Origin of the sequence: Pseudomonas sp. MWU349, from assembly GCF_017947325.1 — a bacterium.
GTDB classification, from domain to species: Bacteria; Pseudomonadota; Gammaproteobacteria; order Pseudomonadales; family Pseudomonadaceae; genus Aquipseudomonas; species Aquipseudomonas protegens.
In genome coordinates, this window is record NZ_JAFEVP010000003.1 from 456079 (window position 1) to 512655 (window position 56577).

The following is a 56577-nucleotide window of genomic DNA, read 5'->3' on the forward strand; positions in this document are numbered from 1 at the left end:
CGTGAAATCGCCAACGCCTACTCCGAGTTGAACGACGCGGAAGACCAGGCCGAGCGCTTCATGGCCCAGGTGGCGGACAAGGACGCCGGTGATGACGAAGCCATGCACTACGACGCCGACTTCGTCCGTGCCCTGGAATACGGCATGCCGCCCACCGCCGGCGAGGGCATCGGTATCGACCGCCTGGTGATGTTGCTGACCAACTCGCCGTCGATTCGCGACGTGATCCTGTTCCCGCACATGCGGCCGCAAGCTTAAGTGCTCTGAATAATCAGCCGCCTTAATCAGGCGGCTTTTTATTGTCTGGTTGGAACTGACGTACCGCTTCTAATTCTGTGTGATTTTTAAGAGGGAATACCTGTCGTGAACCGCGCAATTGCTCAAGAAGGTGCAGCTGGCATCGCCACTGCGGTGGCTGAAAGTGTTCAGTACCAGGGCCGCAAGGCCAGCCGCCAAGGCAGTGAGCAGCGTAGACAGGACATTCTCGATGCCGCCATGCGCATTGTCGTGCGTGACGGAGTGCGGGCCGTGCGCCATCGCGCGGTGGCCGCCGAAGCCGGTGTGCCCTTGTCGGCCACCACCTATTACTTCAAGGATATCGATGACCTGCTCACCGATACCTTCGCCCAGTACGTGGAGCGCAGCGCGGCGTTCATGGCCAAGCTGTGGGCCAGCAACGAGGGGCTGCTGCGGGAAATGGTCGCCTATGGCGACGGCAGCGCCGCCTCGCGCTCGCAACTGGCCGACGATATCGCGCGTATGACCGCCGATTACGTACGGCGCCAGTTGGACACCCGTCGTGAACACCTGATGGCCGAACAGGCCTTCCGCCAGGAAGCCTTGCTCAACCCGCGCCTGGCGCAGCTGGTGCGCTCGCACCAGCAGATCCTGCTGCACGGCACTTGCCAGTTTTTCCAGGTCCTGGGCTCGCGGGAGCCGCAGCAGGATGCCAAGGTATTGACGTCGATAATCGGCCGGATGGAATATCAGGGCCTGCTCAACGGCGCCGAGCCGCTGGTGGAAGAAGAGATGCTCGGCATCCTTACGCGCTACATGCATCTGGTTCTGGCTTCGGTCTGAGCCGCCCGGCCTGGCTTGTCGGCTGCGGCCTGTCGGTCGTGGCCCGCGCCAGCGGCTACAGTGATTCTGGTGTTCATGGGAGAGTTGCATGCAAGCCTGGCGCGTCCTGATTGCCCTGTCGTTCCTGCTGCTCAGCGGTTGCCTGGTGGCCTTCAAGGAGCCGCTGCCGGCTGCGCAAGCGGCGCCTGCCCAATTGCTGGGCAAGTGGGCCAGCAAGAATGCCTGGGGCGAGCCGCTGAACATCCAGCTCAGCCAGATCGGCGCCAACCGCTACCGCGCGTCGAGTTACCCAGGCGGCACGGCGCGCCCGCGGGACACCTATGATTTCACCGTTTCCCGGCATGGCAACCGCTGGTACCTGTCGGCGGCGGTGCCCCAGGCGTTTGGCGGGCACTACAGCCTTGCCGGCTTCGAGTTGACGGCAAGGCACGAACTGGTGCTTTACACCCTGGACCTGGAACAGATTCGCCAGGCCCTGGGTCAAAAGGCCTTGAGCGGTGAGCCCATGGCCACGGCCGAAGGCGATGGCGTGCTGATCAGCAGCCCCTTGCCCGAGGTCTTCGCCTACCTTGATGACCCCGCCAATTCCGACTTGTTCGTCGAGGCGGCGCGCTTCAAGCGCGTGGGCAAGTGACCCCGCGCTACAGACCCATTCAATAGGAGCTTTTGGTGGACGATTACCAGCAGACGATACGCACCCTGTCCGATCGCATAGTGCTGGCCCAGACACCGATCCGCGTGCTGGATGCGGTGAAGTGGGACGAGAACGTCCGCAAAGGCTTTCTCAAGGCCAAGGGCAAGGAAATGCCGGCGGTGGATCGCGCCTATTACGAGGGGCGGCCACTGTCTTTCGATTCTGGCGCGGTGAAGCTGGAATTCCAGAACATCGAGCGTGACATCACCCGCCAACTGGGCCAGTTCAACCCGGTGGGGCAGATCATGCGCCGCATGTGCAAGGAATACCGCATGGTGGTGCGCATGCTCGAAGCACGGGGCACCGGCGACTTCGGCCTGATCTCGCAGGAGCTGTACGGCGCAGCATCCGATGCCTTCCACGCCGGCGACCCGACCCTGGCGGACCTGGGGCTGATGATGTCCGACTACCTGAACAACATCGACGGTCGGGGCGATCTCAAGGACGAACCCAAGACCCTGAGTGCCAAGGATGCCGTGAGCCTGCTGCAAAGCCGCCTGAACAAGGTGTTTGGCGAGGCCGAGGAAACCATCCGGGTGTTCGAGTCCGACGGGATCGTCGCCGACGCCGCGGCGGGGGCCGACTACATCAAGATCCGCAGCGATGCGATGTTCAACAACCGTGACGTGCGGGCCCTGGAAGTCCATGAGGGGCTGGTGCACGTGGGCACCACCCTGAACGGCCTCAACCAGCCGATCTGCACCTTCCTGGCCAAGGGCCCGCCCTCGTCCACGGTGACCCAGGAGGGGCTGGCGATCCTGATGGAGATCATCACCTTTGCCTCTTACCCCAGCCGCTTGCGCAAGCTGACCAACCGCACCCGGGCCATCCATATGGTGGAGGAGGGCGCGGACTTCCTGCAGGTGTTCGAGTTCTTTCGCGAGCAGGGCTTCGAGATGGCCGAAAGCTACGGCAATGCCAGCCGGGTGTTCCGCGGGTCGGTGCCCACGGGGCTGCCGTTTACCAAAGACTTGTCCTACCTCAAGGGCTTCATCATGGTTTACAACTACATTCAGCTGGCTGTGCGCAAGGGCAAGCTGGAGCAGGTGCCGCTGCTGTTCTGCGGCAAGACCACCCTTGAGGACATGCGCACCCTGCGCCAGCTGGTGGACGAAGGGCTGGTGGTGGCGCCCAAGTACCTGCCCGAACAGTTTCGCGACATGAACGCGCTGTCGGCCTGGATGTGTTTCTCCAACTTCCTCAACCATCTGAGCCTGGACCGGATCGAGGCGGACTACTCCAACATTCTTTGACTTCTGCCGGGGGGCGCACATGGACGTATCCACAGACAGCTGCAGCCGCTGGTACAGGCTGCGACAAGGCCTGCAGGGCCTTGAGCGCCCATCCGGGTACAGGCCAGGGGGCTGCGGATGAGCCGGCTTCTGAAGTGTTGCGCGGTGTTTGCCCTGCTGCTGGGCCTGCACGGCTGCAGTTCGTTGCTGTTCTATCCCGAGCCCGGGCTGCCTTTCACCCCTGAGCGGGCCAGGCTCCAATATCGTGACGTGACCCTGACTACCGCCGACGGCCTCAAGCTGCACGGCTGGTGGCTGCCGGCCAAACCCGGAGTGGCGGTCAAGGGCACGGTGCTGCACCTGCATGGCAACGGCGGCAATCTGGCCTGGCACCTGGGGGGCAGTTGGTGGCTGCCGGAGCAGGGCTATCAGGTGCTGTTGGTGGACTATCGCGGTTATGGCCTGTCCGAAGGTGCACCGAGCCTGCCGGCGATCTATCAGGACCTGGATGCCGCGTTCAAGTGGCTGGACCAGGCCCCCGAAGTGCAGGGCAAGCCATTGATCGTGCTGGGGCAAAGCCTGGGCGGCGCCCTGGCCATCCACTACCTGGTACAGCACCCCGAACGTCAGGCCCAGCTCAAGGCAATGGTCCTGGATGGGGTACCGGCCAGTTATCGCGACGTCGGGCGCTATGCCTTGAGTACTTCCTGGCTGACCTGGCCGTTGCAGGTGCCGTTGTCGTGGCTGGTGCCCGACACCGACAGCGCGATTCACTCGATGCCGCGCCTGACCGGGGTACCGAAACTGATCTACCACAGCATCGACGATCCCATCGTGCCCCTTTCCAATGGCATCCGTGTGTATCAAGCTGCGCCCCCGCCCAGGGTCCTGCAGCTGACCCGCGGCGGCCATGTGCAAACCTTTGCCGATCCGACCTGGCGCCGCGTGATGCTGCGCTACCTCGATGATCCGCAGCATTTCGACGGGTTGCGCCGCCTGGGGGAGATCCCCAATTACCCGACGCCCCCGAATTCAGCAGTTGAACCTCCAGAGAGTCCGCAATGAGTGAAGAACGCAACGCCATTCCCATGATCATCACTGGTATCTGCAGCATCATCGTTACCGTGGGCAGCCTGTGGTACTACGGCTACCTGCACTTCGCCAAACCGGAGGATGCATTGCTGCTCAGCGACTTCACCATGCTCAAGACCGTGCCCGGGGAGGACTACAAGATCTCCCTGCAACCGGCCGATGAAGTGGCCCAGTGCATCGACGGTGTCCTGGTGCTGTTCGACACTCAGCAGAAAGGCCTGACCGGGGTGCTGGTGAACAAGAAGAAGCAGGCCGTGCGCTGCATGGGGCAGGAAACTCCGCAACTGGAGCAGTGATCTGTTCGCCGGCAAGCCGGCTGCTACATGGATAAGGGCATAAAAAAACGCCGCCGACCTGAAGAGGTCGGCGGCGTTTTGTCTTACCTGCCTATATAGGCAGGGCGTCCGATCAGTTGCGGCTGACCGACGAACGTGGTGCTACCGGCTGGTTGTCGTTGGAGATGGTGACTTCCACACGACGGTTCATGGCGCGGCCGGAAACACTGCCGTTATCGGCCACCGGATATTCCTTGCCATAACCCTGGCTGACGATGCGCGCCGGGTCGATACCCATGCGGATCAGAGCCATCTGCACCGAGCCGGCACGGCGCTCGGACAGCGACTGGTTGTAGGAATCGCTGCCGGTGCTGTCGGTGTAGCCTTCGACGATCACCTTGCGATCGGGGTTCTGCTGGAGGAATTGCGCCAGCTTGTTGATGTTCGCCAGGCCGCTGGATTTCAGGTCGGACTTGTTGGTGGCGAACAGCACGTCACCGAAGGTCACCAGGGTGCCGCGGTCGGTCTGCTTGGCGTTGAGGCTGTCCTGCAGCTGCTTGATCTGCGCGTTGCGAGCATCGAGGATGGCGCGAGCGCGCTGGTCGCCGGCGTCCTTGAGCTTGGCTTCGGCGGTGCGCAGGGCGATGGTTTCCTTGGCCACTTCAACCCGCTGGTTGGTCAGGTAGGCCAGTTGGTCGACCTTCTTCTCGTCTTCCTTGTTCAGGTAGGCCTTGTCGGCCTTGTCCATCCAGTCGGCGGCGTCCTTGGTTTCCAGGGCGGCGACCTTGCTGGCCTGCGGGTTGGCCTGCAGGGCGGAGAAGTTGGTGCGGGCGTTTTCCAGGTTGGCGTTAGGCGGGGTGGAGCAGGCCGCCAGGGCTACGCTCATGGCCAACAGGGCTGGGATCATCAATTGTTTGCGCATAATGGTTCGTCCTTTCAATCAAATACGAGTACGTGGGAATCGGCGGCGGCTTCTTATTGCACGCTGCGCATACCTTCCTGACGCAGTTCCTGAACGCCTTTCTGCGAGTCTTTGAGCGCCTGCTCGGCCTTGGCGGCCTGGGCCTTGCGCTCTGCTACGCGGGCGTCCCACTCGGCTTGTTCAGCCAGGCGGCGGGCTTCGTCGTACTTCTTGTCGTGCATGGCAATCTCGGCTTGCTTGAGCTTGTCCTGCGCCGACTTCATTTCCACGGCAGCAAATTCGGTACCGCCTGCGCTCACTGCGCTATTGACCGCAGATTGCGTGACCGCGTACTGCTCGGTGGGCGGGTTCCCGGCACAACCGGCCAGAACCATGCTGCTACCGAGGGCCAGCGCGGCCAGCTTCAGCCCGCGCAGAGAGGTGAACGAGGATTTGGCAGTGCTGATCTTCATGGTCTTCAACTCCATTGGGTAACTCCTGGAAAACATCAAAATCCATCCTGGTTCTGGCGCCGTGACGCTTCAGTGACGACGAGCGCTGATGGCAAAATTTGAAACGGCCGTTCCAGTGATGGCTAATGGGTGTGACCCGAGGCTTTTTTGAATAGTTCAGAGAAAGATGGCGATTGGCCGGAAAAAAATCTGACGCATCGGACAAGGCTCTAGACCGGGAACTTTTGCCGCGCGCAGGGGTATCCCCGACCCTTTGCAGGGCCGGGAAGGATGATTGTCAGGTGTGCGCGGGAGTGTGGAAGTTCAGTGCTTGGGCTTGTCGGACTGGCTCGCCAGCAGGTGCAGATGCTGGCGCGACAATGCCAGGAAGCGAGGGGTGGGACCCACATCCTCGGATATAGGTTATACAAAGGAAAATTTCGTGGCCGAGGTTGTCCCTCACAATCCAGCTCAGTCCAAATCGGTCGAGGGTAGTGGTCGTATCCGGGCGGCAATCCCAGCACCATTACTTGGTGTGCTTGAGCGTTCGATGTTAAAACGCCTGTACAGGATTCCGCTCATACGATAGCGAGTTATGAACGATGGCACCACGGAAGAACAGAGCACCAAAGGTTGTTGAAGAAGGAATCAGCGTAAGCACCCGCGACGACTTTTCTGATGTGACTAAGATTGAGCTGCTTGTGAGAGCGGCGAACCTCTGTTCGCGTTGCCATGTCTTCACGATTGGCTCCACAGATGCTGGCGACAGGAAAAATAGCATTGGTGTCGCTGCACACATTTGTGCGGCTGCGAGTGGGCCGGGTGCCAAGCGGTTTGACGCGAGCCAAACGAAAGCCCAGAGAAGACATTTCGATAACGGTATCTGGCTTTGCTATTCGTGCTCCAAGCTGATCGACAACGAAGAGACATTTCACACAGTAGCTCATTTAAAAGAAATGAAGGCTCGCCATCAAGTCTATGTGTCTGGATGGGTCGGTGTAGTGCCAATGGCACCATTCGAAGCCAAATCTGAAATTCGTGCGGGGATTCTTGAAGCAACCATCTTCTTGATTACAAAGGCAGGCAGTCCGGCAAATTTCGATGTCTCTGCAGTCGTAGAAGGCTATGAACAAACAATAAACAATATCGATCCAAATTTTAAGGTTGTCGTTACCGCCACGAGCGATTCTGTTGTGCATGAATTGGTCCCAGTCACCAGCCCTGCACCGCCAATTCAGATGGTTTTTAATGATGATGATGCTAACATTTCTGCTGATCTCGCTTGGCAGAAAATGATTGAGGTAGGGGAGAGTATCCACATCCCTACAAATGATTTCAAATTCGTAGGTTCAAAACTATTCGAACATCTTAATGATGTCATCGTAGGTGGAACTCTTACGCTCACTCCCAGTAAACGACGACTAGAAACGTGCATCTATTTTGTCAGTGATGATGCGGAATTCGAGCTTGCTGCTACTGAATCATTTATGGGGAAGGGGTCAAAACAATTTGACATTGAAGGATCTGCGTTAGATGGATTTTTTACTTATCGCTATTTTATTCATGACCGCTACAAGGTGGACGCAACGTATACGTTCGACGTTGCTGGATGGCTCGGGCAGTCGATCAATAATCTGAGACATTATCATCGGATTAAAAGAGCATATGACTTCGTTGTGAAATATCCGAAGTCTAAAGTCTCTATTGAAATTGTGCTGAATGGGCATCCCATGCGTCTTTGGGATGGAACGCATTCGGATTTTACCGAACTGTTCAACCGCTTGAAAAGAATAGTGGAAATAGCTGAGTGGTCTAGAATCATCGCCGCAAAAATTTCTAAGTCGTTAAAATTGAAAACTCTTGATTTGACAGTGAAAGATGAACGCTATATAGAGTTGTATGCTCAACTATTGAAAGGTGATGTAATTCGTAAACTTGATTATGGCGAATATATTTTTTCCGCTCGTATTGACGAAGCGGAAAGCAAGGCCATAAATGTTTTCTGCTCGGAAGAACACACAGAGGTTACGATTACAAATTCACCTAAAATTGATTTTTTTGGTAATACTATCCGACTGCCCAAATTGACGAAGAAGGTTTCTTCTTACGATATCGTTTTCTATTCAAGTATACGAGAATCTGACTTCAAGTCTTTGTGGTGCCTAGGTAGGACGAATAACTCTAGCGAATCAGTGATTTCAATTGAGGATGAAAGTTCACCTGTCCTGATCGAAAATTAAATTCATTCAGGTTTTCTTTGAAGTGTGTAAGTTTTTAAAGGAGCATTATTCTGGTGTCAATCATTCAGGTAGAAAAAGCACTTCATGATTTTTCAGTCAAGAAAATGGGTTCTGCAATTGTTCTGAAAGGAGAGTGGGGCACGGGTAAAACCTTTCTCTGGAATTCGGTAATTGAAAAGTATAGAGCTGATTTTGCTCACGCTAATTATTCCTATGTTTCACTGTTTGGAATTAACTCATTAGCGGACTTAAAACGTTCAATTTTTGAGAATACAGTTCCCAGCAAAAAGGCTGGTGATGTTACCAGTAAAGATTCTGTTGTAGAGAATTTGAAGAAGCTTGATTTCAGCGATGGGGTTGGATGGCTGAGAAGAAATTTCGGCCATGGCAGAGAAGCTAAAATTCCATTTGTTGGAAGTTTTGGTGGGGTTATTGATTCAATTCAATATTCACTGGTGACAGAAACAATTGTATGTATTGATGATTTCGAGCGTCGTGGTAACTCCCTAGCCGCTCGGGATGTTTTGGGGTTGGTTTCAAATTTGATTGAAAAAAAGAATTGCTCTGTAATTCTTATTCTCAATGAAGGTTCTTTGAAGCCTGATGATGAATTTTTTACCTATAGTGAAAAGGTTTTCGATTACGAAGTTGTTTTCAGTCCGTCAGTGCAAGAATCTGTTTCTTTGGTTTTTAATCCGTCGGATGAAACACGCAAGATCGTTTCCGGTAATGTTGCTAAGCTGAAAATAAATAATGTGCGATTGTTGAAGAAGGTTGATTACTTTGCGGGGCTTCTTCATGATCGGCTTAATGGCTGTCAGGAACAAATAAAACAGCAGGCTTATAAGATATTGCCCCTCGCTATACTCTCAATATATGGTGGGAAATCAGCAGTCGTAGATATTGATTTCGTATTGAATTATGAGGGCAATATGTCAGGCTATCGTTTGCCCGGTGATGAACCGACACCAGAAGAGTTAGCGGCACAAGCAGTGATAGATTCAAAGATAGAATATCTTGAATCATACGGTTTTGGAGCCTGTGATGAGTTTGATGTTGCAATCATAGATTTGGTTAAAAAAGGTTATGCTGATGATGAGTCATTGCAGAATCTAGTCCAGACCTTGGAGTCTAAGATAAAGCATGAAGAAGATATTGCTCTGTTGCAAAAGGCATGGAATGTTTTTCATGCTTCTTTTTTGAATAATGATGATGAGGTTTTTGCAGCTTTCGATTTGGCTATGGATGTCGCTCTTGTAAAGTTTACAATAAATGATTTGGATTCAATCGCTTCTATTTACTATGATGTGGGGAAAATAGTAAAAATTAATGAAGCTATTGACGTGTATTTTTCTGAAGTGATCATTCCTAGCGACATACGTGAAAAAAGTGATATTTTTCGCTGGCCTTCAAATGTGTATATTCAGCAGAAGCTTGAAGAGTATTTTGATAGTTTGGTGATAGAGAAAAGTTTATCTGAACTAATGGATTACGCTTACAACGTTTCTGGATTTGATAGTGCTGACGTAAGGAATAGCGTCGCAAAAAAAACCGAAGCCGAGTATTTAGAATATTTCTCTAACCTCAATGATTATAATTTTACAAATTATGTGAGAATGTGTTTGAAGTGTGGTCAGGTTAGTTCTCCTGATAAAGATATTCAGGACGGCTATCAGAATGTTTTTGTAAAAACCTACCACTGCCTAATGAAAATGTCGGAAGGTTCTTTGCTCAATAAGGCCAGAATGAGCAAATTTCAAGGTTACGAAACGCTTTATGCTCAGGCAGTTCAGAAACTGGCTAGTCAACAAGGTCAACCTGAATAGCCTCTTGCGAGGCTCGATTCAGGATTTCAGACCCTATCCCCGTAGGGTCTTTGAAATTGCTTGTTCAGCTTCGACGTAGGCGGGTGTCTTACCAGCGTCGGCAAAAATCTCTTCACCTTCCTCCACTCGGATCACCTCAGACCCTTTGACGTAGGGCATGGCTGTTTCCGCTTCTTTTATAGCAGTGTGAATTAGCCCCTCAGTGATGACGCTTTCATCCAGTTCGTAGGCTTCCGCAAAGGCTTTGATTTTCACTAGGTCTTGTTTGCGGATGGTCAGGGTGATTTCAGCAAGCTCCGAGGCTTCGTGAGCCTTGTTTTCCCAGTTGCTGAGCATGGTCTTGAAGGTGTCCATGGGGTATCTCCGGCTTGGCTACATATGTTCGTAAATCTGTGACTGTCTTTACCGCTCATGGTTCGCTGAAATGATCGCAAACCCATGTTCTACGCGGCCTTCAAGAGACCTTGAGTTTTTCCTATTGCGTGCTCGCTTTCTTCGTACAGTGGATCGCCCTCTTCATCGGTGGCCACGACGTGCTGGCCCTGAATGTAGGGGAAGCTCGCCTCCAGCTCTTCCAGGGCGGCGCCGATCAGTTCGCCGAGCAGTTCTTCGGTCTGGCGTTTGGGGTACATCTCGGAAAGGGCGGCCAGGCGTGCGGCGGCTTCCACATCCAGGTGAATCCGGTAGCCGGTCCGGGTCAGGCGACCTTTGGCGTTTTCTTCCCAGTGTTGCGCAAGTTCACGGATTTTCATGATGACCTCAATGAACACCTGCTCGTGGCAGGCTGGGTTGAGTGGACCGGCCTGGGCCGGTGGACGGCCCTCGTGCGGCCTATGCTTGAGACTAGCTGCATCGGCGAAGGTTTGGTGCGCTTTGCCCCACGCTTGCTAAGCGAGGTGTGCAGGCGGCACTCTTGAGCCTTCCGTGCCGCCTTGAGTCCGCTGGAGAACACCTCGATGACCGATATTGATGCGCGCTTGCGCGAAGACGTTCACCTCTTGGGGGAACTGCTGGGCAATACCATCCGCGACCAGTACGGGGAGGCTTTCCTCGACAAGATCGAGCAGATTCGCAAAGGCGCCAAGGCCGATCGCCGGGGTTCGCCGGGGGCCGAACTGAGCGCCAGCCTCGACCAGTTGAGCGAGGACGAACTGCTGCCGGTGGCCAGGGCCTTCAACCAGTTCCTCAACCTGGCGAACATTGCCGAGCAGTATCAGTTGATCCACCGCCGCGACGAGTCGCAGCCGGCCCCCTTCGAGGCTCGGGTGCTGCCGGAACTGCTGGCTCGCCTGCGGGCCGAAGGGCACAGCGCCGATGCTCTGGCCCGGCAACTGGGGCGCCTGGAAATCGAGCTGGTGCTGACCGCTCACCCCACCGAAGTGGCGCGCCGCACCCTGATCCAGAAATACGATGCGATTGCCGGGCAACTGGCGGCCCAGGACCACCGTGACCTCACCAGCGCCGAGCGCGGGCAGATCCAGGAGCGCCTGCAACGCTTGATCGCCGAGGCCTGGCACACCGAGGAAATCCGCCGGACCCGACCCACCCCGGTGGATGAAGCCAAGTGGGGTTTTGCGGTGATCGAGCATTCGCTGTGGCAGGCCATCCCCAATTACCTGCGCAAGGCCGACAAGGCCTTGTTCGAGGCCACCGGGCTGCACCTGCCGCTGGAGTCGGCGCCGATCCGCTTCGCGTCGTGGATGGGCGGCGACCGTGATGGCAACCCCAATGTCACCGCTGCGGTCACCCGCGAAGTACTGCTGCTGGCGCGCTGGATGGCCGCCGACCTGTACCTGCGGGACATCGACCACCTGGCGGCCGAGCTGTCCATGCAGCAGGCCAGCCCGGCGCTCCTGGCCAGGGCCGGGGATAGCGCCGAGCCTTATCGGGCGCTGCTCAAGCAATTGCGCGAACGCCTGCGGGCCACCCGCAACTGGGCCCACGCGGCGCTCAGCGCGGCGGTGCCGGCGGGCGCCGAGGTGCTGCACAACAACCGTGACCTGCTGGAGCCGCTGCAGCTGTGCTACCAGTCGTTGCACGAGTGCGGCATGGGAGTGATTGCCGACGGGCCGCTGCTCGACTGTCTGCGCCGGGCGGTGACCTTCGGTCTGTTCCTGGTGCGCCTGGATGTACGCCAGGATTCCAGCCGGCATACCTCGGCCATGACCGAAATCACCGATTACCTGGGCCTGGGGCGCTACGAGGACTGGAGCGAGGAGGATCGCATCACCTTCCTGATGCGCGAACTGAGCAGCCGTCGGCCGTTGTTGCCAGGCTATTTCAAGCCCTCGGCGGACACCGCCGAAGTGCTCGCCACCTGCCGTGAAATCGCTGGTGCGCCAGCGGCGTCCCTGGGGTCCTATGTGATTTCCATGGCCGGCGCGGCCTCCGATGTGCTGGCGGTGCAGTTGCTGCTCAAGGAATCCGGTGTGCTGCGGCCGATGCGCGTGGTGCCTCTGTTCGAGACCCTGGCGGACCTGGACAACGCCGGCCCGGTGATGGAAAAACTGCTGCACATGCCGGGCTATCGTTCGCGCCTGCAAGGGCCGCAGGAAGTGATGATCGGCTACTCCGACTCGGCCAAGGATGCCGGCACCACGGCTGCGGCCTGGGCCCAGTACCGGGCCCAGGAGCGGCTGGTGGACATCTGCCGCGAGCAACAGGTGGAACTGCTGCTGTTCCACGGCCGCGGTGGCACCGTGGGGCGCGGCGGCGGCCCGGCCCACGCGGCCATTTTGTCGCAGCCGCCGGGTTCGGTGGCGGGGCGTTTCCGCACCACCGAGCAAGGGGAAATGATCCGCTTCAAATTCGGCCTGCCGGACATCGCCGAGCAGAACCTCAACCTCTATCTGGCCGCGGTACTGGAGGCGACCCTGTTGCCACCGCCGCCACCGCAGCCAGCCTGGCGTCACCTGATGGACGAGCTGGCCAGCGATGGCGTCCGGGCCTACCGCGAGGTGGTGCGGGACAATCCGCAGTTCGTCGAGTACTTCCGCCAGTCCACTCCGGAACAGGAGCTGGGCCGCCTGCCGCTGGGCAGCCGCCCGGCCAAGCGCCGTGCCGGGGGCATCGAGAGCCTGCGGGCGATCCCCTGGATCTTCGGCTGGACCCAGACCCGCCTGATGTTGCCCGCCTGGCTCGGCTGGGAAGCGGCCTTGAGCAAGGCCCTGGCCCGTGGCGAGGGCGACCTGCTGGGGCAGATGCGTGAGCAATGGCCGTTCTTCCGCACCCGCATCGACATGCTGGAGATGGTGCTGGCCAAGGCCGATGCGGACATTGCCCGCTCCTATGACGAGCGCCTGGTGGAGGCCGAACTGTTGCCATTGGGCGAGCATTTACGCGACCTATTGTCGCAGGCTTGCGCGGTGGTCCTGGGCCTGACCGGGCAGTCGCAACTGCTGGCGCACAGCCCCGATACCCTGGAGTTCATCCGCCTGCGCAACACCTACCTCGACCCGCTGCATCTGTTGCAGGCCGAGCTGCTGGCGCGCTCGCGCAAGCAGCAGGCGCCGCAAGGAAGCCCCGTGGAGCAGGCGTTGCTGGTCTCCGTGGCCGGTATCGCCGCTGGCTTGCGCAATACCGGCTGAGGTGCGAGAGGGCTGCCGGCCAGCTGCGCGGCAGCCCCGATCAAGGCAATTGCGAGGTGTCGTTCTGGTTCATCTGGCGACACTTTGTTGTCGGGTTGCGACTTGTTCTACCCGGCCAATGGGGCACAAAAGGGCCGGGTTCCTCCGACTTTCGACTGCTTGTGTGCGCTGTGTCGGCTGTGTATCTTGATCAGCCTTTGGCCGTTTGGGCGGCCACACCCCCATTTTTGAGATTGGCCCCACGAGGCGAATCCGAGCGTTTCTAAATAAAAAATTGAGGAGCACATCGATGCGCGTAATTCTGCTGGGAGCTCCCGGGGCCGGTAAAGGTACTCAGGCAAAGTTCATCACCGAAAAGTTCGGTATTCCACAGATCTCCACCGGTGACATGCTGCGTGCTGCGGTCAAGGCCGGCACCGAGCTGGGCCTGAAGGCCAAGAGCGTGATGGACAGCGGTGGCCTGGTGTCCGATGACCTGATCATCAACCTGGTCAAGGAACGCATCAGCCAGGCCGACTGCGCCAATGGCTTCCTGTTCGACGGCTTCCCGCGCACCATTCCCCAGGCCGAAGCGCTGGTGAAGGCCGGTGTCGAGCTGGACAACGTGGTGGAAATCGCCGTCGACGATGAAGAGATCGTCCAGCGCATCGCCGGTCGCCGTGTGCACGAGGCTTCGGGCCGGGTCTACCACACCGTCTACAACCCGCCGAAGATCGCCGGCAAGGATGACATCACCGGTGAAGACCTGGTGCAGCGCAAGGACGACACCGAGGAAACCGTGCGTCATCGCCTGTCGGTCTACCACTCGCAGACCAAGCCGCTGGTGGAGTTCTACCAGCAACTGGCTGCCACCCAGGGCAAGCCGAAGTACAGCCATATCCCTGGCGTCGGTTCGGTGGAAGTGATCACCGGCAAGGTACTCGAAGCCTTGAGCTGAGTTGCCTGAGCGTTTGATCGTTGAACGGCCCGCTTGCGGGCCGTTGCTGTTTATAATGCGTCACTTTTTTCAATGCCTATGGAACCCCGAATGAGCACCTTGCTGGCCCTGGACACCGCGACTGAAGCTTGCTCCGTTGCTTTGCTGCATGACGGCAAGGTCACGAGCCATTACGAGGTGATCCCGCGCCTGCATGCGCAGAAGCTGTTGCCGATGATCCAGGAGCTGCTGGCCAATGCCGGGGTGACCTTGCAACAGATCGAAGCCATTGCCTTTGGCCGTGGCCCGGGCGCCTTCACCGGGGTGCGCATCGCCATCGGCGTGGTGCAGGGCCTGGCCTTTGCCCTGGAGCGCCCGGTGCTGCCGGTATCCAACCTGGCGGTGCTGGCCCAGCGGGCTCTGCGCGAGCATGGCGCGACCCAGGTGGCTTCGGCCATCGATGCGCGCATGGATGAAGTCTATTGGGGCTGTTACCAGGAGGTGGCCGGCGAGATGCGCCTGGTGGGCGCGGAAGCGGTATTGCCGCCGGAAGTCGCGGCCCTGCCCGAAGGTTCCAGCGGCGACTGGTTCGGCGCGGGCACCGGTTGGGGGTATGGCGAGCGCATTGCCGTCGAACTCAGCGGCCAGGACGCCGGCATGCTGCCCCATGCGGTCGACCTGCTGACCCTGGCGCAATTTGCCTGGGAGCGCGGCGAGGCGATCGTTGCCGACCAGGCTCAACCCGTCTATCTGCGGGACAAGGTCGCTACTCCCAAGGCCCGTTGAACCTAGAGAAAATGGGCGCGGTCATGCTGATAATTCTCGCATACGCCCGCCAATCATCCGTTTTTTCAGCCTGAACCTGCCCGGTTTTAAACCTTTTGGCTTTTCTGTGTTCTAGTTATCACTTGGGCATTTGCTAAGTCGAAGCGGTGCCGCTAAATTGCCATCATCGACCCCGGGCTTTTCTGTATGCGTATAGACGGCTTCTCCTCTCAGTCCTACCCCATCAAGCGCAAGCCTCGCAAAGGCCGTGCGCTGGTAGACGAGTCCCTGGACGATGCCGACGCCATTGAAGTGCAGCCCGAGCCTTCGACCCAGAGCCGTTCCCAGGCTTCTTCCCCACGTACCGGCAATCTTCCCGCCCGCCCCCAGGACATGATCTTCCAGCGGGCGATGAAAAAGAGCGTGGCCAACGCCTTGGCCAGCTACTTGACCACCGCTGGCTTTGTCGATTGGGATATGGAAGTGGTGGGTCTCGACCTGCATATCTGATGCTGCCTTATTTCCTCGGTTGTCCTTCCTGGAGCGAAAACGCCTGGCGTGAGTACCTGTACCCGGAAGATGCCCGGCCCAACGATTTCCTCGGCCTGTATTGCCAGGTCTTCAACGCCGTCGAAGGCAATACCACCTTCTATGCACGGCCGGCGCCCGGAACCGTGCAGCGCTGGGCCGAGATCATGCCCGAGCACTTTCGCTTTACCGCCAAGTTCCCCGGTGACATCAGTCACGGCGGCGACCTGCGCGAGCAGTTGAGCGCCGCTGAGTCCTTTATCCAGTTGCTCAGCCCCCTGGGTGAGCGGGTGTCGCCGCTGTGGCTGCAGTTGCCGGCCAGCTTTGCGCCACAGCGCCTGGCGGAACTGGCCGGGTTCATCGATGGCCTGGAGCGGCCGCTGGCGGTGGAAGTGCGACACCCGGAGTTCTTCACCAAGGGCGATGCCGAACGCATGCTCAACCGGCTGCTGCGCGAGCGTGGCGTGGAACGCATCTGCCTCGACCCGCGGGCCCTGTTCAGCTGCACGTCGACCGCTCCTGCGGTGCTGCATGCGCAGTCGAAAAAGCCCAAGGTGCCACCGCGCCCCGCAGCCTTCACCCAGTTTCCCCAGGTGCGCTTCATCGGTCATCCGGAGCTTGAGGCCAACGATCCTTTCCTCGAGCCCTGGATCGATAAGGTCGCCGGATGGATCGAAGAGGGGCGTACGCCCTACGTGTTCCTGCACACCTCGGACAACCGTCTGGCGGCCGAACTGGCGCGGCGTTTTCACGCCCGGCTGATGCAACGTTTGCCTGGCTTGCCCGCATTGCCTGAGTTATACAGAGAGCCCGCTGCGGAGCAACTCGGCTTGCTCTGAAGCGCCTTCAAGGCCTTCTTCAGGAGCGAGCCAATGGACGCGCAAACCCTTCGAGCCACTACCTTCAGGGCCCTGCATGAACGTGCCGGAGCCTTCGTCATTCCCAACCCCTGGGATGCCGGCTCGGCGAAGATGCTCGCCAGCCTCGGCTTCGAGGCCCTGGCCACCACCAGCGCCGGCTATGCCTTTTCCCTGGGGCGCCCGGATGCCGAAGGTGCACTCAGCCTGGAGAACACGCTGGACAACGTGCGCAGCATCGTCGGCGCCAGCAGCCTGCCGGTGGCGGCGGACCTGGAAAACGGGTTTTCCGACAGCCCCGAAGGCTGTGCCCAGGCGTTGCTTCTTGCGGCGGCCAGCGGTGTGGTCGGTGCTTCGATCGAGGACGCCACGGGCCATGCCGAGCAGCCGATCTACGATTTCCAGTTGGCGGTGGAACGCATCGAGGCCTGCGTGGCGGCCGTTCGCAGTCTGCCCTTTCCCTTTACCCTGACCGCCCGGGCGGAAAACCTGCTGCACGGGCGTGATGATCTGGCAGACACCATTCGCCGCTTGCAGGCCTTTGCCGAGGCCGGTGCCGATGTGCTCTATGCCCCGGCCCTGGGCAGTGCCGAGGATATCCAGCAGGTGGTGCGGGCGGTGGCGCCCAAGCCGGTGAACGTGCTGATGTCGGGAGGCCTCAACCTCAGCGTGGCGCAACTGGCGGAGCTGGGCGTCAAGCGCATCAGTGTCGGTTCGGCCCTGGCGCGGGCCGCCTACGGAGCCTTCTACCGGGCTGCGCAAGATATCCATAGCCACGGGCGTTTCGATTTTGCCGACCGGGCGATGCCGTTCGGGCAGATCAATCAAATGTTCAAGCAGCCGTGAAACGGGAGTGTCTGTGCGGGTAGTGAAAGTCCTGGGCGCCTTGTTGTTGCTGGGTGCCCTGTTGTTGATCGGTGTCCGCCTGGGCTGGCTGCCCGTCGCGGACAGTTGCAATCCCTGGGCGCCGCTGGACGTGCGGGCCAAGCCCAACCTGTTGACCCGTTTCAAGCTGGCGCGGCTGCGGGATGACCCGCAACTGTGCGACCAGGTGCTAGCAGGTTCGGGTTTGCGTACCAGCCGCCAGCCCGACAGCCGCACCGACGTTGCTTGCCCATTGAGCAATACCCTGCGTGTACAGGGTGGCGACGTGGCCCTGAGCAGCAGCTTTCTTGCCAGTTGCCCGCTGGCGGTGGCCTTTGCCCTGTATGAGCGCCATGGCCTGCAGTCGGCTGCGCAGGCGGTGTACGGCCAGCGGGTGGCGCGAGTCGATCACCTGGGCAGTTTCGCCTGCCGCAACATGTACAGCCGCCAGAGCGGTGCCCGCAGCCAGCATGCCAGTGCCAATGCCCTGGACATCGCCGGCTTTCGCCTGGTGGATGGGCGCAGCATCAGCGTGCTCCGGGATTGGCCCAAGGACAGCAATGAAGGCCGGTTTCTGCGCCTGGCCCGGGATGGCGCCTGTGACGCGTTCAACGTGGTGCTGGGGCCGGACTACAACAATGCCCATCGCAACCACTTTCATCTGGATGTAGGGCCTTGGTGGGTGTGTCGCTGAGGCTGGGCTCAGGCGGCGATGCGCAGGTTCTGCAGGATCAGTGGGCGGGCCCAGCCGATATCGAAGTCCATCGCCCGCTGTTGCTCGATGAGTTCCTGAGGCGGGAACGGCTCGGCGGGTTTGTCCAGCAGGTCCAGTTCGAATTCGGCGATCGGCAGGTGCAGTGGGCGGGGCTCCGGCGCAGGGCCTGGAGCAGGAATCGGCTGGCCGGCGTTGAGCACGATTGGGCGTACCCAGCCACTTTCGAAATCCTGCTGGCGCTGCTGGGCCACGATCTCTTCTGGCGGGAAGGGCGGGGCGGGTTTATCCAGCAGGTCCATTTCAAACTCGGCGATAGGCAGGAACAGCGGCTCCGGCGGGCGGACCTCGGTGTCTTGCACGTCGCAATGACGCTGGTTGACGATCTGCGCCAGCACATCGCTGCCGCCAGCCGGTTCAACCGGGCCATCGATGGCCACCGCCGGTACCGATTCAACGCTCGCACCTTCACCCCGTTGCTCGGCCAGGGCCTGGGCAAAGAAGTCCTGCCACAGATGGCTGACGCCGCTCAGTGCCTGGGAGTTGCGCAGGCCATAGTCGCCGTGGGGCGAGATATAACCTATCGATGTGCGTTGAATGTCTGACATTGCTCTCGGTCGACGCTTGAGCTCTGGCAAAATGGCCGATAGTCCTGTTATCGGCAGTTTTTGCCGATCATTAATTTTTTGAGTGTGTTTTCAGATGAATGAGCAACCCGCAGCCTGCCGCATCAAAGTCGAGGCCCTGGGCGCCGGATTCGCCCCGGCGGCCGAGCAATGGGCCGAGCGCCTGGGGCTGGCGCTGCAGGTCGATGAGGCCGAGTTCGCCTTGCAAGTGGGCGAGCAGGGCCTGCAGTTGCAGCAATTGGGGCCGGACGCGCCCGGGCCGGTACGGGTGGATTTCGTCGAGGGCGGTGCGGCCCATAGGCGGCTGTACGGCGGCGGCAGCGGGCAGATGATCGCCAAGGCGGTGGGGGTGGCCCAGGGCGTGCGGCCACGGGTGCTGGATGCCACGGCCGGTCTGGGCAAGGACGGCTTCGTGCTGGCGACCCTGGGTTGCGAGATGAGCCTGATCGAGCGCCAGCCATTGATTGGTGCGCTATTGGAAGACGGCCTGGCCCGCGCTGCGCTGGACGCCGAGGTAGGGCCTATCGTGGCCCGCATGCATTTGCTCAAGGGCAATTCCATCGAGCTGATGCGCAACTGGCAGGGTGAACCGCCCCAGGTGATCTACCTCGACCCGATGTTTCCCCACCGGGAGAAAAGTGCCCTGGTGAAGAAGGAAATGCGCTTGTTCCGGCCACTGGTGGGCGATGACAACGACGCCCCGGCCCTGCTTGCCGCGGCCCTGGCCCTGGCCAGCCACCGGGTGGTGGTCAAGCGCCCGCGCAAGGCGCCGTGCATCGAAGGGCCCAAGCCCAGCCATGGGCTGGAGGGCAAATCCAGCCGCTACGACATCTACCCGAAGAAGGCCCTCAAGGCCTGAGCCCCCTGTAGCCGCCAGCTTGCCGGCGAAAGCGGTTTTCAGTCCGCTTCGCTGGCAAGCCCGCTCCTACATCAGCCAGCGCTGCACCTGCCGGTTTCTACGGCCGGTAGGCGCGGATGAACAGCGCCACCACTTCCTGCACATGCTCCTCTGCGGCGGCGCCCCTCAAGGGTTCGCCGCAGCCGTAGAGCAGGCGGAAATTCGCCCCGCCCTTGAGCAGGCAGAAGAAGTGCTCGGCGGCGTTGCGCGGCTTGTCGATGCGCAGGGTGCCCAGCTGATCGATCTTTGCCAGCAGCCGCTCCATCCCCAGCAGTACCCGTTCGGGACCGGCCTCGATGAAGATCTGCGAGAGCTTGGGGTCCTGGCTGCCCAGCGTCATGATCAGGCGGTGCAGGTTCACCGACTCGTCGCTGTTGATCAGATGGTGAAAGCCCCTGGCGATATTCAGCAGAACATTGTCCACCGGCGTGTCGGGGGTCAGTTCGTAGATCAGCGTGGGCAGCTGTTCTTCGCATTTGGCCACCACGGCGGCGGTGAACAAGGTCTCCTTGTCGTTGAAATGGCTGTAGACCGTGAGCTTTGAAACCCCGGCCTCAGCGGCGACCGCATCCATGCTGGTACTGGCGTAGCCATTGCTCAAAAACAGGACTTTGGCTGCTTCGAGAATGGCCTGGCGCTTGGCCAGATCCTTGGGCCTGCCTGGCCCAACGTTTGCGGAAATATTGTCGGACATTTTTTCGCTGTTAATACTGGACTGGTGAGTTTGCTATTAATAACATACCGGCCAGTATAAATATTCCAAGCACCATTAGCGAAAGGTCGCCGCCATGTTCCGCTATGCCTTGCCAGTCAGCCTGGCTTTTTTTCTGTCTGCTTGTGGGCACGAAGAGCCCGTTCAAATTGGCATCCGGCCGGCCATGGTGGTCCAGCCAGAGCCTTCGGCACGGGCTTCTGACAGTTACCCGGGCGAGGTGCGAGCCCGCTACGAGCCGGACCTTGCATTCCGTATCGGCGGCAAGGTCAGCCGACGGCTGGTGGAGGAGGGCGAGCGGGTCAAGGCCAACCAGCCTCTGGCGGAGCTCGACCCGCAGGACGTGCGCCTGCAACTTGAAGCCACCCGGGCCCAGGTCACCGCGGCCAGCGCCAACCTCAACCTGGTGCGCGCCGAGCGTGATCGCTACAAGACCCTGCTGGAGCGGCAGATGGTCAGCCATTCCCAATATGACAACGCCGAGAACCTCTACCGTTCCGGCGAAGCCCGCCTGAAGCAGATCAAGGCCGAGTTCGATGTGGCCAACAACCAGGCCGGCTACGCGGTGCTGCGCGCGCCACAGGACGGTGTAGTGGCCAAGCGTGCGGTGGAGGTGGGGCAGGTGGTGGCGGCCGGGCAGACGGTCTTCACCCTGGCCACCGATGGCGAGCGTGAGGTGCTGATCAGCTTCCCCGAGCAGAACTACGGCCGTTTCAAGGTCGGCCAGCCGGTCTCGGTGGAACTCTGGACCCAGCCGGGCCAGCGCTTCGACGGGCGCATCCGCGAGCTGTCGCCCGCTGCCGATCCCAAGTCCCGGACCTTCGCCGCGCGCATTGCCTTCACTGCCGGCAAGGTGCCCGCCGAGCTGGGCCAGAGCGCCCGGGTGTTCATCCAGAGCGGTGATGCGGTGCCGCTGTCGGTGCCGCTGTCGGCGTTGTCCGCGGAAGGCGGGGCGACTTATGTCTGGCGGGTCGATGCCAACAATACCCTGCACAAGACCCCGGTGCGGGTCGGCGCCTTCGGCGAGAAGAGCGTGCCGGTGCTCGAAGGGCTGAGCGCCAGCGATTGGGTGGTGGCCGCGGGGGTGCATGTGCTCCATGAGGGCTTGCAGGTGCGCCCGGTGGATCGCTCCAACCGCGTGGTCAATCTGGCGGCCAAGGAGTAATACCCGATGGGTTTCAACCTTTCCGCCTGGGCGTTGCGCAATCGCCAGATCGTTCTGTTCCTGATGCTGCTGCTGGCCATTGTCGGTGCGCTGTCCTACACCAAGCTGGGGCAGAGCGAGGATCCGCCTTTCACCTTCAAGGCCATGGTCATCCGCACCAACTGGCCCGGGGCCACGGCCCAGGAAGTGTCGCGCCAGGTTACCGAGCGCATTGAAAAGAAACTCATGGAGACCGGCGAGTACGACCGCATTGTGTCTTTTTCCCGCCCCGGGGAATCCCAGGTGACGTTCATCGCCCGGGACTCGATGCACTCCAGCGAGATTCCCGAGCTGTGGTACCAGGTCCGCAAGAAGATCAGCGATATCCGCCAGACCCTGCCGCCCGGTATCCAGGGGCCGTTCTTCAACGATGAGTTCGGCACCACGTTCGGCAATATCTATGCGTTGACCGGGCAGGGCTTCGACTACGCGGTGCTCAAGGACTACGCCGACCGCATCCAGATCCAGCTGCAACGGGTCAAGGACGTGGGCAAGGTCGACCTGCTGGGCCTGCAGGACGAGAAAATCTGGATCGAGCTGTCCAACGTCAAGCTGGCGACCCTGGGCCTGCCCCTGGCGGCGGTGCAACAGGCCCTGGAAGAACAGAACGCTGTCTCCACCGCCGGGTTCTTCGAGACCCCGAGCGAGCGGGTGCAACTGCGGGTGTCGGGCAATTTCCAGACCGTGGAGCAGATCCGCGATTTCCCGATCCGCGTCTCCGGTCGTACCTTCCGCATCGGTGATGTGGCAGAGGTGCGTCGGGGCTTCAACGATCCGCCCGCGCCGCGCATGCGTTTCATGGGTGAAGACGCCATCGGCCTGGCGGTGGCGATGAAGGAAGGCGGCGACATCCTGGTGCTGGGCAAGGCCCTGGAAGGCGAGTTTTCGCGCCTGCAGAAAAGCCTGCCGGCGGGGATGGAACTGCGCAAGGTGTCCGACCAGCCGGCGGCGGTGAAGACCGGGGTCGGCGAGTTCGTCCGGGTGCTGGCCGAGGCCCTGATCATCGTGCTGCTGGTGAGTTTCTTCTCCCTGGGAGTGCGGACCGGGATGGTGGTGGCCCTGGCGATTCCCCTGGTGCTGGCGATGACTTTCGCCACCATGTACTACCTGGGGATCGGCCTGCACAAGATTTCCCTGGGGGCGCTGGTGCTGGCCCTGGGCTTGCTGGTGGACGACGCGATCATTGCGGTGGAGATGATGGCGATCAAGATGGAGCAGGGCTTCGATCGGATCAAGGCCGCCAGCTTCGCCTGGACCAGTACCGCCTTTCCCATGCTCACCGGCACCCTGATCACCGCGGCGGGCTTCCTGCCGATCGCCACGGCCCAGTCCGGTACCGGCGAATACACCCGTTCGATCTTCCAGGTGGTGACCATTGCCCTGGTGGCCTCGTGGATTGCAGCCGTGGTGTTCGTGCCGTACCTGGGGGAAAAACTGCTGCCGGACCTGGCGAAGATCCACGCGGCCAAGCATGGCGCCGAATCCAATCCCCACGGCACACCCTTCTACCAGCGGGTACGGCGGGTAGTGGGCTGGTGCGTGGAGCGGCGCAAGACCGTGATCGTCCTGACCATCCTGCTGTTCGTCGGCTCGGTGATGCTGTTTCGTTTCGTTCCCCAGCAGTTCTTCCCGGCCTCGGGCCGCCTGGAGCTGATGGTCGACCTGAAGCTGGCCGAAGGCGCGTCCCTGAGCAATACCGCCGATGAGGTCAAGCGCCTGGAAGCCCTGCTCAAGGAGCGTGCGGGCATCGACAACTACGTGGCCTACGTGGGCACCGGTTCGCCGCGGTTCTACCTGCCGCTGGACCAGCAACTGCCGGCCACCAGCTTTGCCCAGTTCGTGGTGCTGGCCAAGAGCATCGAGGAGCGTGAAGAGCTGCGCGGCTGGTTGATCGAAACCCTCAATGAGCAGTTCCCGGCGCTGCGCTCGCGGGTCACGCGCCTGGAGAACGGGCCGCCCGTGGGCTACCCGGTGCAGTTCCGGGTCACCGGCGAGCACATCGAGGAAGTCCGCGCCCTGGCGCGCAAGGTAGCGGCCAAGGTGCGAGAGAACCCCCATGTGGTCAACGTGCACCTGGATTGGGAAGAGCCCAGCAAGGTGGTCTACCTGAACATCGACCAGGACCGGGCCCGGGCCTTGGGAGTGAGCACCGCCAACCTGTCGAAATTCCTCCAGAGCTCGCTGATCGGTTCCACCGTCAGCCAGTACCGGGAAGACAACGAGCTGATCGAGATCCTGCTGCGGGGCACCCGCGAGGAACGCACCGAGCTGTCGTTGTTGCCGAGCCTGGCGGTGCCTACCGAGAATGGCCAGAGCGTGTCCCTGTCCCAGGTGGCGACCCTGGAGTACGGCTTCGAGGAAGGGGTGATCTGGCACCGCAACCGCCTGCCCAACGTCACCGTGCGCGCCGACATCTACGGCAAGGAGCAGCCGGCGACCCTGGTGCAGCAGATCCTGCCGACCCTGGAGCCGGTTCGCGCCGAGCTACCCGATGGTTACCTGCTGGAAGTGGGTGGCACGGTCGAGGATTCGACCCGGGGCCAGAACTCGGTGAAGGCCGGCGTGCCGCTGTTCATCGTGGTGGTGCTGACCTTGCTGATGATCCAGCTGCGCAGTTTCTCGCGCACGGCCATGGTGTTCCTCACCGCGCCCCTGGGACTGATCGGGGTCACCTTGTTCCTGCTGGTGTTCCGCCAGCCCTTCGGCTTCGTGGCCATGCTCGGGACCATTGCCCTGTCGGGGATGATCATGCGCAACTCGGTGATCCTGGTGGACCAGATCGAGCAGGACATCAAGGCAGGGCAGAAGCCCTGGGACGCGATCATCGAAGCCACGGTGCGGCGTTTCCGGCCCATCGTGCTGACCGCCCTGGCGGCGGTGCTGGCGATGATCCCGCTGTCGCGCAGTGTGTTCTTCGGGCCGATGGCAGTGGCCATCATGGGGGGGCTGATCGTGGCGACGGCGCTGACGCTGTTGTTCCTGCCGGCGCTGTATGCGGCCTGGTTCAGGGTCAAGAAAACCTAGGAACCGGTATGCGGGAATACATCCTGTAGGAGCCGGCTTGCCGGCGAAGAGGCCCTTGGGGCAGGTGCTTGTCCTGGCGAGGTCTTCGCCAGCAAGCTGGCTCCTACAGGTGGTGGGAAGGCTTACAGGGTGCCGAAGACTTTCTTGGCCAGGCTGGTGGCGGCTGCCGCCGGGTTCTGGCGAATGGTTTCTTCCTGCTTGCCGATCATTTCGAACAGGCCATTGAGGGCTTGTTCGGTCACGTAACTCTCGATGTTGGCGCTCTTGGCATCCAGCACGCCGAGCGTCGCAGCCTGGCCGGCGAAGGAGTTGTACTGCTTGGCCAGGCCGACCTGGTCAGTGGCCTGCTTGACGATCGGCAGGAACTTGGCGCGGATCTGCTCGCGGCTGCTCTTGTCCAGGTACTGGGTGGCGGAGTCCTTGCCGCCGGCAAGAATGCCCTTGGCGTCAGCCACGGTCATCTTCTTCACGGCATCCACCAACAGGGCCTGGGCTTGCGGGACAGCGGCCTCGGCAGCCTTGTTCATGCTGGTTTCCAGCTGATCGACCTGGTCGCCCATGCCGAACTGTTTCATTTTTTTCGCGACCTTGCCCAGGTTGCCCGGCAGCTCGATGCGCACCTCGGGGTTGTTGCTGAAACCACCTGGGGTGCCCAGCTGTTTGACGGCGATCTGCGCACCCTGGGTCAGGGCATCTTTCAGGCCACCGCTGGCATCACCCTGGGACAGGTCGTTCAGGGACAGGGCCAGGGCGCTGGCAGAGATCAACAGGCCAGCGCACAGGCTGGTGAAACGAAGCGAAGTACGGAGCATGGCGGCTTCCTTGTGCAATAAGCATTAACGAACAGCGTCGACCCGCAGCTTCAAGGGCTGCGGGTCGCTGCCGTCGAGTTTAACGGCGTTGTTTTCGGTGGTGATGAAGACCAGCTGGCCAGCCACTTCAATCCGCGCGCTGACCGAATAGCGGTGGCCGGGCTTGACCTGGGCCGGGTCGTAGCTGAGATGAAAGGGCAGCGGCACCTGGCCCTTGACCGGGCCGTTCTGCTCGGCCAGGACCACGGCAGGGGCGTCGGCCAGGGACACGTCCTGCAGGCTCACGCTCAGGGTGGCCGCCGGTGGCAGGGCAATGCGCTGCAAGTAGAAGACTTCGCCGTCGAGGCTGGCCTTGGCAGCGGGATTCATGGACTGGCAAGCGCCGAGCAGCGCGGTGGCGGCCAGCAGGCTGAGCTTTTTCATCGCGGATCTCCGTATCGAGGGCGCCGCAGTTGCTCCGGCGCCCGTAAGAATCTAGTCGTTTTGCGCAGGTGCCGCGAGCTGGTCGGCGGCGTCTTCGCTGCGGTGCAGGGCGACCTGGCGGATCGACAGGCGAATGTCTGCCGGCAGCACGCGCTTGGCGGCACCTTCGGCCAGCTCCCCTAGCGCTTCGTGGTAGCTCAGCTTGCCGGCTTCGTCGCGGCGCAGCACACCCTGGTCCAGCAAGGTCTGGATAAAGTGGCGGAACAGGCTCTTGTCGAAGAACTCCGGGGCATTGAGGCCATGCAGGATCGACAGGCGCTGGGCCATGACCGTGCACAGGTCTTCCAGCTCCTCGGCGCTGATGCTGTTCTGGCCGCTGTTGAGCAACAGGGAAATGGCCATGTAGAAGCGTTGCAGGGTCTGGGCAATGCTCTTGGACAGCAGGGTCAGCAGGACGAAATGCCGCGAGCTCGGGGCCGGACGCTGGTACAGGTCCTTCTCGAAGCGCAGCAGGCCCTGTTCGACAAAGGCCTCCAGCCACTGGTCCACCACCGCGTCCAGTTCCTCCAGCGGCCAGCGGATGAACAGCTCCGATTGCAGGTAGGGATAGAGCGCGCGGGTGTAGCGCAGGATCTGATCGCGGCTCATGCGCGACGAGCTCTGGAAGAAGCTCGCCAGCAACGCCGGCAGGGCGAAGATGTGCAGCACGTTGTTGCGGTAGTAGGTCATCAGGACGGCGTTCTGCTCGTCCAGGTAGAGGATCTTGCCCAGGGCGTCGCTCTGTTCGGCCAGTAGGTCCATGTCCTTGACGTGCTGGATCAGAGCCCGGCCGTCGCCTTCGGGCAAGGTGGTGTGGGGCGAGTAGGGCACGCGACGCAGCAGTGCCAGGTACAGGTCCAGGACCCGCGCCATGGCGCGGTCGTCCAGGGCCAGGCGGGTGGTGGAGAGCAGGGCCAGGGCCACCAGGTTCACCGGGTTGATCGCCGCGGCTTCGTTGAGGTGCTGGGCCACCCGCTCGCCGAGACGGTTGGTGGTTTCATTGAGCCAGGCCGGGCGGTACTGCGGGCCCAGCTCCTGGGTCCGCCAGTCCGGCTGTTCCTGGTCGAGGAATTCCGCCAGCTTGATCGGTTCGCCGAAGTTCACTGCCACCTGGCCGAAGCGCTGCTTGAGGGCGCCGATGACCTTGAAGATGTCGAAGATCGACTCTTTCTTCTTGCTCGCGCCGCGCAGCTCGCCCAGGTAGGTCCGCCCTTCCAGCACTCTTTCATAGCCGATGTACACCGGCACGAAGACGATGGGCATGCGTGAGGAGCGCAGGAAGCTGCGCAGGGTGATGGCCAGCATCCCGGTCTTGGGTTGCAGCATGCGCCCTGTGCGCGAACGGCCGCCCTCGACGAAGTACTCCACCGGGAAACCCTTGGTGAACAAGGTGTGCAGGTATTCGTTGAACACCGAGGTGTAGAGCGGGTTGCCCTTGAAGGTGCGGCGCATGAAGAAGGCCCCGCCGCGACGCAGCAGGCCGCCGATCACCGGCATGTTGAGGTTGATTCCGGCGGCGATGTGCGGCGGGGTCAGGCCGTTGCGAAACAGCAGGTAGGACAGCAGCAGGTAGTCGATATGGCTGCGGTGGCAGGGCACGTAGATCACTTCGTGGCCCTGGGCGATCTTCTGCACGCCTTCGAGGTGGTTGACCTTGATCCCGTCGTAGATCTTGTTCCAGAACCAGCTGAGCACCACTTCCAGGAAGCGGATCGCGGTGTAGGTGTAGTCCGAGGCGATCTCGTTGCCGTAGCGCAGGGCCTGGGCCTTGGCCTTTTCCGGGGAAATCTTCTCGCGCTCGGCCTCGTCGAGGATCGCCTGTTTCACCAGGGGCTGGTTGAGCAGGCCCTTGACCAGGTTGCGCCGGTGGGAAATGTCCGGGCCGATGACCGCCGCCTTGAGGTTGCGAAAGTGCACCCGCAGGATGCGCTGGGCCATGCGCACGGTACGCTCGTGGCCCTTGTTGTGTTCGATCAGCTCGCGCAGGTTGATCGGTGCGGAGAACTGCACCCGGGTCTTGCGCCCCAAGATCATGATGCTCAGCAGCCGGCGCAGGCGACCGGTCACCGCCCAGCTGTCGGCGAACAGCAGCTTCCACGGGCTCGACTCGCTGTCCGGGGATTGGCCCCAGAACACGCTGACCGGAATGATCTGCGCATCTTCGGCGGCATTCTGGGCCAGGGCGCTGACCAGCCGGGTCAGGGTCGGTGGTGCGCCGCGCTTGTCCTGGCGGCCGAGCCAGTCGGGCTCCGGGGTCAGGTAGAAGAAGGCCGCCGGTTCCAGCAGGTTGCCCACCGACACCGGCAGTACCGGGCGTGGCAGCCCAGCCTTGGTGCATTCGGTATCGACCACGGCGAGATCGGTCAGGGACGGGTTTTGCAGGACGTAGAACACCGGCCGGCTGCGGTCGAGGTCGAGGGTGAAGGACGACTGGTTGATGGTTTCCGAGCGCACCCAGAGGTACAGCAGGCGGCGCAAGGTGCCAAACACGAGACGGCGGATCGGGGAGCGGGTCATACGGCTTCTGCGTGAGTGAATATGTGGATGAACACAAAACCGAGCACCTGCTCGGGGCCGGTAGTGTGCCGGATTCGTCGAAAATCGGCAAAAAAGCACCGAAACAAGATTGAGTTGAGAGTTTTTACGCCTGTCATATACTCGGCCGACTCTCCCGCGGTCGTATGGCTTCCACTCATAGAGAGGCCGGCTGGGGGAAAGTTCTCAGGGTTTGGTTGCAGTGCGCCAATCCAATAATAAAAAAATGAGGTATGGATTCATGACTACTCGTGAGACAGGCAACGTGAAGTGGTTCAACGACGCCAAGGGCTACGGTTTTATCCAGCGTGAAGGCGGGGCGGACGTATTTGTCCACTATCGGGCGATCCGTGGCGAAGGCCACCGCTCCCTGACCGAAGGCCAGCAGGTGGAATACGCTGTGGTCGAAGGCCAGAAAGGTCTGCAGGCCGAAGACGTCGTCGGCCTGTAACCCTCCTTGTAGGAGCTGGCTTGCCAGCGAAGGCGCACGTCTATCGAACGCAAGTCTTGAAGGCCTCTTCGCCGGCAAGCCGGTTCCTACCGGATCGCGCTGTTCAGGCAGTGCGCCAGGTAATCTCTTCTTCACCGTCGGCGCTGATGCGAATCCAGCGATCGGCGGACTCTTCACCCTCTTCCTCGACCCAACTGCCCGGTGCGCAGCGCACTTCCACATTCAATGCGGCAAAGGCGGCGCGGGCGCAGGCGATGTCGTCATCCCACGGGGTCTGGTCGCTTTCCAGGTACAGGCTGTTCCACTTGCCCACGGCCTTGGGCAGCCAGGTCACGGGCACCTGGCCTGCGGTGCATTTGTAGGTCTGGCCTTTTTGTACCCAGTCGCTGCACGGGCCAAGCACGGCGCCAAGCCAGGCGGCGATGGCCTTGTAGTCGACGTCGGCGTCTTTCAGGTAAATCTCGATATCGGGCTGGCGCATGGATGTCCTCATTGCCGGTCTGAAAAATCCATTCGCGGATTTCTTCGGCCGCGAGCGCTGGCTCGGGGCCGTGGGTTTTAGTGGGTTATTGCAGCACGAAGTAATCGTAGCGCATCGATACGCTGACCTCGAAAGGCTCGGCCTGCTCGATCACCGCGGCGCGGCGCTCGGCGCTGGCGCGCCAGCCGTGGGGCGTCATGGCCAGCAGGTTGGCGCGGTCTTGCGGGCGTTCCAGATGCAGCTTGAACTCCAGGGTTTCGCTGTGGGCCAGGGCCATGCCTTCGGGCACCAGGGCCAGGTGCTTGTCGTCGGTGTACTCGCGCACCTCGTCGTACAGGCGCTCGCGCAACTCCATCAGGTGGCCGCTGGTAGGGCCGACTTTCATCAGGCCGCCGCCGGGGCTGAGCAGGCGCTTGGCCTCCAGCCAGTCGAGGGGGCTGAAGACGCTGGCCAGGAACTGGCAGCTGGCGTCCGCCAGGGGGATGCGCGCCATGCTGGCGACCATCCAGGTCAGTTGCGGCGCGCGGCGGCAGGCGCGCTTCACCGCCTCTCGGGAAATATCCAGGGCGTAGCCATCGGCAGCGGGCAGGGCCTGGGCCAGTTGCGCGGTGTAGTAACCCTCGCCACAGCCGATGTCGACCCAGCGCTGGGGCGCGCGTTCTGCCGCCAGCTCCGCCAGGCGCCGGGCCACCGGGGCGTAGTGCCCGGCGTTGAGAAAGTCGCGGCGGGCCTCGACCATGGCCTGGTTGTCGCCCGGGTCACGGCTGTTCTTGTGCTGCACCGGCAGCAGGTTCAGGTAGCCCTGGCGTGCCCGGTCGAAACGATGCCCGGCCGGGCAGACCACGCCATTGTCCACCGCGTTCAGCGGGGCGCTGCAGAGAGGACAGGCGAGCATCAGGCGAGCAACTTGATCAGGGTCTGGTAGTAGATTTCGGTCAGCACATCCAGGTCGCTGGCCAGTACCCGCTCGTTGACCTGATGGATGGTGGCGTTGACCGGGCCCAGCTCCACCACTTGGGTGCCCAGGGTGGCGATGAAGCGCCCGTCGGAGGTGCCGCCACTGGTGGAGGCCTTGGTGTCGCGCCCGGTGACCTGCTTGATGCTGGCCGATACCGCGTCCAGCAGGGCGCCGGGTTCGGTGAGGAACGGCAGCCCGGACAGGGCCCAGTCCACGTGCCAGTCCAGGCCGTGCTTGTCGAGGATGGCCGCGACCCGCTGCTGCAGGCCTTCTACCGTGGATTCGGTGGAGAAGCGGAAGTTGAACACCGCCACCAGATCACCGGGGATCACGTTGTTGGCGCCGGTGCCGGAATTGAGGTTGGAGATCTGGAAGCTGGTGGGCGGGAAGAAGGCATTGCCGTCGTCCCAGTGCTCGGCCGCCAGTTCCGCCAGGGCCGGCGCCGCCAGGTGGATCGGATTCTTCGCCAGGTGCGGGTAGGCCACATGGCCCTGGACCCCGCGCACGGTGAGCTTGGCGCCGAGGGAGCCGCGGCGGCCGTTCTTGACCACGTCGCCCACCAGGCTGGTGCTCGAAGGCTCACCGACGATGCACCAGTCCAGGCGCTCCTTGCGTGCGGCCAGGCGCTCCACCACGGCCTTGGTGCCATGGTGCGCGGGGCCTTCTTCGTCGCTGGTGATGAGGAAGGCTACCGAGCCCTTGTGGTCCGGGTAGTCGGTGACGAAACGCTCAGCAGCCACCAGCATGGCCGCCAGGCTGCCCTTCATGTCCGCGGCGCCACGGCCGCAGAGCATGCCGTGCTCGTCGATCAGAGCGTCGAACGGGTCGTTCTGCCAGGCCTGGACCGGGCCGGTAGGCACCACGTCGGTGTGGCCGGCAAAACACAGCACCGGGCCTTCATGCTGGCCATGGCTGGCCCAGAAGTTGTCCACGTCCTCGATGCGCATCGGTTCCAGCTTGAAGCCGGCCTCCCCCAGGCGCTGCATCATCAGCTTCTGGCAGTCGGCGTCGATCGGCGTCACCGAGGGGCGACGGATCAGATCACAGGCAAGTTGCAGGGTCGGCGAAAGCTCGGCATGGGCCGTCATGGGTAACTCCGGTGCAAGGCATTGTGCAGGAGCCGGCGGGGCGGCGAGGGCGGTTTATTCGATACACCGCGTTGCTTGGTTCGCTGGCAAGCCAGCTCCTACAGGGTTGGGCGAGGCGCGCAAAATGGCGGATATCTTAAAGCAAAACGGCGGCCTGAGGCCGCCGTTTAGTGCTTTGGATCGATTTAGGCGGCTGGAGCCGGCTCGGGATGTTCCGCAGGTTTTGGCAACGACGAAAGGAAGGCCATGACCAGCGCTGCCACGTAAGGCAAAGACTGCACCAGGAGCATGGTCACCCAGAAGCGCATGTCGTTGCTCGGCAGGCCCTGCACCAGGAAGATCCCCAGCGCCGCGCCCCACAACAGCAGCATGATGAACAGCTCCTCCCGGGCTTCCGAGATCGCCACCCAGAAGCCGTGATTGTCGGCGTTCTTCGGGGTGCGGAAGAACGGAATGCTGCTGGTGAAGAAGCCGTACAGCACTGCCTTGGCGATGGTGTGGGACAAGGCCAGGCCCGCCAGGGCCGCGCAGAACGCATCCTTGAGGTTGACCCCCACCGCACGGCGGTAGAGGAAGATGATCTTGCCCACCTTGAACACGAACAGCGCCAGCGGCGGGATGGCGAAGATCAGCAGCGGCGGGTCGACCCGTTGCGGCACGATGATCATCGCCGCCGACCACAGCAGGGCGCCGACGGTGAAGAAGATGTTCATGCCGTCCGCTACCCACGGCAGCCAGCCCGCGAGGAAGTGGTAGCGCTGGCCACGGGTCAGCTCGGTGTTCTTGCCGCGCAGCAGGCTGGCGGTGTGGCGCTTGATGATCTGGATCGCGCCATAGGCCCAGCGGAAACGCTGCTTCTTGAAGTCGATGAAGGTGTCGGGCATCAGGCCCTTGCCGTAGCTTTCGTGGTGGTACGCCGCCGACAGGCCTTTCTCGAACACCCGCAGGCCCAGTTCGGCGTCCTCGCAGATGCACCAGTCGGCCCAGCCCAGCTCTTCGAGCACTGTGCGCCGGGTCATGGTCATGGTGCCGTGCTGGATGATCGCGTCACGGTCGTTGCGGGTGACCATGCCGATATGGAAGAAGCCCTTGTATTCCGCGTAGCACAGCTTCTTGAAGGTGCTTTCGTTCTGGTCGCGATAGTCCTGGGGCGACTGCACGATTGCGATCTTCGGATCGGCGAAGTGCGGCACCATGTGCTTGAGCCAGTTGCGGTCGACGCAGTAGTCGGAGTCGATCACCGCGATCACTTCGGCATCCTTGGCGGTGTGCGGCAGCAGGTAGTTCAGCGCACCGCCCTTGAAGCCGGCCAGGGGCGCGACGTGGAAGAACTTGAAGCGCGGGCCCAGGGTTTCGCAGTAGGCCTGCACCGGTTCCCAGACCGCCGGGTCCTTGGTGTTGTTGTCGATGATCAGGACTTCGAAGTCCGGGTAATCGAGGTTGGCCAGGGCATTGAGGGTCTGTTTGACCATCTCCGGCGGCTCGTTGTAGCAGGGCACGTGGATCGAGACTTTCGGTCGGTAGCTGGAGTCGCCTTCCACCGGCAGGAACTCGCGCCGGCGCTTGTGGATCCACACCGCTTCGGCCAGTTCATGGGCCTCGGTCAGCAGCACGATGAACACCCCCAGCGCGCCTAGGGCCAGGAGGAAGCCCACCGTCAGGCTGAACCAGGTGCTGTATTGCTGGCTGTAGTCGTAGCCGATCCACACCAGCACCGAACCGCAGAGGAAGGCGATAAAGGTCAGGAAGGTCCGGCCGCGCTGGCGCAGGGCCGAGCCGTCGATCATCAGCAGGGTCAGCGACAGCAGTGCCAGCACCACCGAGCCGATGGCCAGCACCCGCCATTGCGGGATGGCCACCACCGGGCCTTCGAAGTTGAATTTCTGCTGGCGCGCGGCGTTGAACACGCCCCAGTAGGCGCCCACCGAACCTTCGTCACTGGCCTTCCACGGCTGGTCGAAGGCTTCGATGACAAAGTAGTTGTAGCCCTGGCGGTTGAGCTTGTTGACCAGGGTACGCAGGTAGATTGCCTGGTCCGCCGGGCTGGCGTCGGCGCCACCGCGCATGCGGCCGTTGCTCGGCCAGCCGACCTCGGACAGCAGCAGCGGTTTTTTCGGGAACATCTTCTTCAGGTCCCGGGCGCGGTCGAGGACGAACTGCTCGGCCTTGTCCACCGGGATGAACTCCCAGTAGGGCAGGATGTGCGCGGCGATCAGGTCGACGTGCTTGGCCAGCCCCGGGTTTTCCTCCCAGACGTGCCATTGCTCCGAGGTGGTGACCGGAACTTTTACCGCGGCACGCACCCGGTCGAGAATCACCGACAGTTGGTCGGCGGTGATTTCCTTGCGGAAGATCGCCTCGTTACCCACCACCACTCGCACGACGCTGCGGGAGGTATTGGCCAGTTCGATGGCGCGCATGATTTCCCGCTCGTTGCGCTCCAGGTCCGGGCTGATCCAGATCCCCAGGGTCACGCGCAGGCCGAACTCTTCCGCGAGCCTCGGGATGTCTTCCAGGCTGCCGTCCACCGAATAGGTACGGATGTTGTCGGTCAGCTTGCTCATGATCTCCAGGTCGCGACGCATTTCATCGTCGGACGGGTACTGGTCCTTCTGCGGGAACTGGCCCTGCTGGAAAGGCGAGTAGGAAAAACCGGAGATCTGTTCCGGCCAGTCGGGGGCCGAGACCGGGCGATTGATCAGCGCCCAGAAGCCGGTGAACAGCGCGGCAATGGCCAGCACTATCACCAGGTTGAGTCCAAATTTACGCGATGACATAGCTATTTCGGGTTCCAAAAGGTGTGGAACGAGGGAAGGGTTGGCAGGCGCCAAACGGCGGGCATCCTACACCGGCCCTCAACTGAGCGTACAGCGCACAGAGGAAAGCCAGACCTTGGGCACTGTATTCGGGTTTAAGTTCTTTACTTGTAGCTTCAAGGTTAAAACTTGTCGCCTTGAGGCCCTATAATGCGCGCCGGTTTTTTAGGTGATGGTCATGAGTACAGAAGATCCGCGGTTTGCCGGCGTCGCCCGTTTGTATGGCATTGAAGGCCTGGAGCGGCTGCGGGCGGCCCATGTAGCGATCGTCGGCGTCGGCGGCGTCGGTTCCTGGGCGGCGGAAGCCATCGCCCGTTGCGGGGTGGGCGAGATCTCGCTGTTCGACCTCGATGACGTCTGCGTCAGCAACAGCAACCGCCAGTTGCACGCGCTGGACAGCACCGTGGGCAAGCCCAAGGTCGAGGTCATGGCCGAACGCCTGCGCGGCATCAATCCGGACTGCAAGGTGCACGCGGTGGCGGATTTCGTCACCCGTGACACCATGGCCGAGTACATCACCCCGAACATCGACTGCGTGATCGACTGCATCGATAGCGTCAATGCCAAGGCGGCGCTGATTGCCTGGTGCAAGCGACGCAAGATCCAGATCATCACCACCGGCGGCGCGGGGGGGCAGATCGACCCGACGCTGATCCAGGTCTGTGACCTGAACCGCACCTTCAATGACCCGTTGGCCTCCAAGGTGCGTTCCACCCTGCGCCGCGACTACGGTTTCTCGCGCACCGTAACCCGGCACTACAGCGTGCCTTGCGTGTTTTCCACCGAACAGCTGCGTTATCCGAAGCCGGACGGCAGCATCTGCCTGCAGAAGAGTTTTGTCGGCGATGGCGTCAAGCTCGACTGTGCCGGCGGCTTTGGCGCGGTGATGATGGTGACAGCGACCTTCGGCATGGTGGCGGCGACCAAGGCGGTGGACAAGATTGTCGCCGGCGTGCGCCGCCCGTCGGAACGCAGCAAGCCCACCGCATAAGGCCGGCTTGCACGGACGCTTGCTGTTGTAGGCGCTGGCTTGCCAGCGAAAGGGACCCAGAGGGCGATGCTCGGCTTGAGGCCCTGTTCGCCGGCAAGCCGGCTCCTACGGTAGGGCGCGGAGGGCTTATAGAGCCAGTTCGCCCATGCGCTGTAGTACCGCGTTCAAGCCATTGCTGCGCGACGGCGAGAGCTGGCGCGACAGGCCCAACTGGTTGAACCAGTCGGCCAGGTCCACTTCCCGCAGCTGCTCTGCCGTCAGGCCATTGACCCGAGCCAGGAGCAGGGCCACCAGCCCGCGAATCAGCCGCGCGTCGCTGGCCGCGGCAAACTGCCAATGACCGTTTTCCAGGGCTGCCACCAGCCAGACCTGGCTTTCACAGCCGTGCACCCGGTTGGCCTCGACCCGGTCGGCCTCGCTCAGGGGCGGCAGGCGCTCGCCCCATTGCATCAGCAGGCGCGCCCGCTGTTCCCAGCCGGCAGCCCCCTGGAAAATCTCCAGGGCAGCGACGGCATCTGCCGGCAGGCTCATCGCAGCAGCTCCAGGGCCTGATCCAGGGCCTCGAAGAAACGCTCCAGGTCTTCGGAATCGTTGTACAGCGCCAGGGACACGCGGATCGCTCCGGCCAGCCCCAGGCTCTTCATCAGCGGCATGGCGCAGTGGTGCCCGGCGCGTACGGCAATGCCTTGTTCGGTCAGCAGGTGCGCCAGGTCGGCGTTGTGTACCCCATCCACGACAAAACTGACCAGCGCCACTTGCGGTGAGCCCAGCAGGCGGATGCCATTGCGCGCCTGCAAGCCGTGCAGCAGGTAGGCGTGCAGTGCGGCTTCATGGTCGGCCAGTGCTTGCTGATCCAGGCCGGCGAGATAATCCAGGGTGGCGCCCAGGCCGATGACCCCGGCAATCGGCGGCGTACCGGCCTCGAACCCCAATGGGGCGGGGCGGAAGCTGGCGTGCTGGTAATCGGCCTCCTGGACCATTTCACCGCCGAACTGCCAGTGGCGCAGGCCCTTGAGTGCTGCATGACGGCCAAACAGCACACCGACCCCATCCGGGCCGTACAGCTTGTGGCTGGAGAACACATAGAAGTCGCAGCCCAGGGCCTGCACATCGTGGCGGCCATGGACCACGCCCTGGGCGCCGTCGATCACCGTCAGTGCGTCCTGGGCCCTGGCCATGGCCAGCAGTGGGGTCAAGGGTTGCCAGGCGCCAAGCACGTTGGACAGCTGGCTCACCGCCAGCAAGCGGGTGCGCGGGCCGATCAAGTGGCTTGCCGCGTCGACGTCGATCAGGCCGTCCGGGTCCAGGGGCAGGACCAGCAGCTTGAGCCCGCGACGTTGCGCCAGTTGCTGCCAGGGCAGCAGGTTGGCGTGGTGCTCCAGGGCGCTGATGACGATTTCATCGCCCGGGGAAAATTGGTGCTCCAGGCCGTAGGCCAGAAGATTCAGCGCGGAGGTCGCGCCGTGGGTGAAGACGATCTGCCCGCTGTCACCGGCATTCAGCCATTGGCCGACCTTGCTGCGGCTGTCTTCGAACGCTTGGGTGGCGTGGGCGCCGGGCAGGTGTTGCGCACGATGCACATTGGCCGCGCCATTGGCGTAGTAGTGGGCCAGGGCGTCCAGCAGGGCTTGGGGTTTTTGCGTGGTGGCGGCGTTGTCCAGGTACGTCTGGTCCTGGCGATGCAGGGCGGCGATGGCCGGGAAGTCGGCGCGCCAGGGGGAGGCTACAAGCATGGTGGCAGAACTCGTTTGAACAGGCCGGGCGCCGATGATAAGCGCCTGGCCGGTTCCAGTGAAACCGAATCGCTGCTTAGTTGTGAGCGTGCAGCGCTTCGTTCAGCTCGATGGCCGACTTGTGGGTCTTGCACTCCACGGCGCCGGTTTCCGAGTTGCGACGGAACAGCAGGTCCGGCTGGCCGGCCAGTTCCCGGGCCTTGAGCACTTTGACCAGTTGGTTGTTCTCGTCCAGCAGCGCCACCTTGGTGCCGGCGGTCACGTACAGGCCCGACTCCACGGTATTGCGGTCGCCCAGCGGGATGCCGATACCGGCGTTGGCGCCGATCAGGCAACCTTCGCCGACCTTGATCACGATGTTGCCGCCACCCGACAGGGTGCCCATGGTGGAGCAACCGCCGCCCAGGTCCGAACCCTTGCCGACGAACACGCCAGCGGAAACCCGGCCTTCGATCATGCCCGGGCCTTCGGTGCCGGCGTTGAAGTTGACGAAGCCTTCGTGCATCACGGTGGTGCCTTCGCCGATGTAGGCGCCCAGGCGGATCCGCGCACTGTCAGCGATACGCACGCCGCTGGGCACCACGTAGTCGGTCATTTTCGGGAACTTGTCCACCGAGAACACTTCCAGCAGCTCGCCGCGCAGGCGGGCTTCCAGTTGACGCTCGGCCAACTCGCCCAGGTCGATGGCGCCCTGGCTGGTCCAGGCCACGTTCGGCAGCAGCGGGAACACGCCGGCCAGGCTCAGGCCGTGCGGCTTGACCAGGCGGTGGGACAGCAGGTGCAGCTTCAGGTAGGCCTCTGGAGTGGAGGTCAGCTGGGCATCTTCGGCCAGCAGGGTCGCTACCAGCGGCTTGTGGCTTTCAGCCAGGCGGGTCAGCAGGGCGGCCTGGGTGGCGTCGATGCTTTTCAGTGCGTCGGCCATTTGCGCGGCCTGGGCGGTGGTGAACGTGATGGCCTGGTTGCCTTCGCTGTAGCCGAGGATCGGCGCTACGGCAGCGACGATTTCAGCCGCAGGCTGGAGCAGGGGCGATGCGTAAAACACTTCCAGCCAAGCGCCTTGACGGTTCTGGGTGCCGACACCGAATGCCAGGCTGAACAGGGTAGTGGACATGCAGTTACCTCTTGCGAAATTGATGGAGCAGGCTTACTTGAGCACCGCTGCGTAAAGGTCTGGCTTGAAGCCAATCAGGGTCTTGTCTCCGAGATCGAGCACCGGGCGCTTGATCATCGAAGGTTGCGCGAGCATCAGTTCAACGGCTTTCGCCTGGTCGAGATCGGCTTTGCTTTCGTCATCGAGTTTGCGAAAGGTCGTGCCCGCGCGGTTCAACACCACCTGCCAGCCGTGCTCGTCGCACCACTGGTTCAGGTGCTCACGGTCAATGCCGGAGGTTTTGTAATCATGGAAGTCATAGCTGACAGCGTGTTCATCGAGCCAGGTGCGCGCCTTTTTCATGGTGTCACAGGCTTTGATGCCGAAAAGGTGCAACGTTTTGCTTGAAGCGGTCAAGGAATTGCCCCCTTTGGAGATGCTGGAGATGAAAGGTCACGGATTATGCCACGACCGCGCCGATTCGGCGTCGGCTGCTGCGGGGCTTTGTCGCATTGTGTTTCCGCGCCCGGGCGCCGTTGCGACTTTTGTGCAGCGGCGTAAACGCAGCTTAAGCGGCTAATATGGCACTTCTGCGGTGAATTCCTGCCGCCGTTGTGTGTCTGCTTTGAAGTTTCAGATCGGGAAGCCCGCTTTATGCAAACCGCCTATACCGTCCTCATCCTGCTGATGCTGGTGAGCCTTTCGCGTCTTGTCGGACGGGTGATTCCTCTGCCGCTGCCCCTGGTGCAGATTGCCGCCGGCGCCTTGCTGGCCTGGCCGACCCTGGGGCTGCACGTGGCCCTGGACCCGGAGCTGTTTCTCTTCCTGTTTTTGCCGCCGCTGTTGTTTTCCGATGGCTGGCGCATGCCCAAGCGCGAATTCTGGCGCCTGCGCGGGCCGATCCTGACCCTGGCAGTAGGGCTGGTGCTGTTCACCGTGGTGGGCGCCGGCTACTTCATCCATTGGCTGCTGCCGAGCATTCCGTTGCCGGTGGCCTTTGCCCTGGCTGCCGTGCTTTCGCCCACCGACGCCGTGGCGGTGTCGGCGATTTCCCAGAACCGCTTGCCCACGCCCCTGATGCACATGCTCCAGGGCGAGGCACTGATGAATGACGCCTCGGGCCTGGTGACCTTCAAGTTCGCCCTGGCAGCGGCGGTGACCGGGGTGTTCTCCCTGGCCAACGCCAGCCTGACCTTTGTCCTGGTGGCGGTGGGCGGCTTGGCGGTCGGCGTGGCACTGAGCTGGCTGGTGGGGCGCCTGCGGGCCTGGATGATCGCCCGAGGCTGGGACGACCCGGCAACCCACGTGGTGTTCATGCTGCTGTTGCCGTTCGCCGCCTATGTGTTGGCCGAGCGCCTGGGGGCCTCGGGCATTCTCTCGGCCGTGGCGGCGGGGATGATGCAGAGCTGGCTCGACCTGTTGCCGCGCCAGACCAGCACCCGGCTGCTCAATCGCAGCGTCTGGTCACTGCTGGAGTTCGCCTTCAACGGCCTGATCTTCCTGCTCCTGGGGTTGCAGCTGCCGGACATCATCAAGGCCGTGGTCAGCCACGAGACCTCGCTGTGGCCGACCCTGTTCTACCGTTGCCTGGATGTGCTGGCGATTTTCCTGGTGCTGTTGGTGTTGCGTTTCATCTGGGTGCAGAGCATCTGGCGCCTGTCCGGCCTGCTGCGGCGCTGGCGCGGCAAGGGCGAGTTGACCCTGGTGCCGACCGCCCGTTCCTGCTGGTTGCTGACCGTGGGGGGAGTGCGTGGGGCGGTGACCTTGGCCGGTGTGATGTCGGTACCGTTGTTTCTCGGTGCCGGCCAAGCCTTTCCGGAGCGCGACCTGCTGATCTTCATCGCGGCCGGGGTGATCCTGCTGTCCCTGGTGGCGGCCTGCATTGCCCTGCCGCTGCTGCTGCGCGGCATTGTGAAGAGCCCTGACGACAAGCGCCGTGGGGAAGTGCGGGATGCCTGGCGCAAAACTGCCGAAGCGGCGATCCATGCCTTGGAAGCCGAAGAGGTGGCTGACACCGGTGAAAACCCGGATGCCGCCCAGGCGGCCCTGGCCACCGAACTCAAGGGGCGCTTGATGGCCGAGTACCGGCATCAGTTGGAGGTCTACAACGATTCCGCCGAGGCCCAGGCCCTGGCGTTCCAGATGGACTTGCTGGAGCGCCGCCTGCGGCTCAAGGCCCTGCGTGCGCAACGGCTGGAGCTGTATCGGCTGAGCCGCCAGCATCAGATTGGCGACGATGTTCTACGCGAAGTGCTGGCCGACCTGGATATGAGCGAGGCCAATCTGGGGCAGGTGAAGTGAGGCGTTCGCCAGCAGCCGGCTCCTGTTGTGGGAGCCGGCTTGCCGGCGAAAGGCCTCAAGCGCGACGCAACACGAAATCGCGAATCCGCTCCGCGGCTTCCACGCATTCCGCCAGCGGCGCAACCAGCGCCATGCGTACACGTCCGGCACCGGGGTTGGTGCCGTCCACATCCCGCGACAGATAAGAGCCTGGAACCACGGTCACATGCTCCTGCTCGAACAGGTCGCGGCAGAAGGCGGCGTCATCCCCGGCCACGTTCGGCCACAGGTAGAAGCTGCCGTCCGGGCGCTGCACATCCATCACGGGCGCGAGGATCGCCAGCACCGCGTCGAACTTCTCGCGGTACAGGGCGCGGTTGGCGCGCACGTGCACTTCGTCGTTCCAGGCGGCGACGCTGGCCAGTTGGGTCTGCACCGGCATGGCGCAGCCGTGGTAGGTGCGGTACAGCAGGAAGCCCTTGAGAATCTCGGCGTCACCGGCGACGAAGCCCGAGCGCAGGCCCGGCAGGTTGGAGCGCTTGGACAGGCTATGGAACACCACGCAGCGCTTGAAGTCCTTGCGGCCCAGTTCGACGCAGGCGCTGAGCAGGCCTGGCGGCGGGGTCTGTTCGTCGAAGTACAGCTCGCTGTAGCACTCGTCGGAGGCGATCACAAAGTCGTGTTCGTCGGCCAGGGCGATCAGCTTTTTCAGGGTGTCCAGCGGGATCAGTGCGCCGGTGGGGTTGCCCGGCGAGCACAGGAAGAGGATCTGGCAGCGCTGCCAGATCTCGGCCGGTACGGCGTCGAAATCCGGGTTGAAGCCGTTTTCGTCCAGGCACGGCAGGTAGTGCGGCTTGGCCCCGGCGAGGAAGGCCGCGCCTTCGTAGATCTGATAGAAGGGGTTGGGGCTGACCACCAGGGCGTCTTCGCCGCGGTTGACCACGGTCTGGGTGAAGGCGAACAGCGCCTCGCGGGTGCCGTTGACTGGCAGCACATTGCGCGCCGGGTCGAGCCAGCCCGCGGGCACGCCAAAGCGCCGTTCGCACCAGCCGGCGATGGCTTCGCGCAGGGCCGGGATGCCCAGGGTGGTGGGGTAGACCGCCATCTGATCGAGGTTGCTGGCCAGGGCTTCGGCGACAAAGCTTGGCGAGCGGTGCTTGGGTTCGCCGATGGACAGGGCGATGGCGCGCTTGTCCGGGTTGGGTGTCACGGTGCCGAGCAAGGCGCGCAGCTTTTCGAACGGGTAGGGCTGCAACTGGTTCAGAGCGTGGTTCATGGAGGCGGTATCTCACTCAAAGCGGTGGTTCGGACCCGTCAGATGCTCAGGCGGGTCATTTCGATAGTCGGTTCGTGGCTGACGCTCAACTGCTCGACGATCGCATCCTGCAAGCGGCTGCACAGCTGGGGGTCGGACAGGGGCTGGTTGTGCGCGTCGGTGATGAAGAACACGTCTTCCACGCGCTCGCCCAGGGTAGCGATCTTGGCGTTCTGCAACGACAGGTCGAACTCCAGGAAGATCTTGCCGATTCGCGCCAGCAGGCCCGGGCGATCCGGGGCGCTGAGTTCCAGCACGGTCACCGGGCGTTGGGCGTCGTTGTGGATAGTCACCTCGGGGGCGAAGGCAAAATGCTTGAGCTGGCGCGGCACCCGGCGCTGGATGATGGTCGGGTAGTCATCGGGGTTGCGCAGGGCGTCGGTCAGGCCCTTGCGGATCTGCTCGACTCGCTGCGGGTTGTTGCCGATGGATTCGCCGTCGTTGTCCAGGACGATGTAGGTGTCGAGGGTGAACTGGCTGCTGGAGGTGATGATGCGCGCGTCATGGATGTTCAGGTTGAGCTGGTCCATGGCGGCTACGGTCACCGCGAAGAAGTCGTGCTGGTCCGGGGCGTAGATGAAGATCTGGGTACCGCCCTCGAATTCGCGCTGGGTGATTTCCTTGATCAGCACCAGCGGACCGCCATCGGCCGGCTGCTGGAGGATCGCATCGCTGTGCCAGGCCACGTCGCCGGCGGTGTGGCGCAGGAAGTAGTCGTCCCCCAGTTGGGACCAGAGTTGTTCCACTTCGTCCGGGTCGGTGCCGTTGCGCACCAGGATGTCCAGGGCCGCGCTCTGGGTCTGGCGGATCTGCTCTTCGCGGTCCACCGGGTTTTCCAGGCCGCGGCGCAGGGCGCGCTTGGTCTCGGTGTAGAGCTGGCGCAACAGGCTGGCGCGCCAGGAGTTCCACAGCGTCGGGTTGGTGGCGTAGATATCGGCGACGGTCAGTACGTAGAGGTAGTCGAGGCGGGTCTGGTCGACCACGATCTGTGCAAAATCGTGGATCACCTGTGGGTCGGACAAATCCTTGCGCTGAGCTGTGGTGGACATCACCAGGTGGTTCTGTACCAGCCAGACGATCAGCCGGGTATCCCACTGCGGCAACTGGTGGCGCACGCAGAAGGCTTCGGCATCCACGGCGCCGATTTCCGAGTGGTCGCCATGACGGCCCTTGCCGATGTCGTGGTACAGGCCGGCCAGGTAGATCAGCTCGGGCTTGGGCAGCTTGCCCATGAGCTTGCTGGCCAGGGGGAATTTCTCGGAGATCGGCGTGTACTGCATTTTGCGCAGGTGCTTGATCAGGTTCAGCGTGTGGGCGTCCACGGTATAGATGTGGAACAGGTCGTGCTGCATCTGCCCGACGATGAAGCCGAACTCCGGCAGGTAGCGTCCGAGAATGCCGTAGCGGTTCATCCGCCGCAGGTTGCGGTGGATGCCGATCTCGCACTTGAACAGCTCGATGAACAGGCTGGTGTTGCGGATATCGTGGCGGAAGTCGTCGTCGATCAGGTGCCGGTGTTCGCGCAGCAGGCGGATGGTGTCGGCGCGCACGCCCTTGATCTCCGGGTGCTGGGCCATCAGCACGAAGATCTCCAGCATGGCGAACGGCGTGCGCTTGAACACGTTGTCGTTGATCGCCTCGATGTAGCCATCGTGCAACTGGAAACGGGCGTTGATCGGCTGCGGCGGTGCCTCGTTCTCGGGGGCGAGGATGACCTCTTCGAAGTGCTGGATGATCAGGTCGCTCAACTGGGCGATGCTCATCACCACCCGGTAGTACTGCTGCATGAAGCTTTCGATGCTCTGCTTTGCATCTTCGCCCTCGAAGCCCAGCAGGGTGGCGATGGAGCGCTGGTGGTCGAGCAGCAGGCGGTCCTCGGCGCGTCCGGCGAGCATGTGCAGCGCGTAGCGAACCTTCCACAGGAACTCCTGGGACGAGGCCAGGAGCGCATTTTCGCTTTCCACCAGGAAGCCTTCGCCGGCCAGTGCGCGCAGGTTCAGGGTGCCGTACTGGCGGCGTGCGACCCAGAGGATGGTCTGGATGTCCCGCAACCCGCCCGGCGAGCCTTTGACGTTGGGCTCCAGGTTGTATTCGGTGTCGTTGTACTTGTGATGGCGGGCCTTCTGCTCGGCCCGCTTGGCCAGGAAAAAATCCTTGCTCGGCCACATGTGCTCGGTGCTGGTCACTTGCAGCATGCGCTGGCGCAGGTGCTCGGGGCCGGCAATGGTGCGGCTTTCCATCAGGTTGGTGATCACCGTCAGGTCGGCCCGCGCCTGTTCGGCGCATTCGTCCACCGAGCGCACGCTTTGCCCGACTTCCAGGCCAATGTCCCAGAGCAGGGTAAGAAAGCGTTCGATGGAGTCGCGGAAAATTTCGTGGTCGGCGCTGTCCAGGAGGATCAGCAGGTCGATGTCGGAATAGGGGTGCAGCTCGCCGCGACCGTAGCCGCCGACCGCCACCAGGGCGATGTCGGCGTCGTCGCTCCAGCTGAACTGGTCCCAGGCCTTTTGCAGGATGTTATCGATGAACCAGGCGCGGTCTTCGATCAGCCGGCGGATCTCCCGCCCACTGCGAAAGCGCGTATCCAGCACTTCCCGTGCCTGGCGGATGGCCTTCTTGAAGGCGGCGATGGGGCTGGCCTTCAGTGCCAGTTCCGCCTGGAACTGGCCGCGGTCGAAGAGTTCGGGGTCCACCTGCGGCATCGATTGGCTTTCCTTTCTATCTATAAGGTCGGGACGCAGCGTTGTGGATCAGGCAGACACCCGGGCGATGGTGTCATCGCTGCGCAGGGTGAAGATCTCGTAGCCGGTCTCGGTCACCAGCAGGGTGTGTTCCCACTGCGCCGAGAGCTTGCGGTCCTTGGTGATGGCGGTCCAGCCGTCGCCCAGGACCTTGGTGTCGGCCTTGCCCTGGTTGATCATCGGCTCGATGGTGAAGGTCATGCCGGCCTTGAGTTCCATACCGGTACCGGCACGGCCGTAGTGCAGGATCTGCGGCTCTTCGTGGAACACCTTGCCGATGCCGTGGCCGCAGAACTCGCGAACCACCGAGAAACCGTTCTTTTCCGCGTGCTTCTGGATCACTTCGCCGATGTCGCCCAGGCGGCAGCCCGGCTTCACCAGTTCAATGGCCTTGTACATGCATTCCTGGGTGACCTGCGACAGGCGCTCGGCCCAGACCGGCACGGTGCCGACGTGGAACATGCGGCTGGTGTCGCCGTGGTAACCGTCCTTGATGACGGTCACGTCGATGTTCAGGGTGTCGCCATCCTTCAGCGGCTTCTCGTTGGGAATGCCGTGGCACACCACGTGGTTGATCGAGGTGCAGATGGATTTGGGGAAGCCCTTGTAGTTCAGCGGGGCAGGGATCGCACCCTGCACATTGACGATGTAGTCATGGCAGATGCGGTCCAGTTCTTCGGTGGTGACACCGGGTTTGACATGCTCGGCAATCATTTCCAGCACGTCGGCGGCCAGTTTGCCGGCGACACGCATTTTGGCGATGTCCTCGGGAGTTTTGAGGGTGACGGTCATACAGGCTCTCTTGACGCCCAGGGGCGCGATAAACACGGAAATGGCTCGAAAACCCGCATGCGCAAGGCTTGGCCAACGATGGGCCAGCAAGGTTTTCAAAAGCCGCAAAGGTGCGATTCTAACAGAGGCTCAGCGCAAATCTGAGGTTCTGCTGGCGCTTCTCTCTATACAATGGTGCATTCTGGACCGATTCCAAGAGGCGGGCAAAATGCCTGCGGATCGCCGAGTGTGAATCCGGGTTCCGTTTTTGCCCTTGCTGTGGTATAAAATGCGCCGCTTTCCGGGGATGCCCCGAAAAGCTCAAACCCACACACGTGTCGACACGATGACCTGGGTGCCCTCAGCACAAGCTGTTGGTTGGTCATTGGGATACGTGGAGGCCTAACCCGACTTATTAAGGAACTATCATGTCCCAAGTCAACATGCGCGATATGCTGAAGGCCGGTGTGCACTTCGGTCACCAAACCCGTTACTGGAATCCGAAAATGGGCAAGTACATTTTCGGCGCGCGCAACAAGATCCACATCATCAACCTTGAAAAAACCCTGCCAATGTTCAACGAAGCTCTGACTTTCGTAGAGCGTCTGGCCCAGGGCAAAAACAAGATTCTGTTCGTCGGCACCAAGCGTTCCGCTGGCAAGATCGTTGCTGAAGAAGCAGCACGTTGCGGTTCGCCGTACGTCGATCACCGCTGGTTGGGCGGCATGCTGACCAACTACAAAACCATCCGTGCTTCCATCAAGCGTCTGCGTGACCTTGAAGTGCAAGCAGAAGACGGTACCTTCGCCAAGCTGACCAAGAAAGAGGCGCTGATGCGCACTCGCGATCTGGAAAAGCTGGATCGTTCCCTGGGTGGTATCAAGGACATGGGCGGCCTGCCTGACGCACTGTTCGTGATCGACGTTGACCACGAGCGCATCGCGATCACCGAAGCCAACAAGCTGGGCATCCCGGTCATCGGCGTTGTCGATACCAACAGCAGCCCGGAAGGCGTTGACTACATCATCCCAGGCAACGATGACGCCATTCGCGCCATCCAGCTGTACATGGGTTCGATGGCTGACGCCGTGATCCGTGGTCGCAACAACGTTGCTGGCGGCACCGAAGTGTTCGAAGAAGCTGCAGCACCGGCGGCTGAAGCCTGAGTAACTGACGCGTAGCGTTGACTCAGCACGCAAAAAGGGGGCTTGGCCCCCTTTTTGCCAACTCGAAAATCATTTCGTCGTCGCGCCCCGACAGTTTCTGTAATGCGGGGCTGTTATGAAGTGGTTTCGGGGCAATGCCCAAGAATTGAGCGCCCGTTCGATCGGGTGGAATGGTTGAAAACCTATCCAAGAGGATTTTGAAAATGGCAGAGATTACTGCAGCGTTGGTCAAAGAACTGCGCGAGCGTACCGGCGAAGGCATGATGGACTGCAAAAAGGCCTTGACCAAGGCCGGCGGCGACATCGAAAAAGCCATTGATGACATGCGTGCCTCCGGCGCCATCAAGGCTGCCAAGAAAGCAGGCAACGTGGCTGCTGAAGGCGCTATCGCCATCAAGGACGACGGTAAAGCCGCTGTCCTGCTGGAAGTCAACTCGCAGACCGACTTCCTGGCTCTGCAGGACGATTTCAAGGCATTCGTTGCCGCTAGCGTGGAAAAGGCTTTCGCTGACAAGCTGACCGACGCCGCTCCGCTGATCGAAGCTCAAGAAGCTGCCCGCCTGATCCTGGTTGGCAAGACTGGCGAGAACGTCAACATCCGTCGCCTGGCTCGCGTTGAAGGCGACGTGGTGGGTACCTACCTGCACGGCAACAAGATCGGTGTTGCGGTTGTTCTGAAAGGCGGTTCCGTTGAACTGGCCAAAGACATCGCCATGCACGTAGCGGCCAGCAACCCTGAGTTCCTGCTGCCATCGCAAGTTTCGGCTGAAGCGATTGAGCGTGAAAAGGCTGTGTTCCTGCAGCTGAACGAAGACAAGATGAAAGGCAAGCCAGCCGAAATCGTTGAAAAAATGATCGCTGGCCGTATCAGCAAGTTCCTGGCCGAAGCTAGCCTGGTTGAGCAAGCTTTCGTCAAGGACCCAGAAGTCACCGTAGGTGCTCTGGCCAAGAAAGGCGGCGCTGAAATCGTTTCCTTCACCCGTTTCGCGGTAGGTGAAGGCATCGAGAAGAAAGAAGACAACTTCGCCGAAGAAGTTGCTGCACAACTGGCTGCTGCCAAGCAACAGTAAGACGGTTTTTTCAACTGTCGCCCAGAAGAGGCTGCCCGCTCACGCGCGCAGCCTCTTTTCAAATGGGCAGGGTAATTTAGTTGTTTATCCTCGGAACCGCCTTACAAAGTCGTGTTCTGATGGCGCTGTGACAGCGTCAAGCTAGAGTGAACGCAGGCTGTAAACAGCCCGCAAAGAATTTTTTAAATACGCCGCAGGAGAGATTCGCAATGGCTCAGCAGGGCAGTGGTTATCAAGCTCGCTATAAACGCATTCTACTCAAGCTTAGCGGCGAGGCCCTGATGGGCTCGGAAGAGTTCGGGATCGATCCCAAGGTGCTGGATCGCATGGCGCTGGAAGTCGGCCAGCTGGTTGGTATCGGCGTCCAGGTAGGCTTGGTGATCGGTGGTGGCAACCTGTTCCGCGGCGCTGCATTGAGTGCGGCCGGGATGGATCGGGTCACGGGCGACCACATGGGCATGCTGGCCACTGTGATGAACGCCCTGGCCATGCGCGATGCGCTGGAACGTGCGAATATCTCGGCCATCGTGATGTCGGCTATTTCCATGGTCGGCGTGACCGATCACTATGACCGTCGCAAGGCGATGCGCCACCTGAACTCCAAAGAGGTGGTGATCTTCGCGGCCGGTACCGGCAACCCGTTCTTCACCACCGACTCCGCAGCCTGCCTGCGCGCCATCGAGATCGATGCCGACGTGGTGCTCAAGGCAACCAAGGTCGATGGTGTTTACACTGCAGACCCGTTCAAGGACCCGCATGCCGAGAAGTTCGATCATCTGACTTACGATGAAGTGCTGGATCGCAAGCTGGGAGTGATGGACCTGACGGCAATCTGCCTGTGCCGCGACCACAAGATGCCGCTGCGGGTATTTAACATGAACAAGCCCGGCGCCCTGCTGAATATCGTGCATGGTGGCGCTGAAGGAACCCTGATCGAGGAAGGCGAGCAATGATCAACGAAATCAAGAAAGACGCTCAAGAGCGCATGAAGAAAACCCTGGAGTCCCTGGCCCATGCATTCGGCCAGATTCGCACCGGCAAGGCACACCCCAGCATTCTGGGCAGTGTGATGGTGCCTTACTACGGTACCGACACACCGTTGAGTGGCGTTGCCAACGTTACCGTGAAGGATTCCCAGACCCTGCAGGTCGTGCCGTTCGAGCGCAATATGCTCGGAGCCATCGACAAGGCCATCGGCAGTGCCGGTCTTAACCTCAACCCGACCAACCTGGGCGAGCTGCTGCTGATCAAGATGGCACCGCTGACCGAGGAAACCCGTAAGGGCTTCACCAAGCAGGCGCGTGCTGCGGCCGAGGATGCGCGGGTTGCTGTGCGCAACATTCGCCGTGATGCCCTGGGTGAGTTGAAGAAGCTGACCAAGGACAAGGAAATCAGCGAAGACGAAGAGCGCCGTGGCAGCGCCGAAATCGATAAGCTGATCAAGGACTTTGAAGCTCAGATCGCCAAGGCGACTGAGGAAAAAGAAAAGGACTTGATGGCCGTATAAGGGTCAGGCGTTTTCATGGAAAAGACCAAGCAGTCCGTGTTGTCCTCGGTGCCGCGCCATGTGGCGATCATCATGGACGGTAATAACCGCTGGGCAAAAAAACGCTTTATGCCGGGTGTCGCCGGGCATAAGGCGGGTGTCGATGCGGTACGTGCAGTGATCGAAGTGTGCGCTGAGGCCAAGGTCGAGGTGCTGACCCTGTTTGCCTTTTCCAGTGAAAATTGGCAGCGCCCGGCTGACGAAGTCAGTGCCTTGATGGATCTGTTCTTCAAGGCCCTGCGTCGTGAGGCCAAACGCCTCAATGAGAACAACATCAGCCTGCGGATCATTGGCGACCGTTCACGCTTCCATCCCGAGTTGCAGGCGGCGATGCGCGAGGCGGAGGCCATTACCGCGGGCAGTGATCGTTTCATCCTGCAGATTGCCGCCAACTATGGCGGGCAGTGGGATATCGCCCAGGCCGCCCAGCGCCTGGCGCGGGAGGTCCAGGCCGGTCATCTGCGGCCCGAGGACATCACGCCGGGCCTGTTGCAGACTTGTCTTGCGACCGGCGATCTGCCGCTGCCGGACCTGTGCATCCGTACCGGTGGCGAACATCGCATCAGTAACTTCCTGCTGTGGCAACTGGCTTATGCCGAGTTGTATTTCTCCGACCTGTTCTGGCCGGACTTCAAACACGAAGCCATGCGCAATGCGCTGGCCGATTACGCATCTCGCCAGCGGCGCTTCGGTAAGACGAGCGAGCAGGTCGAGGCTGGAGCCCGGGTTTAATGCTTAAACAACGAATCATTACTGCGCTGATCCTGCTGCCGATCGCCTTGTGCGGGTTCTTCCTGCTCGAAGGCTCGGGGTTCGCCCTGTTCATCGGCCTGGTGGTAAGCCTGGGTGCCTGGGAATGGGCGCGCCTGGCGGGCTTCGAGGCGCAGCCGGCTCGGGTGGTCTTCGCCGTGGTGGTGGCGGCGCTGTTGTTCCTGATGTATCTGGTTCCGGGCGTTGCGCCCTGGGTGCTGGGTGCTGCGGTGCTTTGGTGGGCGCTGGCGACCTACCTGGTGCTGACCTATCCGCGTTCCAGTGAGCAATGGTCCGGTGCCGCACCCAAGTTGTTGATCGGTCTGCTGATCCTGCTGCCGGCCTGGCAAGGGCTGGTGTTCATCAAGCAGCTGCCACTGGGCAACTGGTTGATCATGGCGGTGATGGTGCTGGTGTGGGGTGCGGATATCGGTGCCTACTTCTCCGGCAAGGCCTTCGGCAAGCGCAAGCTGGCGCCCCAGGTCAGCCCGGGCAAGAGCTGGGAGGGCGTGTACGGCGGCCTGGCGCTGAGCCTGGTGATCACTGCGGTAGTGGGGGTTGTGCGTGACTGGACCCTGGGGCAGATGATCCTGGGGTTGCTGGGTGCAGCGATCGTTGTATTCATTTCGGTGGTCGGCGACCTGACCGAGAGCATGTTCAAGCGCCAGTCGGGTATCAAGGACAGTAGCAACCTGCTGCCCGGTCATGGTGGGGTGCTGGACCGCATCGACAGCCTGACCGCGGCCATTCCGGTGTTTGCCGTGCTGTTGTGGATGGCTGCGCTGTGACGGCTGTACAACAGATCACGGTTTTGGGGGCTACCGGTTCTATCGGTCTGAGCACCCTGGATGTGATTGCCCGTCATCCGGATCGTTACCAAGTGTTTGCCCTGACGGGCTTCACACGTCTGGCCGAGCTGCTGGCGTTGTGCGTAAAGCATCAGCCCCGTTTTGCGGTGGTGCCCGAGGCCGCGGCCGCCAGCCGTCTTCAGCAAGACTTGCGCGCCGCCGGCCTGGCTACCCAGGTGCTGGTGGGAGAGCAGGGGTTGTGCGAGGTGGCCTCGGCTCCGCAAGTCGATACCGTGATGGCGGCGATTGTCGGTGCGGCGGGGCTGCGCCCGACGCTGGCGGCGGTTGAGGCTGGCAAGAAGATCCTGTTGGCCAACAAGGAAGCGCTGGTGATGTCTGGCGCGCTGTTCATGCAGGCAGTGGGCAAGAGTGGTTCTGTGTTGTTGCCTATCGACAGTGAGCACAATGCGATCTTTCAATGCATGCCCGCGGATTTTTCCCGCGGGCTGAGCCGGGTCGGTGTGCGACGTATTCTTCTGACGGCTTCGGGTGGTCCTTTCCGTCAGACGCCTTTGGAAGAGCTTGAGCATGTTTCCCCCGAACAGGCCTGTGCCCATCCGAACTGGTCCATGGGGCGCAAGATCTCCGTGGACTCGGCAAGCATGATGAACAAGGGGCTGGAACTGATCGAGGCCTGCTGGCTGTTTGATGCCAGGCCTTCTCAGGTCGAAGTGGTGGTGCACCCGCAAAGCGTGATCCACTCGCTGGTGGATTACGTCGACGGTTCGGTCCTGGCGCAGTTGGGTAACCCGGATATGCGCACCCCGATCGCCAATGCCCTGGCCTGGCCTGAGCGCATTGATTCCGGTGTGGCGCCGCTGGATCTGTTCGCCATTGCTCGCCTGGATTTCCAGGCACCCGACGAGCAGCGGTTCCCTTGCCTGCGTCTGGCACGGCAAGCTGCCGAGGCGGGTAACAGCGCTCCGGCCATGCTGAATGCGGCCAATGAGGTGGCGGTATCGGCGTTTCTCGAGCGGCGCATCCGCTACCCGGAGATCGCGAGTATCATCGATGAAGTTTTAACCCGTGAGCCTGTGGTCGCAGTCAATGAACTCGACGCAGTGTTTGCGGCAGACGCCAGGGCTCGAGTCCTGGCGCAACAATGGTTGCAGCGTAACGGGCGATAGGATTCGCGACCGGGGCGAGTGGCGGCGAATAGGATTGCGGAGAAAGTAGATGAGCGCGCTCTATATGATTGTCGGCACCCTGGTAGCCCTGGGTGTGCTGGTCACCTTCCATGAATTCGGTCACTTCTGGGTCGCCCGTCGCTGTGGCGTCAAGGTTCTGCGCTTCTCCGTGGGCTTTGGCATGCCCTTGTTGCGCTGGCATGATCGTCGCGGCACCGAGTTCGTCATCGCCGCTATCCCGCTGGGCGGCTACGTGAAGATGCTGGATGAGCGTGAAGGTGAGGTGGCTGCCGAGGAGCTCGATCAGTCCTTCAACCGCAAGTCGGTTCGCCAGCGTATCGCGATCGTTGCTGCCGGTCCGATTGCCAACTTTCTCCTTGCACTGGTGTTTTTCTGGGCCCTGGCGATGCTGGGCAGCCAGCAGGTGCGGCCGGTCATCGGTGATGTAGAGGCTGGCAGTATTGCTGCCAAGGCCGGGCTCAGTGCCGGCCAGGAAATCGTCGCCGTCGACGGCGAGCCGACTACCGGCTGGGCGGCCGTGAACCTGCAACTGGTGCGGCGCCTGGGTGAAAGCGGCGCACTGCAGGTGCTGGTGCGTGAGCAGGGTGCCACTGTGGATTCGCCACGCCAGCTGGAATTGGATAAATGGCTGAAAGGGGCTGATGAGCCGGATCCGATTCGCTCCCTGGGCATTCGTCCGTGGCGTCCGGCCCTGCCGCCGGTGCTGGCTGAACTTGACCCCAAGGGCCCGGCCCAGGCCGCTGGCCTGAAGACCGGCGATCGTCTGTTGGCCCTTGATGGCCAGTCGCTCAATGACTGGCAGCAAGTGGTGGATTGGGTCCGTGTGCACCCTGATACGAAAATTGTGCTGCATGTCGAGCGCGATGGTGCTCAAATCGACGTCCCCGTGACCTTGGCCAGCCGCGGCGAAAGCAAAGCGCCAAATGGCTACCTGGGGGCAGGGGTGAAAGCAGTGGATTGGCCGCCGCAGATGCTCCGCGAGGTCAGCTACGGGCCCTTGGAAGCCATTGGTGAAGGTGCCCGACGGACCTGGACCATGAGCGTCCTGACCCTCGAATCACTGAAGAAAATGTTGTTCGGCGAGCTCTCGGTAAAAAACTTGAGTGGACCGATAACCATTGCTAAAGTGGCGGGCGCTTCTGCCCAGTCGGGCATTGCTGATTTCTTGAATTTCCTTGCTTATCTGAGTATTAGCCTGGGTGTTCTGAATTTGTTGCCCATCCCGGTACTGGATGGGGGGCATTTGCTGTTTTATCTGATCGAGTGGGCGCGTGGTCGTCCCTTGTCGGATCGGGTGCAAGGTTGGGGGATACAGATCGGTATCAGCTTGGTGGTCGGAGTCATGTTGCTTGCTCTGGTCAACGATCTGGGTCGTCTGTAACGCTTCGCTGAATTGCGAATCTGCCGCATTTTGCGGCAGTTTGTTTATTGCCAGTTGGAATAAGAAAGGACTTCATGAAACGTCTGCTGCTAACTGCGGTTCTCACCGTATTGATGATCGCCGAAGTTCACGCCGAGTCCTTCACTATCTCCGATATCCGCGTCAACGGCCTCCAGCGCGTTTCCGCGGGTAGCGTCTTTGGTGCCTTGCCGTTGAACGTCGGCGAGCAGGCGGACGACCGTCGCCTGGTGGAATCCACTCGTGCGCTGTTCAAAACCGGTTTCTTTCAAGACATCCAGCTGGGCCGCGATGGCAACGTCCTGGTCATCACGGTAGTCGAACGTCCGTCGGTTGCCAGTATCGAGATCGAAGGCAACAAGGCGATCTCTACTGAAGACCTGATGAAAGGGCTCAAGCAGTCCGGTCTGGCGGAAGGTGAAATCTTCCAGCGCGCGACCCTCGAAGGCGTGCGCAACGAGCTGCAGCGTCAATATGTCGCTCAGGGTCGTTACTCGGCCAGCGTTGAAACCGAAGTCGTGCCGCAGCCACGTAACCGGGTTGGCCTGAAGGTCAAGATCAACGAAGGCACAGTCGCAGCCATCCAGCACATCAACGTGGTAGGCAACACCGTCTTCCCCGATGAAGACCTGATCGGCCTGTTCGAACTCAAGACCACCAACTGGCTGTCGTTCTTCAAGAACGACGACAAGTACGCCCGTGAAAAACTCTCCGGTGACCTGGAGCGCCTGCGTTCCTACTACCTGGACCGCGGCTATATCAACATGGATATCGCCTCGACCCAGGTGTCCATCACCCCGGACAAGAAGCATGTCTACATCACCGTCAACATCAACGAAGGCGAGAAGTACAGCGTTCGTGACGTGAAGCTCAGCGGTGACCTGAAAGTCCCTGAAGACCAGGTCAAGGCGCTGCTGCTGGTGGAAAAAGGCCAGGTGTTCTCGCGCAAGCTGATGACCACCACTTCCGAACTCATCACTCGCCGCCTGGGCAACGAGGGTTATACCTTCGCCAACGTCAACGGCGTGCCTCAGCCTCACGATGAAGACCACACCGTGGACATCACCTTTGTGGTGGACCCGGGCAAGCGTGCCTATGTCAACCGCATCAACTTCCGTGGCAACACCAAGTCCGAGGACGAAGTGCTGCGTCGCGAGATGCGTCAGATGGAAGGCGGCTGGGCTTCGACCTACCTGATCGACCAGTCCAAGACTCGTCTTGAGCGCCTGGGCTTCTTCAAGGAAGTCAACGTCGAGACCCCGGCCGTGCCGGGTGTGGATGACCAGGTTGACGTGAACTACGCGGTTGAAGAACAAGCATCCGGTTCGATCACCGCCAGCGTCGGCTTCGCCCAGAGCGCGGGTCTGATCCTCGGTGGTTCGATCACCCAGAACAACTTCCTGGGTACCGGTAACAAGGTCAGCATCGGCCTGACCCGCAGCGAATACCAGAGCCGCTACAACTTCGGCTACGTAGACCCCTACTGGACCGCCGATGGCGTGAGCCTGGGCTACAACGCCTTCTATCGCACCACTGACTACAAAGACCTCGACGTCGACGTGGCCAGCTATGCGGTGGACAGCCTGGGTGCCGGCGTCAGCGTGGGCTACCCGATCAGCGAGACTTCGCGTCTGACCTTCGGCCTGACTGCGCAGCAGGACAAGATCAAGACCGGCCTGTACACCGTCGACGAAATCTTCGACTTCGTGAACAAGCAGGGCGACAGCTACCTGAACTTCAAGGCCTCGGCCGGCTGGTCCGAATCGACCCTGAACAAAGGCGTATTGGCGACCCGTGGTCATTCGCAAAGCCTGGTGCTGGAAACCACTACCCCGGGCAGCGACCTGTCGTTCTTCAAACTCGACTACCGTGGCCAGTTGTTCACGCCGTTGAGTGAGAACTACACCATGCGCTTCCATACCGAGCTGGGTTATGGCGACGGCTTTGGTGATACCAAGGGCTTGCCGTTCTACGAGAACTACTATGCTGGTGGCTTCAACTCGGTACGTGGCTTCAAGGACAGCACTCTGGGCCCACGCAGTACTCCTAGTCGTGGCGTTGGTGTAACCGGTAACGTCGGTACGGCTGCCGACCCGGACCAGGATCCACTGCCATTCGGCGGTAACGTATTGATCCAGGGTGGTGCCGAGTTGCTGTTCCCGCTGCCTTTCGTCAAGGATCAGCGCTCGCTGCGTACTTCCTTGTTCTGGGATGTGGGTAACGTCTTCAACTCTCGCTGTGAAAGCACGTCCAACACCATTGCGGCGTCGAACGTGAAAACGCAGTGCAACGATATCAGCCTGAGCAATCTGGCCAGTTCGGTTGGTGTCGGTGTGACTTGGGTCACCGCTCTGGGCCCGTTGAGCTTTGCCCTGGCAATGCCAGTGAAGAAACCGGATAACGCTGAAACCCAGGTGTTCCAATTCTCTCTCGGTCAGACTTTCTAACAGCCTGATCCAAGATAACGACAATGGATTTTGTAGGAGTGCATCGTGCGTAAGTTGACTCAATTGGTTCTCCTGGCCACCGTTCTGGTCGCGAGCCCGGCGTTTGCCGAAATGAAAATCGCCGTCCTGAACTATCAGATGGCCCTGCTGGAATCCGACGCGGCCAAGAAGTACGCCGTGGATGCCGAGAAAAAGTTCGGCCCTCAGTTGACCAAGCTGAAGACTCTGGAAAGCAGCGCCAAAGGCATCCAGGATCGACTGGTTGCCGGTGGCGACAAGATGCAGCAGGGCGAGCGTGAACGCCTGGAGCTCGAGTTCAAGCAAAAGGCCCGTGACTTCCAGTTCCAGTCCAAGGAGCTGAACGAAGCCAAGGCCGTTGCCGACCGCGAAATGCTCAAGCAACTGAAGCCGAAGCTGGACAGCGCTGTGGAAGAAGTCATCAAGAAAGGCGGTTTCGACCTGGTCTTCGAGCGTGGCGCAGTGATTGATGTCAAACCTCAGTACGACATCACTCGCCAGGTTATCGAGCGTATGAATCAGCTGAAGTAAGCCATGACTGCGATCATAAAACTCGGCCAGTTGGCCGAGTTCCTCGGCGCCACCTTGAGTGGCGACGCGGAGAAGGAAATCACTGGGCTAGCCACCTTGCAGGAGGCTGGCCCATCTCAGTTGAGCTTTTTGGCAAATCCCCAGTACCGCAAGTACCTGGTGGACTGCCAGGCCGGCGCGGTGCTGTTGAAGGCCGCGGATGCCGAAACTTATGCCGGTGACGCACTGGTCGTGGCCGATCCCTACCTGGCCTATGCGCGCATTTCCCATTTGTTCGATCCCAAGCCAAAGGCACAGGCAGGTATTCATCCTTCTGCGGTGATTGCCGCTGATGCGCAGGTAGATCCTGCGGCCAGCATTGGCCCCTTTGCCGTGATCGAGAGCGGTGCGCGGATTGCTGCCGGTGTGACCATTGGCGCTCACTGCTTTATCGGCGCCCGCTGCGAAATCGGCGAAGGTGGCTGGTTGGCACCACGGGTGACCCTGTATCACGACGTGCGTATCGGCAAGCGTGTGGTCATTCAGTCGGGGGCTGTGCTGGGGGGTGAAGGTTTTGGTTTTGCCAATGAAAAAGGCGTCTGGCAGAAAATCGCCCAGATTGGCGGCGTGACCATCGGTGACGATGTAGAAATCGGCGTCAACACG

Annotated in this window: 52 protein-coding genes and 1 pseudogene (2 of these 53 cut by a window edge); 32 read left to right on the plus strand and 21 right to left on the minus strand. The window is 61.3% G+C overall.

Going from position 1 to position 56577, the window contains the following annotated elements:
* The 6 genes from lysS to KCG88_RS14145 all read left to right on the plus strand — a co-directional run.
* Window positions 1–258: the 3' end of a lysine--tRNA ligase gene (lysS, locus tag KCG88_RS14120; RefSeq protein ID WP_047335798.1), read on the plus strand. Its footprint begins 1245 nt before the window's first position; the window shows 258 of its 1503 coding nt (coding positions 1246–1503); its start codon lies off the left edge, out of view; its stop codon occupies window positions 256–258.
* 105 nt (window positions 259–363) lie between these two features.
* Complete coding sequence (locus KCG88_RS14125; protein ID WP_047284087.1) at window positions 364–1080, plus strand: TetR family transcriptional regulator; 717 nt, start codon at window positions 364–366, stop codon at window positions 1078–1080.
* 88 nt (window positions 1081–1168) lie between these two features.
* Window positions 1169–1714: a hypothetical protein gene (locus KCG88_RS14130; protein WP_047284088.1), complete on the plus strand. Its 546-nt coding sequence runs from the start codon at window positions 1169–1171 to the stop codon at window positions 1712–1714.
* Between the two features lie 35 nt (window positions 1715–1749).
* The gene (locus KCG88_RS14135; RefSeq protein WP_011059489.1) at window positions 1750–3027 is read left to right on the plus strand and encodes a flavohemoglobin expression-modulating QEGLA motif protein; all 1278 of its coding nucleotides are present in this window, start codon (window positions 1750–1752) and stop codon (window positions 3025–3027) included.
* 117 nt (window positions 3028–3144) lie between these two features.
* Window positions 3145–4071 (plus strand): alpha/beta hydrolase, encoded by a 927-nt coding sequence (locus KCG88_RS14140; protein WP_210712575.1) that lies wholly within the window; start codon window positions 3145–3147, stop codon window positions 4069–4071.
* Window positions 4068–4394 (plus strand): hypothetical protein, encoded by a 327-nt coding sequence (locus KCG88_RS14145; RefSeq protein WP_011059491.1) that lies wholly within the window; start codon window positions 4068–4070, stop codon window positions 4392–4394. The genes KCG88_RS14140 and KCG88_RS14145 overlap by 4 nt, the downstream gene beginning before the upstream one ends.
* Before the next feature lie 112 nt (window positions 4395–4506).
* Here the strand turns inward: KCG88_RS14145 and KCG88_RS14150 are convergent, their stop codons facing one another.
* The 3 genes and pseudogenes from KCG88_RS14150 to KCG88_RS14160 all read right to left on the minus strand — a co-directional run.
* Entirely contained in the window at window positions 4507–5295 is a 789-nt protein-coding gene (locus KCG88_RS14150; RefSeq protein ID WP_047284091.1) for an OmpA family protein, read from the minus strand.
* A 53-nt stretch (window positions 5296–5348) separates the two neighbouring features.
* Window positions 5349–5762, minus strand: coding sequence for a DUF4398 domain-containing protein (locus tag KCG88_RS14155; protein ID WP_011059493.1), 414 nt, complete (start codon window positions 5760–5762; stop codon window positions 5349–5351).
* 288 nt (window positions 5763–6050) lie between these two features.
* Window positions 6051–6149, minus strand: a pseudogene (locus KCG88_RS14160) (pilin assembly protein); the annotation flags it as partial.
* A gap of 179 nt (window positions 6150–6328) precedes the next feature.
* Here KCG88_RS14160 and KCG88_RS14165 point away from each other — a divergent pair.
* Both KCG88_RS14165 and KCG88_RS14170 read left to right on the plus strand, forming a co-directional pair.
* Complete coding sequence (locus KCG88_RS14165) at window positions 6329–7966, plus strand: hypothetical protein (protein WP_246882695.1); 1638 nt, start codon at window positions 6329–6331, stop codon at window positions 7964–7966.
* 53 nt (window positions 7967–8019) lie between these two features.
* A complete protein-coding gene (locus tag KCG88_RS14170) occupies window positions 8020–9792 on the plus strand; it encodes a P-loop NTPase fold protein (RefSeq protein ID WP_210712576.1) in 1773 nt (590 codons plus the stop codon).
* Between the two features lie 33 nt (window positions 9793–9825).
* Here KCG88_RS14170 and KCG88_RS14175 read toward each other — a convergent pair whose 3' ends face one another.
* Both KCG88_RS14175 and KCG88_RS14180 read right to left on the minus strand, forming a co-directional pair.
* A complete protein-coding gene (locus KCG88_RS14175; RefSeq protein WP_054889485.1) occupies window positions 9826–10146 on the minus strand; it encodes a hypothetical protein in 321 nt (106 codons plus the stop codon).
* 89 nt (window positions 10147–10235) lie between these two features.
* On the minus strand, window positions 10236–10544 hold the full coding sequence (locus KCG88_RS14180; RefSeq protein WP_210712577.1) for a hypothetical protein: 309 nt from the start codon (window positions 10542–10544) through the stop codon (window positions 10236–10238).
* Between the two features lie 204 nt (window positions 10545–10748).
* Between KCG88_RS14180 and ppc the strand changes: the two genes are divergently transcribed.
* From ppc to KCG88_RS14215, 7 genes are all read left to right on the plus strand, one after another.
* Window positions 10749–13379: a phosphoenolpyruvate carboxylase gene (gene ppc / locus KCG88_RS14185; protein ID WP_011059495.1), complete on the plus strand. Its 2631-nt coding sequence runs from the start codon at window positions 10749–10751 to the stop codon at window positions 13377–13379.
* A 289-nt stretch (window positions 13380–13668) separates the two neighbouring features.
* Window positions 13669–14316 (plus strand): adenylate kinase, encoded by a 648-nt coding sequence (gene adk / locus KCG88_RS14190; protein WP_015634313.1) that lies wholly within the window; start codon window positions 13669–13671, stop codon window positions 14314–14316.
* A 90-nt stretch (window positions 14317–14406) separates the two neighbouring features.
* A complete protein-coding gene (gene tsaB / locus KCG88_RS14195; RefSeq protein ID WP_210712578.1) occupies window positions 14407–15081 on the plus strand; it encodes a tRNA (adenosine(37)-N6)-threonylcarbamoyltransferase complex dimerization subunit type 1 TsaB in 675 nt (224 codons plus the stop codon).
* A gap of 186 nt (window positions 15082–15267) precedes the next feature.
* Window positions 15268–15570 (plus strand): hypothetical protein, encoded by a 303-nt coding sequence (locus KCG88_RS14200; protein WP_047284092.1) that lies wholly within the window; start codon window positions 15268–15270, stop codon window positions 15568–15570.
* Window positions 15567–16427, plus strand: coding sequence for a DUF72 domain-containing protein (locus tag KCG88_RS14205; protein ID WP_026020060.1), 861 nt, complete (start codon window positions 15567–15569; stop codon window positions 16425–16427). Before KCG88_RS14200 ends, KCG88_RS14205 begins: the two co-directional genes overlap by 4 nt.
* A 33-nt stretch (window positions 16428–16460) precedes the next feature.
* Window positions 16461–17291 carry an isocitrate lyase/phosphoenolpyruvate mutase family protein gene (locus KCG88_RS14210; protein WP_047284093.1) on the plus strand — a complete coding sequence of 277 codons (831 nt, stop codon included), beginning with the start codon at window positions 16461–16463 and terminating at the stop codon, window positions 17289–17291.
* A gap of 13 nt (window positions 17292–17304) precedes the next feature.
* On the plus strand, window positions 17305–18003 hold the full coding sequence (locus KCG88_RS14215) for an extensin family protein (protein ID WP_047284094.1): 699 nt from the start codon (window positions 17305–17307) through the stop codon (window positions 18001–18003).
* An 8-nt stretch (window positions 18004–18011) separates the two neighbouring features.
* On the opposite strand, the gene KCG88_RS14220 is transcribed toward KCG88_RS14215, so the two are convergent.
* Entirely contained in the window at window positions 18012–18629 is a 618-nt protein-coding gene (locus KCG88_RS14220) for a hypothetical protein (protein ID WP_015634318.1), read from the minus strand.
* Window positions 18630–18723: 94 nt separating this feature from the next.
* Here KCG88_RS14220 and KCG88_RS14225 point away from each other — a divergent pair, with 94 nt between their 5' ends.
* Window positions 18724–19506: a class I SAM-dependent methyltransferase gene (locus KCG88_RS14225; RefSeq protein WP_019093907.1), complete on the plus strand. Its 783-nt coding sequence runs from the start codon at window positions 18724–18726 to the stop codon at window positions 19504–19506.
* A 97-nt stretch (window positions 19507–19603) separates the two neighbouring features.
* On the opposite strand, the gene KCG88_RS14230 is transcribed toward KCG88_RS14225, so the two are convergent.
* On the minus strand, window positions 19604–20239 hold the full coding sequence (locus tag KCG88_RS14230; RefSeq protein ID WP_047284096.1) for a TetR/AcrR family transcriptional regulator: 636 nt from the start codon (window positions 20237–20239) through the stop codon (window positions 19604–19606).
* Between the two features lie 94 nt (window positions 20240–20333).
* Here KCG88_RS14230 and KCG88_RS14235 point away from each other — a divergent pair, with 94 nt between their 5' ends.
* Window positions 20334–21422, plus strand: a complete 1089-nt coding sequence (locus tag KCG88_RS14235; protein ID WP_011059505.1) for an efflux RND transporter periplasmic adaptor subunit — start codon at window positions 20334–20336, stop codon at window positions 21420–21422.
* 6 nt (window positions 21423–21428) lie between these two features.
* Window positions 21429–24485, plus strand: coding sequence for an efflux RND transporter permease subunit (locus KCG88_RS14240; protein WP_047284097.1), 3057 nt, complete (start codon window positions 21429–21431; stop codon window positions 24483–24485).
* Window positions 24486–24607: 122 nt separating this feature from the next.
* Here KCG88_RS14240 and KCG88_RS14245 read toward each other — a convergent pair whose 3' ends face one another.
* Genes KCG88_RS14245 through plsB form a run of 3 tightly spaced genes read right to left on the minus strand, consistent with a single transcriptional unit; the run spans window position 24608 to window position 28276 of the window.
* Entirely contained in the window at window positions 24608–25297 is a 690-nt protein-coding gene (locus KCG88_RS14245) for a DUF4197 domain-containing protein (protein ID WP_047284098.1), read from the minus strand.
* A gap of 24 nt (window positions 25298–25321) precedes the next feature.
* Window positions 25322–25720, minus strand: coding sequence for a YbaY family lipoprotein (locus KCG88_RS14250; RefSeq protein WP_047284099.1), 399 nt, complete (start codon window positions 25718–25720; stop codon window positions 25322–25324).
* A 51-nt stretch (window positions 25721–25771) separates the two neighbouring features.
* A complete protein-coding gene (gene plsB, locus KCG88_RS14255; protein WP_047284100.1) occupies window positions 25772–28276 on the minus strand; it encodes a glycerol-3-phosphate 1-O-acyltransferase PlsB in 2505 nt (834 codons plus the stop codon).
* A gap of 259 nt (window positions 28277–28535) precedes the next feature.
* On the opposite strand from plsB, the gene KCG88_RS14260 reads away from it, so the two are divergent.
* Window positions 28536–28745: a cold-shock protein gene (locus KCG88_RS14260; protein ID WP_011059510.1), complete on the plus strand. Its 210-nt coding sequence runs from the start codon at window positions 28536–28538 to the stop codon at window positions 28743–28745.
* Between the two features lie 103 nt (window positions 28746–28848).
* Here the strand turns inward: KCG88_RS14260 and KCG88_RS14265 are convergent, their stop codons facing one another.
* From KCG88_RS14265 to KCG88_RS14280, 4 genes are all read right to left on the minus strand, one after another.
* Window positions 28849–29226 carry a hypothetical protein gene (locus KCG88_RS14265; protein WP_011059511.1) on the minus strand — a complete coding sequence of 126 codons (378 nt, stop codon included), beginning with the start codon at window positions 29224–29226 and terminating at the stop codon, window positions 28849–28851.
* Between the two features lie 85 nt (window positions 29227–29311).
* A complete protein-coding gene (locus tag KCG88_RS14270) occupies window positions 29312–30121 on the minus strand; it encodes a putative RNA methyltransferase (protein ID WP_041116198.1) in 810 nt (269 codons plus the stop codon).
* Complete coding sequence (gene dapE, locus KCG88_RS14275) at window positions 30121–31272, minus strand: succinyl-diaminopimelate desuccinylase (protein ID WP_210712579.1); 1152 nt, start codon at window positions 31270–31272, stop codon at window positions 30121–30123. The genes KCG88_RS14270 and dapE overlap by 1 nt, the downstream gene beginning before the upstream one ends.
* A 185-nt stretch (window positions 31273–31457) precedes the next feature.
* Entirely contained in the window at window positions 31458–34049 is a 2592-nt protein-coding gene (locus KCG88_RS14280) for a glycosyltransferase (RefSeq protein ID WP_047284103.1), read from the minus strand.
* Window positions 34050–34260: 211 nt separating this feature from the next.
* Here KCG88_RS14280 and tcdA point away from each other — a divergent pair, with 211 nt between their 5' ends.
* The gene (gene tcdA / locus KCG88_RS14285) at window positions 34261–35079 is read left to right on the plus strand and encodes a tRNA cyclic N6-threonylcarbamoyladenosine(37) synthase TcdA (protein WP_199521934.1); all 819 of its coding nucleotides are present in this window, start codon (window positions 34261–34263) and stop codon (window positions 35077–35079) included.
* 126 nt (window positions 35080–35205) lie between these two features.
* On the opposite strand, the gene KCG88_RS14290 is transcribed toward tcdA, so the two are convergent.
* The 4 genes from KCG88_RS14290 to KCG88_RS14305 form a co-directional block, all read right to left on the minus strand.
* Window positions 35206–35610: a SufE family protein gene (locus KCG88_RS14290; RefSeq protein ID WP_047284104.1), complete on the minus strand. Its 405-nt coding sequence runs from the start codon at window positions 35608–35610 to the stop codon at window positions 35206–35208.
* Window positions 35607–36812, minus strand: a complete 1206-nt coding sequence (locus tag KCG88_RS14295; protein WP_210712580.1) for a cysteine desulfurase — start codon at window positions 36810–36812, stop codon at window positions 35607–35609. Before KCG88_RS14295 ends, KCG88_RS14290 begins: the two co-directional genes overlap by 4 nt.
* Window positions 36813–36888: 76 nt before the next feature.
* Window positions 36889–37923, minus strand: a complete 1035-nt coding sequence (gene dapD / locus KCG88_RS14300) for a 2,3,4,5-tetrahydropyridine-2,6-dicarboxylate N-succinyltransferase (protein ID WP_011059518.1) — start codon at window positions 37921–37923, stop codon at window positions 36889–36891.
* A 33-nt stretch (window positions 37924–37956) separates the two neighbouring features.
* Window positions 37957–38319 carry an ArsC family reductase gene (locus KCG88_RS14305; protein WP_047284106.1) on the minus strand — a complete coding sequence of 121 codons (363 nt, stop codon included), beginning with the start codon at window positions 38317–38319 and terminating at the stop codon, window positions 37957–37959.
* Window positions 38320–38556: 237 nt separating this feature from the next.
* Between KCG88_RS14305 and KCG88_RS14310 the strand changes: the two genes are divergently transcribed.
* Complete coding sequence (locus tag KCG88_RS14310; RefSeq protein ID WP_210712581.1) at window positions 38557–40203, plus strand: Na+/H+ antiporter; 1647 nt, start codon at window positions 38557–38559, stop codon at window positions 40201–40203.
* A gap of 55 nt (window positions 40204–40258) precedes the next feature.
* On the opposite strand, the gene dapC is transcribed toward KCG88_RS14310, so the two are convergent.
* The 3 genes from dapC to map are packed head-to-tail and all read right to left on the minus strand — an operon-like array spanning window position 40259 to window position 45030.
* The gene (dapC, locus tag KCG88_RS14315) at window positions 40259–41458 is read right to left on the minus strand and encodes a succinyldiaminopimelate transaminase (protein WP_047335804.1); all 1200 of its coding nucleotides are present in this window, start codon (window positions 41456–41458) and stop codon (window positions 40259–40261) included.
* 38 nt (window positions 41459–41496) lie between these two features.
* Window positions 41497–44199 (minus strand): [protein-PII] uridylyltransferase, encoded by a 2703-nt coding sequence (locus KCG88_RS14320; protein ID WP_047284109.1) that lies wholly within the window; start codon window positions 44197–44199, stop codon window positions 41497–41499.
* A 48-nt stretch (window positions 44200–44247) separates the two neighbouring features.
* Window positions 44248–45030, minus strand: coding sequence for a type I methionyl aminopeptidase (gene map / locus KCG88_RS14325; protein WP_047284110.1), 783 nt, complete (start codon window positions 45028–45030; stop codon window positions 44248–44250).
* Between the two features lie 407 nt (window positions 45031–45437).
* On the opposite strand from map, the gene rpsB reads away from it, so the two are divergent.
* From rpsB to lpxD, 11 genes are all read left to right on the plus strand, one after another.
* On the plus strand, window positions 45438–46175 hold the full coding sequence (rpsB, locus tag KCG88_RS14330; protein WP_011059524.1) for a 30S ribosomal protein S2: 738 nt from the start codon (window positions 45438–45440) through the stop codon (window positions 46173–46175).
* A 203-nt stretch (window positions 46176–46378) separates the two neighbouring features.
* Window positions 46379–47245, plus strand: a complete 867-nt coding sequence (tsf, locus tag KCG88_RS14335; protein ID WP_123430124.1) for a translation elongation factor Ts — start codon at window positions 46379–46381, stop codon at window positions 47243–47245.
* Between the two features lie 209 nt (window positions 47246–47454).
* Window positions 47455–48198 (plus strand): UMP kinase, encoded by a 744-nt coding sequence (gene pyrH / locus KCG88_RS14340; protein ID WP_011059526.1) that lies wholly within the window; start codon window positions 47455–47457, stop codon window positions 48196–48198.
* Complete coding sequence (gene frr, locus KCG88_RS14345) at window positions 48195–48752, plus strand: ribosome recycling factor (RefSeq protein WP_102861367.1); 558 nt, start codon at window positions 48195–48197, stop codon at window positions 48750–48752. The genes pyrH and frr overlap by 4 nt, the downstream gene beginning before the upstream one ends.
* Before the next feature lie 15 nt (window positions 48753–48767).
* Window positions 48768–49523: a polyprenyl diphosphate synthase gene (uppS, locus tag KCG88_RS14350; protein WP_011059528.1), complete on the plus strand. Its 756-nt coding sequence runs from the start codon at window positions 48768–48770 to the stop codon at window positions 49521–49523.
* The gene (locus KCG88_RS14355; RefSeq protein ID WP_210712582.1) at window positions 49523–50329 is read left to right on the plus strand and encodes a phosphatidate cytidylyltransferase; all 807 of its coding nucleotides are present in this window, start codon (window positions 49523–49525) and stop codon (window positions 50327–50329) included. The genes uppS and KCG88_RS14355 overlap by 1 nt, the downstream gene beginning before the upstream one ends.
* Window positions 50326–51516 (plus strand): 1-deoxy-D-xylulose-5-phosphate reductoisomerase, encoded by a 1191-nt coding sequence (gene ispC, locus KCG88_RS14360; protein WP_210712583.1) that lies wholly within the window; start codon window positions 50326–50328, stop codon window positions 51514–51516. The genes KCG88_RS14355 and ispC overlap by 4 nt, the downstream gene beginning before the upstream one ends.
* A 49-nt stretch (window positions 51517–51565) precedes the next feature.
* Entirely contained in the window at window positions 51566–52918 is a 1353-nt protein-coding gene (gene rseP / locus KCG88_RS14365; RefSeq protein WP_047284114.1) for a sigma E protease regulator RseP, read from the plus strand.
* Window positions 52919–52992: 74 nt separating this feature from the next.
* On the plus strand, window positions 52993–55383 hold the full coding sequence (gene bamA / locus KCG88_RS14370) for an outer membrane protein assembly factor BamA (protein WP_047284115.1): 2391 nt from the start codon (window positions 52993–52995) through the stop codon (window positions 55381–55383).
* A 45-nt stretch (window positions 55384–55428) separates the two neighbouring features.
* Window positions 55429–55932: an OmpH family outer membrane protein gene (locus tag KCG88_RS14375; protein ID WP_011059533.1), complete on the plus strand. Its 504-nt coding sequence runs from the start codon at window positions 55429–55431 to the stop codon at window positions 55930–55932.
* Window positions 55933–55935: 3 nt separating this feature from the next.
* On the plus strand, window positions 55936–56577 hold the 5' portion of the coding sequence (lpxD, locus tag KCG88_RS14380) for a UDP-3-O-(3-hydroxymyristoyl)glucosamine N-acyltransferase (RefSeq protein WP_047284116.1). Its footprint extends 414 nt past the window's final position; the window shows 642 of its 1056 coding nt (coding positions 1–642); it begins with the start codon at window positions 55936–55938; the stop codon falls past the right edge of the window.

Coding starts and splice junctions, on each gene's coding strand:
- tsaB (WP_210712578.1), top strand. CDS start 14,407: ATGAGCACCTTGCTGGCCCTGGACACCGCGACTGAAGCTTGCTCCGTT.
- tcdA (WP_199521934.1), top strand. CDS start 34,261: ATGGTCATGAGTACAGAAGATCCGCGGTTTGCCGGCGTCGCCCGTTTG.
- KCG88_RS14290 (WP_047284104.1), bottom strand. CDS start 35,610: ATGAGCCTGCCGGCAGATGCCGTCGCTGCCCTGGAGATTTTCCAGGGG.
- KCG88_RS14235 (WP_011059505.1), top strand. CDS start 20,334: ATGTTCCGCTATGCCTTGCCAGTCAGCCTGGCTTTTTTTCTGTCTGCT.
- tsf (WP_123430124.1), top strand. CDS start 46,379: ATGGCAGAGATTACTGCAGCGTTGGTCAAAGAACTGCGCGAGCGTACC.
- dapC (WP_047335804.1), bottom strand. CDS start 41,458: ATGAACCACGCTCTGAACCAGTTGCAGCCCTACCCGTTCGAAAAGCTG.
- KCG88_RS14265 (WP_011059511.1), bottom strand. CDS start 29,226: ATGCGCCAGCCCGATATCGAGATTTACCTGAAAGACGCCGACGTCGAC.
- KCG88_RS14155 (WP_011059493.1), bottom strand. CDS start 5,762: ATGGAGTTGAAGACCATGAAGATCAGCACTGCCAAATCCTCGTTCACC.
- dapE (WP_210712579.1), bottom strand. CDS start 31,272: ATGACGGCCCATGCCGAGCTTTCGCCGACCCTGCAACTTGCCTGTGAT.
- KCG88_RS14320 (WP_047284109.1), bottom strand. CDS start 44,199: ATGCCGCAGGTGGACCCCGAACTCTTCGACCGCGGCCAGTTCCAGGCG.
- rpsB (WP_011059524.1), top strand. CDS start 45,438: ATGTCCCAAGTCAACATGCGCGATATGCTGAAGGCCGGTGTGCACTTC.
- ppc (WP_011059495.1), top strand. CDS start 10,749: ATGACCGATATTGATGCGCGCTTGCGCGAAGACGTTCACCTCTTGGGG.
- plsB (WP_047284100.1), bottom strand. CDS start 28,276: ATGACCCGCTCCCCGATCCGCCGTCTCGTGTTTGGCACCTTGCGCCGC.
- KCG88_RS14220 (WP_015634318.1), bottom strand. CDS start 18,629: ATGTCAGACATTCAACGCACATCGATAGGTTATATCTCGCCCCACGGC.
- KCG88_RS14245 (WP_047284098.1), bottom strand. CDS start 25,297: ATGCTCCGTACTTCGCTTCGTTTCACCAGCCTGTGCGCTGGCCTGTTG.
- KCG88_RS14145 (WP_011059491.1), top strand. CDS start 4,068: ATGAGTGAAGAACGCAACGCCATTCCCATGATCATCACTGGTATCTGC.
- dapD (WP_011059518.1), bottom strand. CDS start 37,923: ATGTCCACTACCCTGTTCAGCCTGGCATTCGGTGTCGGCACCCAGAAC.
- KCG88_RS14140 (WP_210712575.1), top strand. CDS start 3,145: ATGAGCCGGCTTCTGAAGTGTTGCGCGGTGTTTGCCCTGCTGCTGGGC.
- KCG88_RS14310 (WP_210712581.1), top strand. CDS start 38,557: ATGCAAACCGCCTATACCGTCCTCATCCTGCTGATGCTGGTGAGCCTT.
- uppS (WP_011059528.1), top strand. CDS start 48,768: ATGGAAAAGACCAAGCAGTCCGTGTTGTCCTCGGTGCCGCGCCATGTG.
- KCG88_RS14295 (WP_210712580.1), bottom strand. CDS start 36,812: ATGCTTGTAGCCTCCCCCTGGCGCGCCGACTTCCCGGCCATCGCCGCC.
- adk (WP_015634313.1), top strand. CDS start 13,669: ATGCGCGTAATTCTGCTGGGAGCTCCCGGGGCCGGTAAAGGTACTCAG.
- KCG88_RS14225 (WP_019093907.1), top strand. CDS start 18,724: ATGAATGAGCAACCCGCAGCCTGCCGCATCAAAGTCGAGGCCCTGGGC.
- KCG88_RS14150 (WP_047284091.1), bottom strand. CDS start 5,295: ATGCGCAAACAATTGATGATCCCAGCCCTGTTGGCCATGAGCGTAGCC.
- map (WP_047284110.1), bottom strand. CDS start 45,030: ATGACCGTCACCCTCAAAACTCCCGAGGACATCGCCAAAATGCGTGTC.
- KCG88_RS14180 (WP_210712577.1), bottom strand. CDS start 10,544: ATGAAAATCCGTGAACTTGCGCAACACTGGGAAGAAAACGCCAAAGGT.
- KCG88_RS14230 (WP_047284096.1), bottom strand. CDS start 20,239: ATGTCCGACAATATTTCCGCAAACGTTGGGCCAGGCAGGCCCAAGGAT.
- frr (WP_102861367.1), top strand. CDS start 48,195: ATGATCAACGAAATCAAGAAAGACGCTCAAGAGCGCATGAAGAAAACC.
- KCG88_RS14260 (WP_011059510.1), top strand. CDS start 28,536: ATGACTACTCGTGAGACAGGCAACGTGAAGTGGTTCAACGACGCCAAG.
- KCG88_RS14210 (WP_047284093.1), top strand. CDS start 16,461: ATGGACGCGCAAACCCTTCGAGCCACTACCTTCAGGGCCCTGCATGAA.
- pyrH (WP_011059526.1), top strand. CDS start 47,455: ATGGCTCAGCAGGGCAGTGGTTATCAAGCTCGCTATAAACGCATTCTA.
- rseP (WP_047284114.1), top strand. CDS start 51,566: ATGAGCGCGCTCTATATGATTGTCGGCACCCTGGTAGCCCTGGGTGTG.
- KCG88_RS14280 (WP_047284103.1), bottom strand. CDS start 34,049: ATGTCATCGCGTAAATTTGGACTCAACCTGGTGATAGTGCTGGCCATT.
- KCG88_RS14130 (WP_047284088.1), top strand. CDS start 1,169: ATGCAAGCCTGGCGCGTCCTGATTGCCCTGTCGTTCCTGCTGCTCAGC.
- KCG88_RS14175 (WP_054889485.1), bottom strand. CDS start 10,146: ATGGACACCTTCAAGACCATGCTCAGCAACTGGGAAAACAAGGCTCAC.
- KCG88_RS14240 (WP_047284097.1), top strand. CDS start 21,429: ATGGGTTTCAACCTTTCCGCCTGGGCGTTGCGCAATCGCCAGATCGTT.
- KCG88_RS14270 (WP_041116198.1), bottom strand. CDS start 30,121: ATGCTCGCCTGTCCTCTCTGCAGCGCCCCGCTGAACGCGGTGGACAAT.
- bamA (WP_047284115.1), top strand. CDS start 52,993: ATGAAACGTCTGCTGCTAACTGCGGTTCTCACCGTATTGATGATCGCC.
- KCG88_RS14165 (WP_246882695.1), top strand. CDS start 6,329: ATGGCACCACGGAAGAACAGAGCACCAAAGGTTGTTGAAGAAGGAATC.
- KCG88_RS14200 (WP_047284092.1), top strand. CDS start 15,268: ATGCGTATAGACGGCTTCTCCTCTCAGTCCTACCCCATCAAGCGCAAG.
- KCG88_RS14355 (WP_210712582.1), top strand. CDS start 49,523: ATGCTTAAACAACGAATCATTACTGCGCTGATCCTGCTGCCGATCGCC.
- KCG88_RS14250 (WP_047284099.1), bottom strand. CDS start 25,720: ATGAAAAAGCTCAGCCTGCTGGCCGCCACCGCGCTGCTCGGCGCTTGC.